At 36.0% G+C, this 57671-nt stretch carries 54 protein-coding genes, 1 tRNA gene, 1 other RNA gene and 1 riboswitch (2 of these 57 only partly in view); of the genes, 32 read left to right on the top strand and 24 right to left on the bottom strand.

The features are described from left to right. Window positions 1-650, bottom strand: partial view of a GDP-mannose 4,6-dehydratase gene (locus AC6EI2_RS07190; RefSeq protein ID WP_498461670.1) — the 5' portion only. It extends 325 nt beyond the left edge of the window; the window shows 650 of its 975 coding nt (coding positions 1-650); it begins with the start codon at window positions 648-650; its stop codon lies off the left edge, out of view. Window positions 651-1255: 605 nt separating this feature from the next. Between AC6EI2_RS07190 and AC6EI2_RS07185 the strand changes: the two genes are divergently transcribed. Beyond that, a complete protein-coding gene (locus tag AC6EI2_RS07185) occupies window positions 1256-4738 on the top strand; it encodes a DUF4214 domain-containing protein (protein ID WP_498461669.1) in 3483 nt (1160 codons plus the stop codon). 403 nt (window positions 4739-5141) lie between these two features. On the opposite strand, the gene AC6EI2_RS07180 is transcribed toward AC6EI2_RS07185, so the two are convergent. The 6 genes from AC6EI2_RS07180 to gmd form a co-directional block, all read right to left on the bottom strand. Continuing rightward, on the bottom strand, window positions 5142-6284 hold the full coding sequence (locus tag AC6EI2_RS07180; RefSeq protein ID WP_498461668.1) for an HlyD family secretion protein: 1143 nt from the start codon (window positions 6282-6284) through the stop codon (window positions 5142-5144). Beyond that, a complete protein-coding gene (locus AC6EI2_RS07175) occupies window positions 6277-9246 on the bottom strand; it encodes an ABC transporter transmembrane domain-containing protein (RefSeq protein ID WP_498461667.1) in 2970 nt (989 codons plus the stop codon). The genes AC6EI2_RS07180 and AC6EI2_RS07175 overlap by 8 nt, the downstream gene beginning before the upstream one ends. 1 nt (window position 9247) lies before the next feature. Further along, a complete protein-coding gene (locus AC6EI2_RS07170) occupies window positions 9248-9982 on the bottom strand; it encodes a peptidylprolyl isomerase (RefSeq protein ID WP_498461666.1) in 735 nt (244 codons plus the stop codon). A 4-nt stretch (window positions 9983-9986) separates the two neighbouring features. Further along, entirely contained in the window at window positions 9987-10208 is a 222-nt protein-coding gene (locus AC6EI2_RS07165; protein ID WP_498461665.1) for a DUF6447 family protein, read from the bottom strand. Window positions 10209-10301: 93 nt separating this feature from the next. Next, complete coding sequence (locus AC6EI2_RS07160) at window positions 10302-11480, bottom strand: DUF4214 domain-containing protein (RefSeq protein WP_498461664.1); 1179 nt, start codon at window positions 11478-11480, stop codon at window positions 10302-10304. A 6-nt stretch (window positions 11481-11486) separates the two neighbouring features. Then, entirely contained in the window at window positions 11487-12542 is a 1056-nt protein-coding gene (gene gmd / locus AC6EI2_RS07155; protein ID WP_498461663.1) for a GDP-mannose 4,6-dehydratase, read from the bottom strand. 199 nt (window positions 12543-12741) lie between these two features. Here gmd and secA point away from each other — a divergent pair, with 199 nt between their 5' ends. The 3 genes from secA to AC6EI2_RS07140 are packed head-to-tail and all read left to right on the top strand — an operon-like array spanning window position 12742 to window position 17720. After that, window positions 12742-15564, top strand: coding sequence for a preprotein translocase subunit SecA (gene secA, locus AC6EI2_RS07150; RefSeq protein ID WP_498461662.1), 2823 nt, complete (start codon window positions 12742-12744; stop codon window positions 15562-15564). A 16-nt stretch (window positions 15565-15580) separates the two neighbouring features. Continuing rightward, window positions 15581-16948: an ATP-binding cassette domain-containing protein gene (locus tag AC6EI2_RS07145; RefSeq protein WP_498461661.1), complete on the top strand. Its 1368-nt coding sequence runs from the start codon at window positions 15581-15583 to the stop codon at window positions 16946-16948. Then, window positions 16920-17720: an ABC transporter permease gene (locus tag AC6EI2_RS07140; protein ID WP_498461660.1), complete on the top strand. Its 801-nt coding sequence runs from the start codon at window positions 16920-16922 to the stop codon at window positions 17718-17720. Before AC6EI2_RS07145 ends, AC6EI2_RS07140 begins: the two co-directional genes overlap by 29 nt. Window positions 17721-17742: 22 nt before the next feature. Here AC6EI2_RS07140 and cysE read toward each other — a convergent pair whose 3' ends face one another. From cysE to miaA, 4 genes are all read right to left on the bottom strand, one after another. Further along, window positions 17743-18492 carry a serine O-acetyltransferase gene (gene cysE / locus AC6EI2_RS07135; protein WP_498461659.1) on the bottom strand — a complete coding sequence of 250 codons (750 nt, stop codon included), beginning with the start codon at window positions 18490-18492 and terminating at the stop codon, window positions 17743-17745. Then, window positions 18485-19501 carry a GntR family transcriptional regulator gene (locus AC6EI2_RS07130; RefSeq protein WP_498461658.1) on the bottom strand — a complete coding sequence of 339 codons (1017 nt, stop codon included), beginning with the start codon at window positions 19499-19501 and terminating at the stop codon, window positions 18485-18487. Before AC6EI2_RS07130 ends, cysE begins: the two co-directional genes overlap by 8 nt. A gap of 100 nt (window positions 19502-19601) precedes the next feature. Then, a complete protein-coding gene (gene infC, locus AC6EI2_RS07125) occupies window positions 19602-20210 on the bottom strand; it encodes a translation initiation factor IF-3 (RefSeq protein WP_498461657.1) in 609 nt (202 codons plus the stop codon). A 59-nt stretch (window positions 20211-20269) separates the two neighbouring features. After that, window positions 20270-21169, bottom strand: coding sequence for a tRNA (adenosine(37)-N6)-dimethylallyltransferase MiaA (gene miaA, locus AC6EI2_RS07120; protein WP_498461656.1), 900 nt, complete (start codon window positions 21167-21169; stop codon window positions 20270-20272). A 172-nt stretch (window positions 21170-21341) separates the two neighbouring features. Here miaA and gyrB point away from each other — a divergent pair, with 172 nt between their 5' ends. From gyrB to AC6EI2_RS07100, 4 genes are all read left to right on the top strand, one after another. Beyond that, window positions 21342-23309 carry a DNA topoisomerase (ATP-hydrolyzing) subunit B gene (gene gyrB / locus AC6EI2_RS07115; RefSeq protein WP_498461655.1) on the top strand — a complete coding sequence of 656 codons (1968 nt, stop codon included), beginning with the start codon at window positions 21342-21344 and terminating at the stop codon, window positions 23307-23309. Beyond that, window positions 23309-23647, top strand: a complete 339-nt coding sequence (locus tag AC6EI2_RS07110; RefSeq protein WP_498461654.1) for a hypothetical protein — start codon at window positions 23309-23311, stop codon at window positions 23645-23647. The genes gyrB and AC6EI2_RS07110 overlap by 1 nt, the downstream gene beginning before the upstream one ends. Before the next feature lie 76 nt (window positions 23648-23723). Beyond that, window positions 23724-24023 carry a fluoride efflux transporter FluC gene (locus tag AC6EI2_RS07105; RefSeq protein WP_498461653.1) on the top strand — a complete coding sequence of 100 codons (300 nt, stop codon included), beginning with the start codon at window positions 23724-23726 and terminating at the stop codon, window positions 24021-24023. A 3-nt stretch (window positions 24024-24026) separates the two neighbouring features. Then, window positions 24027-24374, top strand: coding sequence for a fluoride efflux transporter FluC (locus AC6EI2_RS07100; RefSeq protein WP_498461652.1), 348 nt, complete (start codon window positions 24027-24029; stop codon window positions 24372-24374). Here the strand turns inward: AC6EI2_RS07100 and AC6EI2_RS07095 are convergent. Next, complete coding sequence (locus AC6EI2_RS07095; protein WP_498461651.1) at window positions 24367-24843, bottom strand: glutathione peroxidase; 477 nt, start codon at window positions 24841-24843, stop codon at window positions 24367-24369. The genes AC6EI2_RS07100 and AC6EI2_RS07095 overlap by 8 nt on opposite strands. Window positions 24844-24905: 62 nt before the next feature. Between AC6EI2_RS07095 and mgtE the strand changes: the two genes are divergently transcribed. Then, on the top strand, window positions 24906-26315 hold the full coding sequence (mgtE, locus tag AC6EI2_RS07090) for a magnesium transporter (protein WP_498461650.1): 1410 nt from the start codon (window positions 24906-24908) through the stop codon (window positions 26313-26315). Window positions 26316-26415: 100 nt separating this feature from the next. After that, complete coding sequence (locus AC6EI2_RS07085) at window positions 26416-27423, top strand: RpoD/SigA family RNA polymerase sigma factor (RefSeq protein WP_498461649.1); 1008 nt, start codon at window positions 26416-26418, stop codon at window positions 27421-27423. On the opposite strand, the gene AC6EI2_RS07080 is transcribed toward AC6EI2_RS07085, so the two are convergent. After that, window positions 27408-28307 (bottom strand): alpha/beta fold hydrolase, encoded by a 900-nt coding sequence (locus tag AC6EI2_RS07080; protein WP_498461648.1) that lies wholly within the window; start codon window positions 28305-28307, stop codon window positions 27408-27410. The genes AC6EI2_RS07085 and AC6EI2_RS07080 overlap by 16 nt on opposite strands. Before the next feature lie 232 nt (window positions 28308-28539). Between AC6EI2_RS07080 and AC6EI2_RS07075 the strand changes: the two genes are divergently transcribed. Genes AC6EI2_RS07075 through AC6EI2_RS07065 form a run of 3 tightly spaced genes read left to right on the top strand, consistent with a single transcriptional unit; the run spans window position 28540 to window position 32458 of the window. Continuing rightward, window positions 28540-30183: a glycosyltransferase family 4 protein gene (locus tag AC6EI2_RS07075; protein WP_498461647.1), complete on the top strand. Its 1644-nt coding sequence runs from the start codon at window positions 28540-28542 to the stop codon at window positions 30181-30183. A gap of 55 nt (window positions 30184-30238) precedes the next feature. Continuing rightward, window positions 30239-31393, top strand: coding sequence for an 8-oxo-dGTP diphosphatase MutT (gene mutT / locus AC6EI2_RS07070; RefSeq protein ID WP_498461646.1), 1155 nt, complete (start codon window positions 30239-30241; stop codon window positions 31391-31393). A gap of 30 nt (window positions 31394-31423) precedes the next feature. Further along, window positions 31424-32458 (top strand): carbohydrate kinase family protein, encoded by a 1035-nt coding sequence (locus tag AC6EI2_RS07065; protein WP_498461645.1) that lies wholly within the window; start codon window positions 31424-31426, stop codon window positions 32456-32458. Here AC6EI2_RS07065 and tsaE read toward each other — a convergent pair. Continuing rightward, entirely contained in the window at window positions 32407-32928 is a 522-nt protein-coding gene (tsaE, locus tag AC6EI2_RS07060) for a tRNA (adenosine(37)-N6)-threonylcarbamoyltransferase complex ATPase subunit type 1 TsaE (RefSeq protein ID WP_498461644.1), read from the bottom strand. The two genes, AC6EI2_RS07065 and tsaE, sit on opposite strands and share 52 nt — an antisense overlap. Before the next feature lie 63 nt (window positions 32929-32991). On the opposite strand from tsaE, the gene ahcY reads away from it, so the two are divergent. Both ahcY and AC6EI2_RS07050 read left to right on the top strand, forming a co-directional pair. After that, window positions 32992-34386 carry an adenosylhomocysteinase gene (gene ahcY / locus AC6EI2_RS07055; protein ID WP_498463469.1) on the top strand — a complete coding sequence of 465 codons (1395 nt, stop codon included), beginning with the start codon at window positions 32992-32994 and terminating at the stop codon, window positions 34384-34386. 23 nt (window positions 34387-34409) lie between these two features. Further along, entirely contained in the window at window positions 34410-35066 is a 657-nt protein-coding gene (locus AC6EI2_RS07050) for a DedA family protein (protein ID WP_498461643.1), read from the top strand. A gap of 10 nt (window positions 35067-35076) precedes the next feature. Here the strand turns inward: AC6EI2_RS07050 and AC6EI2_RS07045 are convergent, their stop codons facing one another. Then, a complete protein-coding gene (locus tag AC6EI2_RS07045; protein WP_498461642.1) occupies window positions 35077-35466 on the bottom strand; it encodes a single-stranded DNA-binding protein in 390 nt (129 codons plus the stop codon). An 84-nt stretch (window positions 35467-35550) separates the two neighbouring features. Between AC6EI2_RS07045 and AC6EI2_RS07040 the strand changes: the two genes are divergently transcribed. From AC6EI2_RS07040 to AC6EI2_RS07015, 6 genes are all read left to right on the top strand, one after another. Further along, window positions 35551-36603 carry a rod shape-determining protein gene (locus AC6EI2_RS07040; protein WP_498461641.1) on the top strand — a complete coding sequence of 351 codons (1053 nt, stop codon included), beginning with the start codon at window positions 35551-35553 and terminating at the stop codon, window positions 36601-36603. Between the two features lie 3 nt (window positions 36604-36606). Beyond that, complete coding sequence (gene mreC / locus AC6EI2_RS07035) at window positions 36607-37350, top strand: rod shape-determining protein MreC (RefSeq protein WP_498461640.1); 744 nt, start codon at window positions 36607-36609, stop codon at window positions 37348-37350. After that, a complete protein-coding gene (locus AC6EI2_RS07030) occupies window positions 37350-37850 on the top strand; it encodes a hypothetical protein (protein WP_498461639.1) in 501 nt (166 codons plus the stop codon). The genes mreC and AC6EI2_RS07030 overlap by 1 nt, the downstream gene beginning before the upstream one ends. 180 nt (window positions 37851-38030) lie before the next feature. After that, window positions 38031-38771, top strand: coding sequence for a response regulator transcription factor RpaB (rpaB, locus tag AC6EI2_RS07025; RefSeq protein ID WP_413389326.1), 741 nt, complete (start codon window positions 38031-38033; stop codon window positions 38769-38771). A gap of 69 nt (window positions 38772-38840) precedes the next feature. Then, on the top strand, window positions 38841-40361 hold the full coding sequence (lysS, locus tag AC6EI2_RS07020) for a lysine--tRNA ligase (protein WP_498461638.1): 1521 nt from the start codon (window positions 38841-38843) through the stop codon (window positions 40359-40361). A 41-nt stretch (window positions 40362-40402) separates the two neighbouring features. Next, window positions 40403-40660, top strand: a complete 258-nt coding sequence (locus tag AC6EI2_RS07015; RefSeq protein WP_498461637.1) for a DUF8660 family protein — start codon at window positions 40403-40405, stop codon at window positions 40658-40660. A 60-nt stretch (window positions 40661-40720) separates the two neighbouring features. On the opposite strand, the gene smpB is transcribed toward AC6EI2_RS07015, so the two are convergent. Further along, entirely contained in the window at window positions 40721-41218 is a 498-nt protein-coding gene (gene smpB, locus AC6EI2_RS07010; protein ID WP_498461636.1) for an SsrA-binding protein SmpB, read from the bottom strand. A 47-nt stretch (window positions 41219-41265) separates the two neighbouring features. On the opposite strand from smpB, the gene ruvB reads away from it, so the two are divergent. The 5 genes from ruvB (at window position 41266) to thiC (ending at window position 46138) form a co-directional block, all read left to right on the top strand. After that, window positions 41266-42336, top strand: a complete 1071-nt coding sequence (gene ruvB / locus AC6EI2_RS07005) for a Holliday junction branch migration DNA helicase RuvB (RefSeq protein WP_498461635.1) — start codon at window positions 41266-41268, stop codon at window positions 42334-42336. After that, window positions 42333-43109 carry a tetratricopeptide repeat protein gene (locus AC6EI2_RS07000; RefSeq protein ID WP_498461634.1) on the top strand — a complete coding sequence of 259 codons (777 nt, stop codon included), beginning with the start codon at window positions 42333-42335 and terminating at the stop codon, window positions 43107-43109. Before ruvB ends, AC6EI2_RS07000 begins: the two co-directional genes overlap by 4 nt. Before the next feature lie 2 nt (window positions 43110-43111). Next, window positions 43112-44296: an amidohydrolase gene (locus AC6EI2_RS06995; protein WP_498461633.1), complete on the top strand. Its 1185-nt coding sequence runs from the start codon at window positions 43112-43114 to the stop codon at window positions 44294-44296. A 12-nt stretch (window positions 44297-44308) separates the two neighbouring features. Next, the gene (locus AC6EI2_RS06990) at window positions 44309-44530 is read left to right on the top strand and encodes a DUF3188 domain-containing protein (RefSeq protein ID WP_498461632.1); all 222 of its coding nucleotides are present in this window, start codon (window positions 44309-44311) and stop codon (window positions 44528-44530) included. A gap of 60 nt (window positions 44531-44590) precedes the next feature. Next, window positions 44591-44694: riboswitch (TPP riboswitch) on the top strand. A 43-nt stretch (window positions 44695-44737) separates the two neighbouring features. Further along, window positions 44738-46138 (top strand): phosphomethylpyrimidine synthase ThiC, encoded by a 1401-nt coding sequence (gene thiC / locus AC6EI2_RS06985; RefSeq protein WP_498461631.1) that lies wholly within the window; start codon window positions 44738-44740, stop codon window positions 46136-46138. A gap of 60 nt (window positions 46139-46198) precedes the next feature. On the opposite strand, the gene tkt is transcribed toward thiC, so the two are convergent. From tkt to acpP, 3 genes are read right to left on the bottom strand one after another with little or no spacing between them, the layout of a single operon-like run. Further along, window positions 46199-48211: a transketolase gene (tkt, locus tag AC6EI2_RS06980; RefSeq protein ID WP_498461630.1), complete on the bottom strand. Its 2013-nt coding sequence runs from the start codon at window positions 48209-48211 to the stop codon at window positions 46199-46201. A gap of 53 nt (window positions 48212-48264) precedes the next feature. Continuing rightward, complete coding sequence (gene fabF / locus AC6EI2_RS06975; protein WP_498461629.1) at window positions 48265-49512, bottom strand: beta-ketoacyl-ACP synthase II; 1248 nt, start codon at window positions 49510-49512, stop codon at window positions 48265-48267. 7 nt (window positions 49513-49519) lie between these two features. Next, complete coding sequence (acpP, locus tag AC6EI2_RS06970; RefSeq protein WP_011295529.1) at window positions 49520-49762, bottom strand: acyl carrier protein; 243 nt, start codon at window positions 49760-49762, stop codon at window positions 49520-49522. A gap of 194 nt (window positions 49763-49956) precedes the next feature. On the opposite strand from acpP, the gene psaC reads away from it, so the two are divergent. Both psaC and glmS read left to right on the top strand, forming a co-directional pair. After that, complete coding sequence (gene psaC, locus AC6EI2_RS06965; protein ID WP_011295528.1) at window positions 49957-50202, top strand: photosystem I iron-sulfur center protein PsaC; 246 nt, start codon at window positions 49957-49959, stop codon at window positions 50200-50202. Window positions 50203-50269: 67 nt separating this feature from the next. After that, window positions 50270-52174: a glutamine--fructose-6-phosphate transaminase (isomerizing) gene (glmS, locus tag AC6EI2_RS06960; RefSeq protein ID WP_498461628.1), complete on the top strand. Its 1905-nt coding sequence runs from the start codon at window positions 50270-50272 to the stop codon at window positions 52172-52174. Between the two features lie 64 nt (window positions 52175-52238). Here glmS and AC6EI2_RS06955 read toward each other — a convergent pair whose 3' ends face one another. Both AC6EI2_RS06955 and rimM read right to left on the bottom strand, forming a co-directional pair. Then, window positions 52239-53696 (bottom strand): mannose-1-phosphate guanylyltransferase/mannose-6-phosphate isomerase, encoded by a 1458-nt coding sequence (locus tag AC6EI2_RS06955; protein WP_498461627.1) that lies wholly within the window; start codon window positions 53694-53696, stop codon window positions 52239-52241. Window positions 53697-53748: 52 nt separating this feature from the next. Continuing rightward, on the bottom strand, window positions 53749-54279 hold the full coding sequence (gene rimM, locus AC6EI2_RS06950; RefSeq protein ID WP_498461626.1) for a ribosome maturation factor RimM: 531 nt from the start codon (window positions 54277-54279) through the stop codon (window positions 53749-53751). Window positions 54280-54323: 44 nt separating this feature from the next. Here rimM and AC6EI2_RS06945 point away from each other — a divergent pair, with 44 nt between their 5' ends. Beyond that, window positions 54324-54509 carry an NAD(P)H dehydrogenase subunit NdhS gene (locus AC6EI2_RS06945; RefSeq protein ID WP_498461625.1) on the top strand — a complete coding sequence of 62 codons (186 nt, stop codon included), beginning with the start codon at window positions 54324-54326 and terminating at the stop codon, window positions 54507-54509. Window positions 54510-54536: 27 nt separating this feature from the next. Here AC6EI2_RS06945 and rnc read toward each other — a convergent pair whose 3' ends face one another. Together rnc and rnpB are read right to left on the bottom strand one after the other, a co-directional pair. Further along, on the bottom strand, window positions 54537-55289 hold the full coding sequence (gene rnc, locus AC6EI2_RS06940; RefSeq protein ID WP_498461624.1) for a ribonuclease III: 753 nt from the start codon (window positions 55287-55289) through the stop codon (window positions 54537-54539). Window positions 55290-55362: 73 nt separating this feature from the next. Further along, window positions 55363-55765: RNase P RNA component class A (rnpB, locus tag AC6EI2_RS06935), an RNA gene on the bottom strand. Window positions 55766-55800: 35 nt separating this feature from the next. Between rnpB and AC6EI2_RS06930 the strand changes: the two genes are divergently transcribed. From AC6EI2_RS06930 to AC6EI2_RS06920, 3 genes are all read left to right on the top strand, one after another. After that, window positions 55801-55874 (top strand) — tRNA-Arg (locus tag AC6EI2_RS06930). A 100-nt stretch (window positions 55875-55974) separates the two neighbouring features. After that, a complete protein-coding gene (locus AC6EI2_RS06925; RefSeq protein ID WP_498461623.1) occupies window positions 55975-56313 on the top strand; it encodes a DUF8670 family protein in 339 nt (112 codons plus the stop codon). 36 nt (window positions 56314-56349) lie between these two features. Then, on the top strand, window positions 56350-56802 hold the full coding sequence (locus tag AC6EI2_RS06920) for a DUF8661 family protein (RefSeq protein WP_498461622.1): 453 nt from the start codon (window positions 56350-56352) through the stop codon (window positions 56800-56802). Between the two features lie 4 nt (window positions 56803-56806). Here AC6EI2_RS06920 and AC6EI2_RS06915 read toward each other — a convergent pair whose 3' ends face one another. After that, window positions 56807-57671: the 3' portion of a glycogen/starch/alpha-glucan phosphorylase gene (locus AC6EI2_RS06915; RefSeq protein ID WP_498461621.1), read on the bottom strand. Its footprint extends 1655 nt past the window's final position; the window shows 865 of its 2520 coding nt (coding positions 1656-2520); its start codon lies off the right edge, out of view; the stop codon is at window positions 56807-56809.

Raw genomic sequence — 57671 nt, 5'->3', positions numbered from 1 at the left:
ATGTCAATATTACCTAATTTTATTTTGTGGTTTTTATTATTTTTTGCGTTAATTGCACCTGTGATGATCTTGTGGGTAACAAAATTTTCATTTCTAAGGTTAGATTCATGATTGAATAATACTCCAGTTACGCAATTTAAATTATAATTTTCACGATAAAACTTCACTAATTTATAACTGGTTTGTTTACTAATCGCATATGGACTTACAGGATTTTGAGGATGATTAATATCGGCAGCTTTATTTGTTGATCCAAACATTTCGCTGCTTCCAGCAAAAAATATTTTTCCTTGAAAATTTAATTTTCTCGCTGCTTCAAGAATATTTGTTGTTCCGTTGATTATGCTTTCAACTGTCTCTTTTGGCATGAAAAATGATTTTCCTACAGAGGATTGTCCTGCTAAATTGTAAATTTCATCAGGTTGATATTTATCAATTACATTGGTAATGGTTGTACTATTTGTTATGTCACCAACTAATAACTCTATCTCATTCTCTAGTTGTATCTTGTTTTGATCTGAATGTGAATATGGTGTTGTGCTTCCTTTTGATAATCCTATTACCTCGTAATTTTTTTTAAGAAGCGATTTGCAAATAAGGGTTCCATCTTGACCTTTTGGGCCTAACACCAAGGCTTTTTTGCTGGACAAAACTTGCTTGCATGTTTTTCCTTTCTCTCATTTTTACACGAAAATGACAACAACATTTAATTAACATATATTTTTGAAGAAATTTTGACCTTTTTTACGGTACTAAATCCATCGCTTGGGCTTGCATTTTTAGCTGATTTGATTTGCTGGCGAAGAATTGGATTCATAGTGTGCACTTTTTGATGTGCACAGCGTGTTTTACAGGTGAATGCAAACTTATAAGAAATTTTTCCTTAAATAATTAAGATACGTTATCAACATTAAACTTTAAAAAACCATTTATTACGGGGGTTGTTGGTTTTTTTTTTTTTAATTTATTGTCTCTTGATCGATTGATTTCCAAAGACTAGGACTGTGTATCTTTTATGCGATTTTTCGTTGAAGGATGTTCAAATACCCACAATTTTCAATGAAATACTAATAAAACTCTTGATTATTAACTTTAATCATATATAGTTTGTCGGAATTCTGAATAGGGTTCGTCTCTCTTGATTGAGTAGCGTTCTCCTTTCAAATTGCCAGGCCCATATTTCAGGGTTTCTCGGCAGCCGCAAACTTCTGCGGAAACCCCAACCTCAAACCTTACATTTCTTACTGTTTAACTAATGGCCCTAACAGAATCACAAATTCAGGAGCTTTACGTAGCTTATTTTGGCCGTCCGGCTGACGTTGAAGGTAAGGCTTATTGGTCTGGATCTTCTACTGGAGTTTCTACAGTTCTTGGGTTTGCTGCAAACATGCACTCTCAGAGTGAGTTCCAGGATGCATATGGTTCTAAAAAGACAGCAACACAAGTCAATCAGATTTATCAAAACTTGTTCAGCAGAGACGCTGATGCCGCTGGCTTGGAATATTGGACCGGACAAATTGCTAATGGTTCTCTAAAGCTTGCTGAAATTGCTGTTCACCTCATATGGGCTGCAAAAAATAATACTGGTGGATCAGCAGATAAAACCGCTCTAGAAAATAAAGTAGCAGCTGCAAAAGCTTTTACTACTGATGTTGCCGCTGATGCTACCGCGCAGCTTGCATACACTGCTGATGATGCAAATGCATTTACTACAGCTAAGACTTTTATCTCTGGCATAACTACAACTGCTGCCACTGCTGCTGAAATAGATACACAAGTAGCGTCTGTTAAAACTACTTATACCTCCAATCAAGCCAAAGGAGTTACTTACACACTAGTTACTACTGCTGATGATCTAACAGGTGGAGCTAAAAACGATACCTTCTCAGGTGTGGTTGATGCTGATACAGCTGCAAACAACACATTTTCAGCACTTGACTCCATAGATGGTGGAGCCGGAACCGATACATTAAAAGTTACATTTGCTTCAGATTCTGGAAACACTAATACTTTCCCTGCAGCAACAATCACAAACATTGAGAATTTCTCAATTAAGAACCAGGATGATGATGACGCAGTCACAGTTAACTTCGGAAATATCACTGGCGAAGAGGTAGTCAACAATAATTTGTCCACACAAGCAGTAACCTTCTCTAATTTGGCTGCTGGTACAAACGTAGATATTACTGGTAATGGCTCACTAGCTAATGGCAATACAACTATCACTCATGTAGCTGCAACAACTGCCTCGACTATAGACATTATTGGTGGTACTACTGCTGGGAATATTTCAGACTCACAGGCAACGGGTTCTAAACTCGTAACCACAACAATTACTTCAACTGGAGCCGCTAATACTGTTGGTACTGTTGGAATAGATAGTACCGTTACAGCTTTAAACATTAACGCTACAACTGATTTAACAACTGGAGCTATAACTGCAGCTGGTGTTACTACGTTAACTATCACAGGTGCTGGTGATGTTGATATAAATGCTGGTGCATTAGGCGCAGCAACTGACGTTATTGATGCAAGTGCAGCAACTGGTGACGTAGACGTTCTTGCAGGAAACGTAGCTAACAACTCTGGAGTTACAGCAGACATAACAATTACTACTGGTTCAGGTGATGACGAAGTTTCTCTTGCTGGCCTAGATGCCGCTGATGAAGTTAGCGTCACTTTGGGAGCTGGAAACGATAGCGTATACATAGATGAAGTTATTCAAGCTACAAGTTCAACATCTCCTGGCGATGTTCTTGCTGGTGGTGCCGGTACTGATACCCTCAAAGCTTTAACAGCAACACTCGATGGTCACGCAACTACGACAACAGTAACTGGTTTTGAAGTTGTTGAAATCACTGACGAACATTCAGGTTCCCTTGATGTGGCCGATTTTGGCACAGGGATCACAACAGTAACCTTGGCTGCTGGTGCTCACTCAGGCGACGCAGGAGATATTTCATTCAATGCTGGGTCTTCGGTACTAAATATCAAAGATGTTAATGATGGTACTTTGACTCTTACTGCTGCTGGTACAGCTGCTACTGATTCATTAACTATTAACCTTACCGACAGTACGGACGTTGATGTATTCAGTGGTGAAGCCATAACTACTACAGAAATTGAAAACATCACCCTAAACACAACTCACGCTGGTTCTACAGCAACTGCGCAAGACATAACCACCTTGAGCATGACTGCTAACACTGGTGGAGTTACTAAGCTAACGATTATTGGTAGTAATGCTTTAGCTCTAGATGCAGTAACTGCTAACACAATTGATGCATCAGGAGCTACTGGGGCAATCACTCAAAGTACGAATATGGTTGGTACTGCATCTGGTACTAACGTTCTAAAAGGTGGATCTGGCGCTGACACACTTGTAGGTGATACCGATGACACCACAAATATTGATGGTAACGGTGGTAATGACAATTTGACCGGTGGTAGCGACGCTGAAACAATTAATGGTGGAGCTGGTAATGACACCATCAACAGTAGTACTGGAGCTGACACACTTAACGGTGGAGCAGGTAATGACACCATCACAATCGGTGCAGCGACTCAAACTGTTGATGGTGGTGACGGTGATGATACTGTTTATGCTTTGAATTTCCTTGCATATGGTTATTCAGTTGCTGGTGGAGCTGGTACAGATATCCTTGACGTTACAGCTGCTGAAGTGATTGGTGATGGTTCAGTGGTGACTGGTTTTGAACAGTTGACTATTGACGGTGATGTAACTATTGACCTTGATACTTACGCCAACAACACATTTACAACAGTTCAGCTTGAGGGTCATACCTACACACTTCAAAGTGTCAGGTCTGAGGTTATTGAACTAACTGCTGCATTAGGAGGAGATTCAACGTTTACAGGTGAATCCGTAACTGGGTCATCCGATTCAATGAACTTCAAGCTTAAAGCTGCTGCTGGTTTTGATACCTCTAATGAGATAACAGCTGATGCAATTGAGAGCATCTCGCTTGTTACAGACGATTCTGATGACACCACTTTCGGTACATTCACAGCTCAAATCACTGCTGATGATCTTACAACCCTTACCATTACTGGTGACACAGGTGTTGCGCTAACAGGTAGTGGAGACTTAAGCGCTCTTCAAACTATCGATGCGTCTGGTGCAACTATTGGTGGAGTTTCAACAGCTTCAACAATTGCAGGTATTGTTTGGGCATCTACTAACTCAACTTCAGGAGCAGTAACTTCTTATACAGGAACCAATGGAGCTGATAACTTCACAGGTCTTGCAACATCCGATGATACATTTATCGGTGGTTTAGGAGTTGATACTCTCGTTTACAACGGTAGAAAAGATACCTTTACTGGTGGTGGTGGAAATGATGTTTTTGATCTAAATATCACTTCTCAAGGTGTTGCTGCAACATCAACAGCTTTCCTAACAATCACTGACTTAGCAGCTGGTGACACTATTGATTGGGCTGGTGCTCATACAGGAACCAGTACTTGGAATGCGACTGAAATCACCTTAGGCGCTAATGCTACTCTGGCTAACTATCTTGATACAGCTGCGGCAGGTACAAGTTCTGCTACTAATAGTATTGCTAGATGGTTCGAGTACAGTGGCGACACCTACATCGCTCAAGATGAGAGTGACAACGCAACTTATACTGCAGGTACTGACTGGTTCATCAAGATTAGTGGTTCTGTTGAGCTTAAGAATTCAACTCTATCTGGTGATGTTCTTACAATCGTTTAAGACATTACAACCAAAAAAAGCTCCTTCTTTAGAAGGGGCTTTTTTTATGGAAATTTTTGATCTTTTAATATTTTAAGTTATTTAGATAAATAGATATTCTGATGAACCATAAAGTTTTTTTTATTTGAAGTTGATTACAGAAATTATTGATTTTCAATTTTTATTTCTTGTGATTATTTATTGCGTGTTTAATTTTTTTAGAAAAAAGAATAATCTTCGGCCTTTACACGTAGTGAGACTATAAGTATTCCATTAAAGTTTTTCTAGACATTATTACTTGAACTACATCTCCTGAATACATAGATATAATTTTTATTTGATATTCCCAATTATTGTTTAGTTTGTAAATAAATTTTCAAACAATATTTATACTTTAATCTTTTTAATATTGATATTTTTCTGTTTACATAGATCTTAAAGAATCAGCTTTATCCCTAAAAGTTCCAAGTAGCAATTGTAAATATGATACTTTCCTAAGTTTTACATTGGCAGTGAGACTCATTCCTGTTTGGAGGGGTAACTTTCTACCATTCTTTAAAGTTAAAAATTGGTCTTCAATTTTTACATCAGCAGGAAACCTAAAGCCTTTACCAAGCGAAGGATCGGGAGTTAATGCGTCAGAACTAATACGTGTAATTTGACCTTGAATTACTCCAAAATCCGTCGCAGGATATGAATCAATGCTTATGTCCGCTTTTTGACCTACTCGAACAAAACCAATTTTCTCACTATTGATTTCTATTTTTGCTTGTAATTTATTTATCGGAACTATTTTCATCAATGGCTCACCATTAATTGCTACATATCCAGACTTTTGTGGTTTTAAATCAAAAACATATCCTTTTATAGGGGATTTGATCGCCTGATATTTTAAAGTAACAGAATTTTCAACTAATTGACTTTTTATTTCAGACACCTTGTTTTTATGCTGTAGGTATTGAATTTCAGAGATCGCTCCCTCTTGTACTAAAAGTTTTAATTTCTCTAAGATATTTTTGTTGATTTTATAAGTTTGATTTAAATAAACTTGGCGTGATTCATTTATTTCAGTATCCAGTTGAATTAGTGTTTCATTCTTATTTACTAGCTGTCCTTCCTTGATCAGTATATCTTTAACAATGCCTTGTGAAGGGATCTTTATATCTACTACCCCACCAAATGGCACAAGTTTTCCTCGCAAAACTATAATTTCCTCTGTTTTTGCAATACTTAACCATATGACACCGAATATGGTTCCTCCAATTAAACCAGCTGTAATAGATTTGACCCAAAGTGAAGACTGCTTTAATGAAACATCTTTTATATTATCTCTCAATATATTCTCTATTTTATATTGAAGATTATCCGATATTTGAGTAAATTTTGTTGGAATATCATTTTTTAAATTAATATTTCTCAGATTGATAATTGCATTAAATTTACTTATAGCAGTATTTGATAGTTGTTCAAATTTTTGACGATTTAACAAAGATAAACTTGCTGTTTTTCTCTTTAATTTTTTTTTAATATCTTTTATTTTATTATTAACTAAATTTTTATCAATCACTACTCGCTTCCTGTTGTCTGTATAAAGCATAATAACTCCCCATCATGTTCATAAGCTTTTCATGTGAACCAATTTCACTAATTGACCCGGATGACATCATTACTATTTTGTCTGCATTTTTAATAGTGCTCAATCTATGAGTAATGAAAAAGACCGTTGTACCATTGCATGAGATCTTTAAATTTTCACATACTTTTCTTTCAGAATCGTAATCTAAAGCGCTTGTAGCTTCATCCATAATCAAGAGTTTAGGTCTTGTAACTAGAGTTCTTGCAATAGCTATTCTTTGTCTTTGCCCTCCTGATAACCTCGAACCTCTTTCTCCAACATCAGTACTATAACCATCTTGAAGCTGCATAATAAAATCGTGGGCATTAGCTATTTTTGCAGCTTTCACAATTTCATCTTCACCAATATTTGGATCAGATATTGCGATGTTTTCACTAACTGATCCCGAAAATAATAAAGGTTCTTGCGGAACTATGCCAATTTGTTTTCTTAGAGAGTATAATTCCACTTTGCTAATGTCGTAATCGTCAATAAAAATTGTCCCTGAATCTATTGAATACAGTCTTGGTAGTAACTTCATAAGAGTGCTTTTACCGCTACCACTTTGGCCAGCAATTCCTACAAATTCAGATTTTTTAATTTTTAGATTTACTCTTTTTAGGATTTCCGAGCTACCTTTTGAAAAGCTAAAACTTACGTCTCTAAACTCAATTTCTCCATCAATTGGGGGTAGAGTTAGTTTATTTTTATCCTTTTCATTTGATTCTTCCGGAGTGTCAATAATATCAGATAATCTTTCAAAGGAAACCCGAAGTTCTTGTAAATTTTGCCAAATAGTACTTAATCTCAACAGAGGCTGAGTCACATAACCTGAAATTATTCTAAAAGCTATTAACTGACCAAGACTCAATTTTCCATCTAACACCATAGAGGCACCAACCCAAAGAACAAGCAATTGAGAGAGTTGTTGAAGAACCTGACTGGTTTGGCCCAGAGTGGTTCCAGTTATTGTTCTTTCAAATGATTTTGAAATGTATTTCTTATATAAATCTTGCCATTTCCATCTAGTAACTGTTTCAATATTTTGAGCTTTAACTGTTTGAATACCAGTTAAAACCTCAACTAAATGGCTTTGAGTTAAAGCATTTTGATTGGCTACGTTTCTTATTTGACTTCTAATTAGAGGAGAGCCAAGTAAGGTTAGGCTAATTTGAATAGGAACAACTGCTAAAGCTATAAATGTTAGTTTCCAGCTGTATAAAACCATTACTAATATATATATAATTGAGAATATTGCATCAAGAATTGTAGTAAGAGCTTGACCTGTAAGAAACTCTCTTATTTTTTCCAATTCAGAAACTCTGCTCCCTAGCTCACCTACTGGGCGTCTGTCAAAATATTTTAAAGGTAATCTTAGGAGATGATCAATTACCTCGGAAGCTAATCTAGTGTCAATTCTATTAGTTATTTCTGTAAATAAAAATGTTCTTAATCCTCCTAATATGCCACCTAAACAAGTAACAAAAACTAAAGCATATCCTAGTACCTGCAATGTATTAAGGCTTCTTTGTGATATGACTTTATCAATAATTACTTGTATTAATAGAGGATTCGCTAATCCAAATAGTTGAACAATAAAAGATGCGATAAGTACTAATATTAGTCCAGATTGATATTTTCTTATTGATGGTACAAACCAATTCAGTCCGAATTTTTTGTTGGGTGTGATACTAGTTTTTTCAACGATTATAATTTCTATATTATCTGTAAATGTATTATCAAGCTCTTCTGCCTTAATATCCACTTCACCTTCTTCTGGCGAGAATAATAATAAACCATTTGAATTTGTTTTCTTTAATAATGCGTAAGATTCTTTCCATTTTATTATTGAAGGTGTTGGTAATCTAGTGCCTAAATTTTTTGGGACTTTAGCAATTGAAGTATATAATCCCATAAACGATAAAATATTACTTGTAAATTGAATAGAGATTGCTTTATTCTTAAGAAATTCTTCTTTAATTACTTTTTCTATTGTATCGCCTCTAAAAGGCATATCTAATTCGTTAGTTAACATCTTGAGACACGCAAGTGTCGATTGAACTGATCCTTGAGCTGAAATCAATGGTTGTTTATTTCCGCTGATAACTTCATCATTAACTAGGCTAGTTTTCTCTGGAAGATCATATGTAAACAAGTTACTATTTTTCAACTCAGAATCTGATTTAGACTTGTTACGATTGAATAATATGTTTTTATCAATTTTTTGAAGAGAATCTTTAGAGATGCATATATACCTTGGCTCAAAAGGATTAATGTTATTACCTTCTAAAACTTTGTTTGTCGACGTACCGATCTCTAATTTATCAATATTTTTGCTACCTATATATAATTTTTCAGTTGGTTTTTTTTGATAATTTGTATTGACAATTTTAATGATTTCTTTTTGATATAGCATATCAAAAATATCTTTGAAATCAAAATCTTTTTTATTAGTAGATTTTGAAAGTGACTTAGAAAAAGAAACTATTTCGCAGGGGAAAATTGTTTTATCACACCAATTCTTAAATTCCTTTTCTTTTTCATACAGATTAAGAATCTTTTTGTCATTTAATGCAAAAACTTTTAACTCCGTGGATGCAGCTACTTGCTCACATGCTTCCCCTCTTAGGAATGACCCTAAATTAATAGAATCACCCATAGATAACTTTGTAATAGTTACTAACTTATTATTACTTATATCTAAAAGTCTAGCCTTTCCACAAAGGATAAAATATATATTGGAGTTGATTTCATCCATATTTGCCAGTGGCCAACCCTCTTTAAAATATAGAACTTTACCCTCTCTGATAATATTTTTTAAACTTTCCTCCTTGAGGTTTTCGAATGCATGTAGATTTCTAATATTAGTTTCATCATTATTAGATATTATTGATTCTTCTGATGACTCTTTCATGTTAATTCTTAAGATTTAAATTGGATTGGATTTCACTGATTTTTTCTTTAATGGCTTGATTAAGCCATTCTTCGAAAATTTCTTTACAAAGAAGAAGTTTGGTTTTTTGGTCCAAAACTGCTTGTTTTAAAAATTCAACTCTAGTTACAACCCAAACGTTATCTATTTTGAAAGGTTGATTTACTTGACCAATTTTACTACCTTTCAGAATTTTCATCAATCCAGGATGTCCTTGACTAAAGGAGATTGGTCCAATAATGCCCTTAGATGATTTTTCGTGTCCTATAGAATATTGAGATGATATTTCACTAAATAATGATGGATTTTCTTCAATTCTAAGGAAAAGTTCCCGGGCTAAATACATATCTTCAACTCTTAATAGACTGTAAGTCACAATATCTAGAGCTGGCTTTCTTTTTAAAAACCTAGATTCAGCCATATGTTCATATTCTTGCAAACAGTATTTATCGATTTTAAGAGGTTTCGAGAAGTCATCAAATAATTTTTCTTCTGTAATGTTCTTTTCTTCGAGCCATTTAATATAATTCTCACTTGATGTTATCTTTTCATTGAAAATGATAGTTTGTTTTATTTGATTTTTTTTTGCCTCATCTAACTCTAATTTAATATTAGATGTAATAGAATTTATTAGCTCTGATTTTATGAGTGATTCTAAGAGATTATGTTTTAATAATAAATAATAGAAATCTTTGGTTAATAGACCAATGCTTTCCATTTTATTAATCTTGAGGTATTGCTGAAGAGTTGCTTTCAGGTTGGTCTTCAATTGCTTTATTTAGTGCTAAAGAATATGAATTTTTTGCAGTTTTGTAGACTGCAATTTCAGAATTCAGTTTTTTTATTTCATTTTGAACAAATATAAGATTAGATAATTGCTGCTTTGCGTTATCACTTAAAGACTCAGAATCATATTCTTTATCGTTTATCTTTATCTTAGGCATGAATTTCAAAAATATTATTCGAACACTATATACTATAAGGAATAAATTGAAAAGCCTTTGATTTAGATTGTATTTGTTTTTGTATAAATAAACTTAAAGACCTGTTGAATCGATGAATAAGTTTATGTTTTCTCTTGATTGAGCAATATTCCATAAGACGCTCCATCTCTGCTCAATATTATTATTAAGATTTCCCACCCAATAATTAAGTCCTTCTTGATCATAATCCCTTCCTAATACATTTGTATATAATTTTTCTACAAAACTGGTATTGCTTAGTTGAGTACCATATTTATTTATAAATTCATTTGATTGAAGAAATGATTTGGTTACGACTTCATGATTATCGATATTATTCTTATATTGATAAATCCAATATTTAAGACCATCTGAATCAGGGAATCTCGAAAAAGCTGCATTATATATTCTAAAGATTTCTCCAGTAGCATCATATATGCCTGTCAATTGATCGAAAGTCCCTTTAATATCTTTTTCTAAATTTATCTCTTTATCTTTAAATATCAATGTCTCTATTCCACTAATATCTTCAAGTCCAATCTCTGTTTTTATTGAATAATTATTTCCTCCTAAATCATAGAATTTATACTCATCAAAATTCATTTTATAGTTGATACTTCCTTTATCATTTTCTCGTCCCCAAATACTAATCAATGCATTAATATCTGCATTAGAGAACCATGTCGAATACCCTTTAGATGGAATGTTGTAACTCATGATAGTGTCGTCTGTATTCCATTTAGGATTGTATGGATCATTGTTGGGATGTGATAGACCAAGAGTATGTCCCAATTCATGTACAAGCGTATATTTATTCAAATTGCTTATATTGATTTTTTCATCATCATCCTTCCATAGTATATCCCACCATCTTCCTACGTTATTCCTTTTTGATATGGCTTGACCAATTACATTTTTACTAAAAGTGGAAGAATAACTTAAAGAGTAAATGTCAATTTCAGAGCCATTATTGGTATCTTGTTCTTGAAAATCTAAGTCAATTAAACTATCAATTTCGGAAAACATATAATTTATAAAGGTTATATCAGATGATCCATGCCCAAGACTTGTTAGAGTTATATCATTAACTATTCTTTGATAATTATTCTCACTTATCTGCCTAAATGTGTCTAAATATATAGATCCAATATTATCCTCGATATAATATTTTATGGTCTCCGAATTGTTATTTTTAACTATTTCTTTTGTATGCTCAATCATAGCCTTCCCTTTTAAAATATTGAAGTCAATCATTACTTGTTAATTTATTTCTTTTTTTGCTAATGCTAAATCATGATTTAGCATTTCCTTTGCAAGATCTTCAAGATTTGAGGTAGGTGTCCAACCCAATTTTATCTTTGCATTGGCTGGATCTCCAAGTAATTGATTCACCTCTGATGGCCTGAAATAATTTGGATCGATTCTTATCACTACTTGATGGTTATCAATTCTTTTACCGATTTCATTTACTCCCTCTCCTTCCCAACGAATCCCTCCCCATCCGAGTATGGATGCACACAATTCTATAAATTCTCTTACTGAGCATTGTCTTCCCGTCGCAATTACAAAATCTTCTGGTTGATCTTGTTGAAGCATTCTCCATTGCATTTCGACATAGTCTTTTGCATTTCCCCAGTCCCTTAAAGAGTTTATATTACCCATATACAAAGTTTTTTCTATACCTAAATGTATTTTCGAGAGACCTTGCGTAATTTTCCTGGTAACAAATTCGTTGCCACGTCTTGGCGATTCATGATTGAAAAGTATTCCATTACAAGCGTAAATACCATAAGCTTCTCTGTAATTAACCACAATCCAATATGCATATAATTTGGCAACACCATATGGACTTCTTGGATAAAATGAAGTTAATTCTGTTTGAGGAATTTCTTTCACCAATCCATAAAGTTCAGAGGTGCTTGCTTGGTACAACCTTGTTTTTTTTTCTAATCCTAAAGCTCTAATTGACTCTAAGATCCGTAAAGGTCCAATAGCATCAACTTGAGCAGTATACTCAGGGCAATCAAAACTTATGCCAACATGGCTTTGTGCTGCTAGGTTATATATTTCATCGGGCCTTATTTTATTTATAATGTTAATTATATTTGTGCTGTCTGTTAGATCTCCATAGTGTAAATCTATTTTCTTATTATTATTTTTTGGGTTTATCAGATGATCTATATTTGAAGTATTTTTTGTGCTTGATCTTCTTATTAACCCGTGCACATAGTATCCCTTATTTATTAGAAGCTCTGCTAAATAACTTCCATCTTGACCATTTATGCCAGTTATCAATGCTGTTTTACCCTTGCTCACTTTTGCAATGCCTCTAGAAAATATTGTACTTCATCATATAGATCCATTAAACTCATAGATAAATAATCTTTTTTTTGACTATTATAAAATTGAATTGATTTAATTTCATACAGTTTAACATGTGTCTTTTATAAATTAAACTTAAATCTTATTTCAATAGAGTAAAATAGAAAGCATAATGACTAGAACAAAATAGTTAATGCTTAAAAGACTTCTTGGTGACCCTAACGCCCGCAAGTTGAGGAGATATGCTCCTTTGGTTTCTGACATTAATATACTTGAAGAAGATTTTAAACGTCTTTCGGATGATGAGCTTCGTTCCCAGGTAGCTGAGTTTCGTTTGCAACTTGAAAAAGCTGATAATGGTTCATCACAATTGGCACTAATGGATGACATTCTCCCTGAGGCTTTTGCTGTTGTTCGCGAGGCCTCTAAGAGAGTTTTGGGGATGAGGCATTTTGATGTTCAATTAATGGGTGGAATGGTTTTGCATGAGGGGCAGATAGCAGAAATGAAAACAGGTGAGGGTAAAACACTGGTTTCTACTTTGCCTACTTTTTTAAATTCTTTAACTGGAAAAGGAGTTCATGTTGTCACGGTGAACGACTATCTGGCGAGAAGAGATGCGGAATGGATGGGTCAGATATATCGTTTTTTAGGTCTTTCCGTTGGTTTGATACAACAAGACATGCTTCCCCAGGCACGTCGAAAAAATTATTTGTGTGATATTACTTATGCGACTAATTCAGAATTAGGTTTTGATTATCTTAGAGATAATATGGCTGCAAGTTCAGATGAAATAGTTCAAAGGTCTTTTCAGTTTTGTGTTATTGATGAAGTGGATTCGATTCTGATTGATGAAGCTCGTACGCCATTAATAATCTCAGGACAGGTTGAAAGACCTCAAGAAAAGTATCAAAAGGCAGCATCTGTAGTAGATAAATTAATTAGATCTAAAGAACTTTCAAAAGATGGAGTAGATCCAGAGGGTGATTATGAGGTCGATGAGAAGCAAAGAAGTTGCATTCTCACTGATGAGGGTTTTGCTAAAACAGAGCAACTTTTAAATGTTAAGGATTTGTTTGACCCTAAAGATCCCTGGGCGCATTACATAACTAATGCTTTAAAAGCTAAGGAACTTTTTACGTTAGATACTAACTACATAGTTCGAGATGGTGAAGCGGTCATAGTGGATGAATTTACCGGAAGAGTAATGCCTGGTAGAAGATGGAGCGATGGACAGCATCAAGCGATAGAGGCTAAAGAAAAACTTGCAATTCAACCAGAAACCCAAACTCTGGCTTCAATAACTTATCAAAACTTTTTTCTCCTGTATCCACGATTGTCAGGAATGACAGGTACGGCAAAAACTGAAGAAGTTGAGTTTGAAAAAACGTATAAATTACAAACAACCGTTATTCCAACAAATAGAAAAATTTCAAGGGAAGATTGGACAGATCAAGTTTATAAGACAGAATCAGCAAAATGGAGAGCTGTAGCAAAAGAAATTGCTTCAATTCACCAAAAAGGGAGACCTGTACTAGTTGGAACAACGAGTGTTGAAAAAAGTGAATTACTTAGTGCTCTTTTAGAGGAAGAGAAAATACCACATAATTTGTTGAATGCTAAACCAGAAAATGTTCAGAGAGAAGCTGAAATTGTCGCTCAAGCGGGTCGGTCAGGTGCGGTCACTATCGCTACGAATATGGCTGGTAGAGGTACTGACATAATACTTGGGGGAAATAGTGATTATATGGCCAAATTAAAAATCAAAGAATTACTCAGTCCCCGATTAATTAAACCTGAAGAAGGGCATAAACCACCCATTCCTTTGCAAAGAAAAAGTGAATCTGTTGGATTTCAATCTACTGAAAATAAAGACAAACAGATTCGTAGTCAAAATTCTCTAAATAAATTATTTCCAGTTACTTTGTCAGATGAGACAGATCAAGAGCTTGCTAAATTAACAGCAAATCTAGTTAAGTCGTGGGGAGATCGTACTCTTACTTCAATTGAATTAGAAGATCGAATTGCGACCGCAGCCGAGAAGAGTCCAACACAAGATGAAAATATAATTTCTTTGAGACAAGCTATTAATTTAATTAAAGATGAGTATCAAGATGTCATCAAAGACGAAGAAGAAAATGTTCGAAATGTTGGAGGGTTACATGTTATTGGTACCGAAAGACATGAATCGAGAAGAGTTGATAATCAATTACGTGGAAGATCTGGGAGACAGGGGGATTTGGGAAGTACTAGGTTTTTTCTGTCTCTAGAAGATAACTTACTTAGAATTTTTGGGGGAGATAGGGTTGCTAGTCTGATGAATGCTTTCAGAGTAGAAGAGGATATGCCAATTGAATCAGGAATGCTTACTAGATCATTAGAAGGAGCGCAAAAAAAAGTTGAAACCTACTATTACGATATTAGAAAACAAATTTTTGAATATGATGAGGTGATGAATAATCAGAGAAAAGCTGTTTATACTGAGCGAAGAAGAGTTTTAGACGGAAAAGAATTAAAATTACAAGTTTTAGGATATGGTGAACGCACTATGGAGGAAATAGTTGAGGCATATGTTAATGAGGATCTTCCACCAGAAGAGTGGGATTTAGAAAAATTAGTTTCAAAGGTAAAAGAATTTATTTATCTATTAGAAGATTTAAAGCCTAATGACTTATTTACATTAAATGTAGACGAATTAAAAAATTACTTAAAGGAAGAGTTGAGAAATGCATATGATTTAAAAGAAGCGCAAATTGAAGATTCTCATCCAGGAATGATGCGAGAAGCTGAAAGATTTTTTATTCTTCAACAACTTGATACTTTGTGGAGAGAGCATTTACAATCGATGGATTCTTTGCGCGAATCAGTTGGTCTTAGAGGGTATGGTCAAAAAGATCCTTTAATAGAATATAAAAATGAAGGTTATGACATGTTTTTAGAAATGATGATTAATATGAGAAGAAATGTTATTTATTCAATGTTTATGTTTCAGCCAGCAAAAAAAACTACAGGATGAGTTATATAACTAAGTAATGGAAGTTGATTCTAAAAAATTACAAGAGTTATACATAGCTTATTTTGGAAGACCTGCTGATCCGCCTGGAATTCAATATTGGCTTTTGCAAGCGAAAAGAGGAGTAAAGTTAAGAGAAATAGCTTGTTATTTAGCCCTCCAAGATGAATATAAAAAATCTTTAATGCACGGCAAATCCCTAGATTTCCAGATAAACCAATTATATCTTAATTTATTTAGTCGAAAGGCTGATTTTGCGGGATTAAGTTTTTGGTTAAACTCAATCGAATCGGGTTCTCATGAAATTTCAGATTTAGCATGTCATTTAATTGCATCATTATCAAATTCAAGTCAAAGTAATAATGTTCAGCAAAGAATTGATAAAACTACTTTAGAAAATAAGGTTAAAGCTGCTGAATTATTTACTAAAGAATTAGAGTCAACAATTAATGGAGTTGGCTTGTATCAACCTTCATCTACGAATCCTTGGGTTTCCGGCCATGCATTGTCAGTTGGTGTTGACTTTATAATTCAAATCAATGCAGAAAATACAACTAATCTTGTAGAAGTAAAAAAAATTATTCAGTCTATTACTTTATTCTCAAAGCCATCAAATTATAAACCTATAATTGAGATAGAAGGAGTATCTTTATTTATACCTGTTTTTTCCAATAAAAAAAAAATCACAAAATTCCTCACTAATACAATAAAAGTTCCTTTTACTGGTGGTGGTCTAAAAATTAAAAATAATCAAACAAATGTCGAAGCTTTATCTAATTTGAATGTAACCTTTTCTAAGGGAGAACGTGTCGCCTTGATTGGTCATAATGGTTCAGGGAAAAGCACATTCTTAAAACTTATTTCAGGAATATATTCTTTAACTTCAGGGAAAATGAAAATAAATGTTAATGTTTATCCAATGCTTCAGAAAAGTTTTTTAACCAGTAGTGAATTAAGTGGCATTGATGCTGCTAAGGCACACTATTTGCTGATTAATAGAAATTTTAATGGGTTTGAGGAGTATCTGAGTGAGATTATAAATTTTTCAGGTTTAGGTGATTATATATCTTTACCAGTTAAAACCTATAGTGAGGGTATGTCAGCAAGATTAATCTTCTCTCTTTTAACCTCATGCAAGCATGACTGCTTGGCTATTGATGAAGGATTTGGAACGGGAGATAGTGAGTTTTTTGAGAGAGCAGAGAAGCGACTTAAATCTTTTATTCGTTCGGCAGGAACACTTTTCTTGGCTAGTCATTCAGAGGAGTTACTTAGACAATTTTGTATTAGAGGAATTGTATTTAACCATGGTTCAATTGTTTATGACGGTCCTCTAGATGAAGCATTAAATTATTATCATGCTAGCGACTATTATGAAAATTCTTAGAGATAACATTAAATTTTCTATAGATTCGAGGCAACTTTGGTGGTTTACAGCTACATCAAGAACAAGAGCTAGATTTGCAAGAACAGCATTAGGTAGCTTTTGGCTTGGATTCTCGAATTTATTATCAATAGCAACTTTAGGTATTGTTTATGGGACAGTTTTTTCTGTTACTGATTTTAACTCTTATTTGATATATCTTGGCATTGGTCTTGTTGTATGGAATTCAATTTGTTCTTCCATTTCATGCGCGCCGACACTTTTTATTAACAATAGATCTAACATTCAAAATTTAAAACTTAAGCCAATATTTTATGTGCTTGAAGAATGGGCTTTTCAGGTTCAAACCTTTTTTCAATCTTTTATATTAGTTTTTCTAGTTCTAATATTTTTTAATCAGTCTCTTATCTATAATCTTATTCTTTCATCTTGGATTCCATTCCTCAATCTTTTTATTTTTTTATTTTGGTTCCCTTTACTTGTCGCTTTGATCAGTCTTCGCTTTTCAGATTTTGGCCAATTAGTTCCTATCGTCTTGCAATTGATTTTTTTAATATCACCCATTTTATATAGAAAAGAAAATTTGGGAGACTTAAATTGGATAACTAATATTAATTTTATATATATATTGATAGACTCTTTACGATCTAGTTTAACAATGTCAATTATTAATTACGATACCCAATTTATAATCCTGATAATTAATATTCTGGGTTTTTTGTTTTCACTCTTGGTTCTAAATTCACAAGCTAAGAAAATACCGTTTTTGGTTTAAAGCTATTTCTCTTAGAGGTTTTTTATTTTATTTCTTCTTCACTAGTGCCAAGAAAGTCAATAATTTCTTTATCTTTTAGGCTTTGAGATTCGCTAATGAAAACTTCTTTTTTCTTTTTGATAAGATTATTTTTCTCTATTAAATCTTGTAACCCTACTATATGATTTTCTAGATGATCAATCCTGTCCATTAAATTTTTAATAACACTACCCTCAGCGTCAGGTAATGCTGAGTGAGCAAGAGGATTAATTTTGACTCCACTTTGATGAACAACTCTTCCAGGAATTCCTACTACTGTGCTGTTTCTCTCAACATTTTTGACTACTACAGATCCAGCACCGATTCTGGTATTAGAACCAATTTTGATAGCACCAAGTACTTTTGCTCCAGCTCCAACTACAACATTTTCTTGAAGTGTTGGATGCCGCTTGCCGCTGTCTTTCCCCGTCCCTCCAAGTGTGACACCTTGATAAAGTAGACATCTATCGCCTATTTCACTTGTTTCGCCTATTACTACTCCCATCCCATGATCAATAAAAACTCCTCTGCCTATTTTTGCCCCTGGATGTATTTCAATACCAGTAATATTTCTTGTGAATTGACTAAGGACTCTAGGTAACAGCGGTAGTTGATAATTCCATAATGTATGGCTAATGCGATGTAAAACTAATGCCTGAAAGCCTGGATAGCAAAGCAAAATTTCAAGAAATCCTCTTGCAGCGGGATCTCTTTCTTTGATGATTTTGAAATCTGATTTAATTAATTTAATCATCGTTTAACTCATTGGTTTTTTGTTCTAGTAGACCTATTTCTTTTCTTAATTCCTCTATTGTTGAATCGCTCAGGTACCTATCTGCGCAGTGGATTTGGGGCATTCTCATTAATTGAGATCTATTTTGTCTCAAAGTATGTTCAATCACAGGTTGGCTAGGACTATCACAAATAACGTGACTTGCTGCCCTCAATAAAGCAATCAGACGGCTTCCTACATCAGGATTGGCAGTCATCAAAAGAATTTCATTGCCACGCATACTGTGCAAAATCACCTCTGCTGCTCTCAATATTCCTGGGCTTATGCTGACTATCCCTACACAACTGCCTGAGCGAAGCTTGTTTAAAATAGCAAGTTCTTTTTGGAAATCACTGAGATCTACTGCTACAGCTCTGACTTGATGACGTTTTGCTATCTCTTCAAGTGGTTGTAAGAAGTATCTACTTGTTACAACTGTCCCTTTGCTTGAACTTTCTAAAACAGTTTCCAATTCCTCCATGGGAACGACTTCGACAGGGACATCTAAATGAGGTGCCAATTCCTCTGCAATTAGTAATGATGCTCCTATATCCTCTCTGGGCGTGCTAACAAGTAAACGGGCTCCACATCTTAGTCTCCAATCAATTTCACGAGTAAATAACTCTCTAGTTTGCTGTAGGGTACAGCCTTCATTTAAAAGTTGATCAATACTTTTACGAACCTCATTGTCTATGTCTTTGATGACTTTTTTTCGTATTGAGGGAGAGGTGTTTCGTAACTCTTTTTGTTTCTGTTGATCTCGAACATAAATACCTGAGCCCGCAATGGCTTCGACGACTCCATCAGTTTCAAGTTGTCTGTAAACTTTGCTGATTGTGTTTCGATGAAGACCTGTTTGCATGGCTAGCTGTCTAGTGCTTGGAAGCCTGTGCCCAGGCGGATAGTGTCTGGCTGCTATTGCAAAGCAAATTTGGTTGTATAGCTGACTTGATGCAGGAATTTCACTGTCTTGTTGAATGTGGAATCTCACAGGCTATATGACAGGCTTTGATGTGGCTACATTAATAAAAAGATTAGCAAGTGACAATTATTTTTCTGTCCAATAATAATTTTGTTTGATTTATTTTAATTTAATTAATTGTCCTTAGGGCTTTATGGGGTTCAGTTGAGTCTTTTTCTTTCTTTAATAATGGAGTTTTACGCGGAGTTAAAAACATAATCATATTTCTTCCCTCTCTCTTTGGAGATTGCTGCACTTCTGCTTTCTCTTCAAGGTCATTGGCCATTCTTTTTAAAAGAGTTTCAGCAAGAGCAGTGTGTTGTATTTCCCGACCTCTGAAAATAACTGTGCATTTGACTTTGTCACCAGCTTTTAAGAAGCGCGTAGCTTGACTAATACGAACTTGATAATCATGTTGATCAATTTTATATCTCATTTTTACTTCTTTGACTTCTGTTTGGTGGGACTTTTTCTTTGCTTCCTTTGCTTTTTTTTCTTGCTCAAATTTAAATTTTCCATAATTCATTATTCTGCATACTGGCGGTGTCGCCTTTTCGCTGACTAAGACAAGATCTAGCTCTCTTTCTTTAGCAACTTCTAATGCCTCTTCTCGGCTAATGACACCAAGTTGGGTGCCATCTGAATCAACTACTCGGAGACTTTGATAGTTAATTCTTTCATTAATGTTGGGCAGCTCTCTTTCTGGAGCGCGACGATCAAAACGAGGACGAGGTGGCATTCAGTAACTAATTAGGTGGAAAGAACCTTTTGGGCTAATTCTAAGCGTATATGTTGTTATCAACTTAGAACCTCATAAATAGAGGATAAAGCTTCAGACAATGCATTATCGGTATTTAGCCATTTTGAATTATGTTTGTTCCTAAACCAAGTTTTTTGTCTTTTGGCTAATTGGAGTGTGCGTTTGGTTGTTATTGCTAGGGCCTCCTCAAAGCTAATTTTTCCATTAATAATAGACCTTGCTTCCCCATATCCAATAGTTTTTAGCAACTGTAAATCATTTCCGTATTTCATAATCAAATTTTCAGTTTCTTGAATCAACCCGTTTTTATACATTTTTTCAGTTCTTTGTTTGATTCTTATGCTTAAATTTTCAGGGTTTAAACCAAGCTCTAAAATTTTCCATGGAGGAGGATTTGAATTTTTTTGCTTTGAAAAACTTTTTCCAGTTACATAAAAAACTTCAAGAGCTCTAACAGTTCTTATTGAATCTTGGGGATGTATTTGTTCTGCAGCCTTTGGATCACAACACTTCAATAAATTATGCCTTTCGTTTCTCTCAATTTTGTTAAGTTGGTTTCTTAAGAATTTTTGAGGTGGCACCCCTGGAGGGTTAAGTCCTCGAATTAATGAATGAAGATATAGTCCACTGCCTCCAACAAGCAATATTACGCTCCGTTTTTTTAATTCTTCCTCTATCGAAGTGATTGCTATTGAATGAAATTCATACAGATTTATTGGTGTTTTAGGTAAGCATAAATCAATCAAAAAATGAGGAACTTGTCTTTGCTGCTCTAATGTGGGTTTTGCAGTCCCGATGTTCATATCAATGTATATTTGACGTGAATCAATATTGTGGATACTAGTTTTAATTGTATTTGCAATATCAATTGCCAGTTCTGTTTTTCCGCTTGCAGTTGGACCCATAAGGGCTATGACAAGTGGTTTATTGGGTTGCATAATTCATTTTCTGAAGTTTTATTAGCAGTAACTGCATCATGATTAATTGTTTTGATTTGGTTTTGGAATTTTCCAAAGACTTTCCTTAGTACCGATGTTAAATTGAAATTTCAGGAAAGGTTTCGACTAATGCATTTATCACAGACAACCTTGACTGTTTGCCTTAATACGAATGAGTAAAGATTCAAAAGTCCAATCGGCTTATGGTGCTGAGCAGATCCAAGTATTAGAAGGCTTGGAACCTGTCAGAAAGCGCCCTGGAATGTACATAGGCTCAACAGGGTCAAAAGGGCTTCATCATCTTGTATATGAAGTTGTAGATAATGCAGTCGATGAGGCACTTGCTGGCCATTGTGATCAAATTACCATTTTACTTTGTGAAGATGGTTCAGCATCTATTACTGATAATGGTCGAGGGATACCAACTGATATTCATCCACGCACTGGCAAAAGTGCATTAGAAACAGTACTAACTGTTCTTCATGCAGGTGGAAAATTTGGAAGTGGTGGATATAAGGTCTCTGGAGGTTTGCATGGTGTTGGCATATCTGTAGTAAATGCTTTGAGTGAGTGGGTAGAAGTCACGGTTCGTAGGCAAAAAAAAGTTCATTTTCAGAGATTTGAGAGGGGTGCTTCAATTGGAAATCTGAAGTCTGAAAATCTTTCGAAGTCAGATCAAAACTTAACTGGCACGACTGTTTGTTTTAAACCGGATGACAAGATTTTTACTGATGGCATAGCTTTTGAATACGGAATATTGTCTTCGAGGCTTAGAGAACTTGCATATTTGAATGGAGGAGTCCGAATCGTTTTTCGTGATGAAAGAAAAAAGGAAAAAGATCCCGAACAAATTCCCTATGAAGAAGTTTATTTTTATGAAGGTGGAATTAAAGAATATGTTCAATACATGACCAAAGAAAAAGATTCATTACATCCAGAGATCATTTATGTCAATTCTGAAAAAGATGGAGTTCAAGTAGAAGCAGCAATGCAATGGTGCGTTGATGCTTATTCAGACAGCATTCTTGGGTTTGCTAATAATATTCGCACGATCGATGGGGGTACGCATATTGAGGGCTTAAAAACAGTCTTAACTAGAACTTTAAACACATTTGCTAAGAAAAGAGGTAAAAGAAAAGATTCGGACTCCAATTTAGCTGGAGAAAATATTAGAGAAGGATTGACAGCTGTTCTATCAGTAAAAGTTCCTGATCCAGAATTTGAAGGTCAAACAAAAACTAAATTAGGGAATACAGAAGTACGCGGAATTGTTGATAATTTGGTTGGCGAATCTCTTAGTCAATATTTAGAATTTAATCCAGGTGTAATTGATTTGATATTAGAGAAAGCAATTCAAGCTTTTAATGCTGCTGAGGCAGCAAGAAGAGCTAGAGAGCTTGTACGAAGAAAAAGTGTCTTAGAAAGTTCTACACTGCCAGGTAAACTTGCCGATTGTAGTTCAAGAGATCCATCAGAATCAGAAATTTACATAGTTGAGGGAGATTCTGCTGGAGGATCAGCTAAGCAAGGAAGAGATAGAAAATTCCAGGCAATTCTTCCTTTGAGGGGTAAAATTTTAAATATAGAAAAAACCGATGATGCGAAGATCTATAAAAATACTGAAATTCAATCTTTAATAACTGCGCTTGGTTTAGGAATTAAAGGTGAGGATTTTGAAGTTAAGAATCTCAGATATCACAGAGTAGTAATAATGACTGATGCTGATGTTGATGGCGCTCATATAAGAACTTTGCTGTTGACTTTTTTTTATAGATATCAAAAGGCTCTTGTGGAAGGCGGTTATATTTATATTGCTTGCCCTCCTCTTTATAAGGTCGAACGTGGAAAGAAACATACTTATTGCTATAACGAATCAGATTTGCAAAAAACTATTTCAAATTTTGGAGAAAAGGCTAATTATTCAATTCAAAGATTTAAAGGTTTAGGAGAAATGATGCCAAAACAATTATGGGAAACAACAATGGATCCTACTACTAGAATGATGAAAAGAGTCGAGATAGAAGATGCACTTGAGGCTGATCGTATATTTACAATTTTAATGGGTGATAAAGTTGCACCAAGAAGAGAGTTTATTGAGACTCATAGTGTTGACCTTGACCTTGCAACTTTGGATATTTGATGAATCTAATTAGTACTTTTATCATTTGGATATGGCTTTTAGGTATTGCTTTAGTGATTCCTACAACATTGCCTGCCGGAGGTGCGCAAGAATCTATTATTCAACACAGAAAAAATAATGTGGGATCACCAATAATTGCATTGAAGGATTTTAACTTGCTTTCTTCAGCTCATAAAAATTCATCTGTTTTAACTAGTGTTCAGGCAGGAACACCAGTTAAAATTTTAAAAATTTGGGATAGTGATAATAATGAAAAGTGGTTATTAGTTAATATTGTTATTCAGAATTTTAATCAACTATTTTATAAAAGAGGATGGGTAAATATTGGCAAAACTTAATTTATTACAAGATATTTTAGTGATTTCTATTGGTGCAATATGTGGCGTGAATTCTAGATTTCTAATCTATCAGAAATTGAAAGAAATAAATATAAATGGAAAATTTTCTATTTTCTTAATTAATATTTTCTCTTGTTTTTTTCTTGGTTTTTTTATTTCTATTTCATCAAAGATTGAATCTTTAAATGTTTCATCGCAATTAGCATTATTTTTTGTTGTTGGTTTTATTGGAAGTTTAAGTACTTTTTCAACATTTATTTATGATTTGTTTGAACTATTCAGAGAATATAAGTTTTTTAAAGCTTTAGAGCTATTTATACTTTCTTTTTCTTTAGGAACAACTGCTTTAGTATTAGGCTCTTTATTGGTCAATTAATAAATGAATAATTTTTTTAAACAAAATAAATACCTTCTTATTTCAATTGGAGCTGTCCCAGGGGCTATATTTCGATGGCAAATTGATGATTTTTTAATAGTAAATACAATAGGTTGTTTTGTATTAGGCATTATCAATGCAATGCCTCTAAAAACAATTTATAAATTGATTTTTGGTTTTGGATTTTGTGGCTCACTAACTACATTTACTGGCTGGACTTTTTATTTATTTAAATTAATCAGTGAAGGTTTATATAAATTATTTTTTTTAAATTCAGTTTTAATTGTATTAATTGGATTTTTTGCTATTTGTTTGGGTGATATATTTGCAAAAAAGTTCTTAATTAGTTGAGTAAATCTTCAATGGCTTTTTGAATTTCAATACTGTCGGGTTCGACTGAACTTTTGAACCTTGAGATTGCATCCCCTTTCTTGTTAACAAGAAATTTTTCGAAATTCCATTCAACGTCGCCAGAAGGCTCGACTTGATTCAATGTTGTAAATGGCTCAGTAGTATTCCCTTTTGCATGAACTTTTTGGAAAAGTTGGAAATTTGCCCCGTACGTCATTGAGCAGAAATTTTTTATCTCGTCTAGCTCTCCAGGCTCTTGATTACCAAAGTCATTGCATGGAAAGCCTAAAACTCTAAAGCCTTTTGATTCGTATTTGTCTTGAAGACTTTGAAGAGCTTTGTATTGTTTTGTAAATCCGCACTTGCTTGCGACATTCACGATCAATAAGACATCTCCTTTGAAATGATCAAAAGTTATTTTTTCATTATTAGAGGAGATGATTTCAACTTTGCTGATATTTACGGACATGGATACTGAAGTAACAAAAAAGTGAGTTAGCAATAAAATAATATAGGCTTATTGCTCCGAATATGAACGAAGAAATAGGGGCATCCACTGAGGCTCAATCTTTAGCGAATGGCAATTGGGTTGCCGAGGCGGTTGGACAGCAGTTAGAGGCAATGCTTTCTGCAGGCAATTACGATGGTGTTAAATCACTTCTAAGACCTGTACAGCCTGTTGATATAGCTCAAGCTATTGATACATTGCCGATGATTTTACAAGCCTTGGCTTTCAGGTTGTTAAATAAAAACGAAGCTATCGAAGTTTATGAATATCTGGATCCCTCAGTTCAACAAAATCTTTTAGATCGTCTGAGATCAAATGAAGTGCTCGACTTGGTCGAGGAGATGTCCCCAGATGATCGTGTACGTCTATTCGATGAATTGCCCGCAAAAGTTGTTAGACGTCTGCTTGCAGAACTTAGCCCGGAGGAAAGACGAGTAACAGCTCAACTTTTGGGTTATGCATCTGAGACAGCTGGCAGATTGATGACTACAGAATTTATAGATCTTAAAGAATTCCTCAGTGTCTCTCAGGCATTGAAATTGGTTAGACAAAGAGCTACTTTTTCAGAAACAATTTATAGCCTTTATGTCACAGATAAAGAGAGACATTTAACTGGAATCTTATCTCTGCGGGATCTAGTGGTTGCAGATCCGGGATCACTTATTGGGGAAGTCATGACAAGAGAGGTTGTTAATGTTAGAACAGATACTGATCAGGAAGAAGTAGCAAGAGCGATTCAAAGATATGATTTTTTAGCTTTACCCGTTGTCGACCTTGAAAAAAGATTAGTTGGTATTGTCACTGTGGATGACGTGATCGATGTTATTGAACAAGAGGCAACCAGGGATATTTATGCGGCTGGGGCAGTTCAAGCTGGTGATGAAGACGATTACTTCCAAAGCAATTTATTTGTTGTAGCTAGACGTCGAATCGTCTGGCTTGCTGTTTTGGTTTTGGCGAATGGACTAACAACTCAAGTTATTGCTATGAATGACGAGGTTTTAAAGCAAGTTGTTTTATTAGCTGCGTTCATTCCCTTATTAATCGGTGCGGGTGGAAATGTTGGGGCTCAAAGCTCAACAGTTGTCATTCGAGGTTTGAGTACTCAACGAATTCAAAGACTTGGTCTATTTCGGGCAATTGCGAGAGAATCAGTGGCTGGAGCTTTGCTTGGAATTTTAATGGCTATTTTCGTTGTGCCTTTTGCTTGGTGGCAAGGAGAAGGACCCTTGGTTGCAACAGCTGTGGGCATAAGCTTAATGGCCATTACAACTCTTGCTGCGACAGCAGGTGCCTCTTTGCCTTTGTTGTTTGATCGTATGGGATTAGATCCTGCATTAATGTCTGCTCCATTTATAACTACAGCTACTGATGTAGCAGGAGTGTTGATATACCTGAAAACAGCTTCTTGGCTTTTAGGAAGGCTGGTTTAGGTCACGGATAAGTGTTTATACTCAAAGTGCGGGAAGCCGAGCTTTTTTTAATTGATCTTTACAATTCTTAGTAGTAGGCTTCACAAAACTCAACAAACTCATGACAACGGCAGCTGAGGCTCTTAAAACTAATAAAGCAACTGTCGCCACAGCTTCAAGATCCATATCAGATGTAGATTTAGTTCGTTCCTATTTAAGAGATATTGGAAGAGTTCCTCTGCTCTCACATGAGCAGGAGATAACACTGGGCAGACAAGTTCAAGATCTTATGGTTCTTGAAAACCTAGAGATTGAGCTTGAGAGTGATCTTGGTGAAAAGCCAGACATTACCTTTTTCGCTGAAAAGGCTGGTATTTCTACCATCCAGCTAAAAAAGAAACTAAAAAGTGGGAGAAGAGCAAAAGAAAGAATGGTTGCAGCTAATCTTCGTTTAGTTGTAAGTGTGGCGAAGAAATACACAAAAAGAAATATGGAATTGTTAGATTTAATTCAAGAAGGGACAATTGGCTTAGTTCGAGGTGTTGAGAAATTTGATCCAACGCGTGGTTACAAATTTTCAACTTATGCTTATTGGTGGATACGTCAAGGTATTACAAGAGCAATAGCTGAGAAAAGCAGATCAATAAGACTCCCAATTCACATAACTGAAATGCTAAATAAATTAAAAAAAGGGCAACGGGAACTAAGCCAAGAACTTTCTAGAACTCCAACACTAAAAGAATTATCTGAGTACGTTGAAATGCCTGAAGACGAAGTCAAAGATCTAATGAGCAAAGCTGGTCAGCCTGTTAGTTTGGAAACAAAAATTGGTGATGGCGAAGACACTATCTTATTAGACCTTTTATCTAACGAAATTGATATGCCCTCTGAGCAGATAGAAAGTGATTGTATGAAAGGAGATTTAGAAACCTTACTTGAGCAATTACCTGAACTTCAAAATCGAGTTTTGAGAATGCGTTATGGAATGGACGGTGATGATCCAATGAGTTTAACCGGAATTGGTAGGGTGTTAGGTATTAGTAGGGATAGAGTAAGAAATTTAGAAAGAGATGGTCTTAGAGGCCTAAGAAAAGCTGGAGAATCAGTAGAAGCTTATATGGCTTCTTGAATTACCTTTTGAATAATAGGATTTACCTTTTCCGGCATCTCATCATGAGGACAATGCCCAGCTTGAGGAATTACATCTAAGCTTTTAATGCACTCATAAGTTTCATACCATTTTTGAGCTTCTTTTATAGGCTCCCAGGGGTCCTTTTCGCCCCAAATTAGATGTACTGGCTTTTCGCAATTTTTAAGTAAATCTGGAGCGAGATAATCGTCGAAGAGATTAATGAATCCTCTAAAAGCTTCTGGCGCTCCTTGTCTTTGGGTTGGTAGAAAAAGTATATCTATTAGTTCTTGATTAATGTTATTTCCGCTTGGATAGGCTACTTTTAAAATCTTTGCAATAAAGCTTGGTTTCGCTGCATTTTTAAATAGTGTTGAACTTAGGAATCTTTGTCTTACCAGGGTTTTAACTACTGGTCTAAGAAATCTCATTATTAATGATTGCTCGGCTAGGCGTTTATCGTCCATTGTTCGCTGTGCACAATCAATTAATACTAGCCCTAAGCTTTTCTGAGATAATTGTTTTGATGTATTTAATGCTATTACCCCTCCAATCGAATTCCCTATCAATAAGATTGGTTTTTTAACTACTTCTTTGCAGAAATCACTTACTTGCTGACTCCAACTATCAAAGCAGTAAAAAAAATTGTCAGAAGTTTTCTTTTCGTATGGCAAGCATGCATTTGGCTGACTACTCTCTCCGAAACCTATTAAATCTAATGAATAGCAAGGTGCTATTGCTCCCAGCTTATTTTGATTGAGTCTCCAATGATTTTTTGATGCTCCAAAGCCATGTATTAAGACGATTGCGAATGGAGCATTTATTTCTTCTCCCTCTGCTTGCCATGCAACTTGAAGATTTTGCCAAGTCCAGAATTGTGTCATAAGTTCTTCGCTGAAGATACCATCATTGTTATTAATATAAATGTATCTAAGAATTTAGATTAATTATTGTTTATTAATAAGTATTAGTTTGATTTATGGCTTCTTAGTCAGTAATTAGAGCTAAATGAATATGATAATTTAACTTATCGTATTCATTTAATAAACATATTGTATTTCTAATTAGTAGGGTTAGAATAATTCCTACCCTACTCTACTCTACTCTAATAATATAATGGTATCTGCTATTTATTATGAATCTGATGGCTATAGGTTAGGTAAAAAGAAAATTATGGGAAGACAAGTTGCTGGAAATTCTTTTTTAAAAGCATATTTTAAATACACAAAAGATTCACAATTTTGGGTGTATTCAAGTAAGAAGAGTGGAGCTGAAGATTTTTGTAAGTTTGCTAGGGAAAATGGAAGAAAAGAAGAAGTTAAGTTTATTGATTTTCAAAATACTGCAGCATTGGGAGAGCCAGGGATGCTGTTTTACCCTGGTCCGGATATATCTTTCCAATCAAAAAGACGCTCTTTTTATAAAAATAATGCTTGGAGTATTTGTGGTATAACCCATACGATATGTAGCGCAAATATAATGGAATCAATTCAAAGTTTAGTTACCTCACCTGTTTATCCATGGGATGCTTTGATTTGTACGAGCAAAGCAGCTAGATCTAATATAATTAAAATCTTTGAAGTCGAAGAGGAGAATTTAAGGTATAAACTTAAAGCCTCGAACTTTACAAGACCTCAATTGCCTATTATCCCTTTAGGAATAGATTCGTCTGAGTTTAAGTTTACAAAAGAGGACAAGAATAATGCCAAAACTGAGTTAAATATTACCAATAATGAGATTGCTATATTATATATGGGTAGATTATCCTTTCATGCTAAATCTAATCCTTTTCAGATGTATAAATCTTTAGAAGAGGTTGCAAGGATAGCCAAGCGAAAGATAGTTTTAATTGAATGTGGAATGTATCCCAATGAGGGTATTAAAGAAGCATTTTATAAAGCATCTGAGTCTTTATGTCCAAGCATAAATATCATTCGTATTAATGGAGGGAGTAATAATGATAAGTTGAAAGCCTATGCTGCTGCTGATATATTCTGTTCTTTATCAGATAATATCCAGGAGACTTTTGGGATTACACCCATTGAAGCAATGGCATCTGGTTTACCAGTTATTGTTTCTGATTGGAATGGATATAAGGATACAATTAGAGATGGAGTTGATGGTTATTGTATCCCAACATTTATGCCTGAGAGTGGCAATGGAATAGATTTTGCTGTTAGATATGCTTTAGATGTTGATAATTATGACATGTACATAGGAAATATTTCTAACTCTATATCAGTTAGTGATGAATGCTTAAGGAAATCTTTTTATAAACTTATTACTAATGATAAGTTAAGAGCTGAGATGGCTCGAAATGGTCAAGCAAGAGTTTCAGAAGAATTTGATTGGAATAAAATTATTATACGTTATCAAAATTTATGGGAAGAGCTTATAAGTAGAAGAATTAAGTCAGAAAGCTTTGGCTATCAATGGGCGGCAAGATTAGATCCTTTTTATGCTTTTTCTTCTTATCCTACTTTTTCGATAACAGATCAATCAAAATTAAAACTGAAAGATAAAAGTATTGAATTGACTAAGAATAAAATAAATACAATAAATAAATTATTTATTGTAAATTATTCTAATTATACAATGCCTGATCAAAAATTTTTGCTGCAACTTGTAGATGAAATAAGTAATAAAATTATTACAGTTTCCTCTTTAAAGAGTAATTTAAAAGAGATTAATTCTACTCGTTTAATTAGAGCTGTAGCCTGGATGAACAAATTTGATGTTGTTGAAATTCAAACTAGTTGAAATAAAAATTTAAATATTTTTATTTCTTGAATGAACGTAGAAATTTAATTCAAAAATGGAGTTCATTGCTCATGTTCATGATATTCAAAAAGATTTATTGATATGGTTTTTTGCTAATGGCCGTCTTCGAATACCATGGAAACTTAAAGAAGATGGTTCTAGACCTAATATCGGTGAGCACATCTCTCCTTATGGTGTTTGGATTGCTGAGGTAATGCTTCAGCAAACCCAAGTAAAGGTAGCAGTTCGATATTGGCAAAAATGGATGATGACTTTTCCAAGTTTAGTAGCATTAGCAGAGGCAGATGAACAAGAAGTTCTTCTGGTTTGGCAGGGGCTTGGTTATTATTCAAGAGCAAAAAGAATTCATAAATCCTCAAAATTATTATTAAATTTAATTGGTATTAATAGTAGTTCTGATGTTTCTTTTTGGCCGGTTGATTTGGATCAATGGATGCAACTTCCAGGAGTCGGAAGAACTACAGCTGGTAGTATTCTTTCCTCAGCTTTCGATTTACCTTTTCCAATTCTTGACGGCAATGTTAAAAGAATTCTTTCTAGATTAATTGCAGCTGATATATCACCTATCAAAAATATTAAAATATTATGGAGTTTAAGTGAGCAATTAGTTCCCTATGAGAATCCTAGAGATTTCAATCAGGCTTTGATGGATTTAGGAGCATTAGTTTGTACAGTTAAAAATCCTAAATGTTCTTTTTGTCCAATACAAAATCATTGCCTTGCTTTTTTAAAATATGATCCTATTGATTTTCCAAAAAAAGAGATGAAAAAGGGTATTCCTTTTCAAGAAATTGGCATTGCTATTATCTTTAATAAAGCTGGCAAAATACTTATTGATCAGCGTCTAGAAAGTACAAGTATGGGAGGGATGTGGGAGTTTCCAGGGGGTAAAAAAGAGTTAGATGAATCTATTGAAAAAACTATTAAAAGAGAAGTTATGGAGGAAATCGGCATAAATATTGAAGTTGGTGAAAAGTTAATATCTTTCGAGCATGCTTATAGTCATAAAAAATTTAATTTTACAGTACACATATGTGAATTTTGTTCTGGGAAACCAAGACCGCTAGCAAGTCAAAAGTTACTGTGGGTTGACCCTACTAGATTATTTGAATTCCCTTTCCCAGCTGCTAACTCAAAAATTATTTTTGCATTACTTAATCATCTAGGTATTGAAAAGAAAAACCTATGAATTCTTGATACTTTTAAGAAAAACATTTTTATGGATAATTCAGACGAAATGAAAACTTCAAGGGTGATTTCGCTTGGAGAGGCTTTAATTGATCGTCTTGGACCTCTTGGCGGGGATCCGTCTTTTGATAAACCAGTAACTGATTGTTTTGGAGGAGCTCCTGCAAACGTTGCATGTGCATTGAGTCGACTGGGTGCAAGTGTTTCTTTTATTGGCTGTCTTGGAAATGATTTGATTGGTAAGAAATTTAAAGATTTGATGATTGATAGAGGAATCAACACAGAGGCAATACAGGTAGACATGTTGCGTCCTACCAGGATTGTCTTAGTTCGTAGAGATGTTAATGGGGAAAGATTTTTTGGTGGTTTTGAGGGGGAAAAGGGTTTGGGATTTGCTGATCAAGCAATTTCTAAGGAAAAGATTGTTAAAGATTGGCAATCTATTTCCAATAAAGCTAAATGGTTAATTATTGGCACAATTCCTCTATCCTCTGATATTTCATCCGACGCTTTTTTATGGTGTATTGAAAAAGCTGTGAAGTCTGGAATACAAATTGCCCTGGATTTAAATTGGCGACCTACCTTTTGGCGTAAGAAATCTTCAAAAGTATTAGAGCCGACGCTCGAGGAAAAGATTCAAATAAATACAATCATGAAAAACGCTTCTCTTATAAAACTTGCGAAAGAGGAAGCAGAATGGTTTTTTGATTCATCAAACCCAAGAGATGTATCGTTGTCATTACCTAAAACTCCATCAGTTGTTATTACTGATGGACCCAACTCTATTTCATGGTTTTTGAATAATATTTATGGAAACTCGCAGGCGATTTCCCCGCCAGAAATTGTAGATACTACTGGTGCTGGCGATGCATTTACTGCGGGATTAATCTATAAACTTTTATCAGTTAATCTAGCAGAAATTAATGAACAAATAGCTAGAGAAATAATCAACTTTGCTAATGGTTGTGGCGCTTATGTCTGCCAAGGTATGGGAGCCATTGATCCACAACCTAATTATGAAGATATGGATAAATTTTTATCATTGTCTAATGGCGGAATCAGCTGAAATATTCTACTCTGGCTATCAGCTGAATACTGTAATTTTCCATTCCAAGCGTCTGGAAGAAATAAAGATAATCTTTCTGGCCATTCAACAACCATCAATGCACCAATGGCTTTAGATTCCTCTTCTTCTTGTAAGAAAAATTCGTTTGCCGCATTTTGCTCTTCAATTCGATATAGATCAAGATGTATCAAAGGAGGGGATCCCAAAGGATAATGTTGAGATAAAGGAAAAGTTGGCGAAGTTATAGGTTCTTGAATGCTTAGGGTTTTTGCAATTCCTTTAACTAATGTGGTTTTCCCTGCACCTAGAGGCCCCTTTAAAAGGAGAATGCGTAGATCTGGAAATTTTTTTGTTAATGTTGAACCAATTGACATTGTTGATTCAGGTTTGTCTAGAGTCCAGCAGAAATTATTGGTTTGCTGAGCAAATGAATTAAAAACCTTGAATTGTTTTTCACTTTCTTTTTCCACAATCTCCCTTAGAGAGTTTTACCTATGTTTGCAGCAACCAAGTCAAATCTCAATAGTCTTGAGATGAATCCTGATTACGTAGTCAAGGATATAACTGAAGCAAAATTTGGCAGAAAAGAACTTTTGATCGCTGAAACAGAGATGCCTGGTTTAATGGCATTGCGAAAAAAATATGGATCCGAGAAACCATTACAAGGGGCTTTTATAGCGGGTAGTCTTCATATGACTATTCAAACGGGAGTTCTTATTGAGACTCTTGTTGCACTCGGTGCAAAAGTTAGATGGGCTTCATGCAATATTTTTTCTACACAAGATCATGCAGCTGCAGCTATTGCTCATTCTGGAGTTCCAGTATTTGCTAAGAAGGGTGAAACTCTTGATGAATATTGGGAATACACCCACAAAATTTTCGAATGGAGAGATGGTGAATCTGCAAACATGATTCTTGATGATGGAGGTGATGCTACTGGATTACTCATTTTGGGGAGCAAAGCGGAAAAAGATATCTCAGTTCTCGATAACCCATCTAATGAGGAAGAAATTGCATTATTTGCCTCTATTAAGAGAAAACTATCTCAAGAGCCAAATTTTTATTCAAAAGCAAAATCTTTTATAAAAGGTGTTACTGAGGAAACAACAACTGGTGTTGCTCGTCTTTATCAAATGGAAAAAAGTGGAGAACTTGTATTTCCAGCCATTAACGTAAATGATTCTGTTACCAAAAGTAAGTTTGACAATCTTTATGGTTGCAGAGAATCGTTGGTTGATGGCATTAAAAGAGCTACAGATGTGATGGTGGCTGGGAAGGTGGCCCTTGTTATGGGGTATGGAGATGTTGGTAAAGGTTCTGCTCAGTCACTGAGAGGTCTAGGAGCGACAGTTATGATTTCTGAGATAGACCCTATATGTGCTCTCCAAGCGGCAATGGAGGGTTTCAGAGTCGTGAGATTAGATGATGTGGTTGAAGATGTGGATATTTTTGTTACTGCAACTGGAAACTTTCAGGTTATTCGTCATGAGCATTTAATCAGGATGAAAAATGAATCGATAGTTTGTAATATCGGCCATTTTGATAATGAAATCGAAGTTTCCTCTTTGAAGTCCTATGAATGGGAAAATATTAAACCTCAAGTTGATCACATAACCCTACCAAGTGGTAACAAAATAATTCTTTTAGCTGAAGGCAGATTAGTAAATCTTGGATGTGCTACTGGTCATCCTAGTTTTGTTATGAGCAATTCTTTTACTAATCAAGTTTTAGCTCAAATCGAATTATTTAAATACGGGGTTAAATATTTGAATAAAGTTTATGTTTTGCCGAAACATTTAGATGAAATGGTCGCTATTCTTCATTTAGATAAAATAGGAGCAAAGTTAACTAAATTAACACAAGAACAAGCTGATTATATTAATGTTCCAATTGCAGGTCCCTACAAGACAGATCAATATCGATATTAATTTATTTCAATAGTTAAAACTAAATGGAAATATCAGAATTTATATCTTCGTTGCCGGTATGGATTGGAAATGCGGTTGAGACTAATCAGTTAATTGGTTATGGGGCAATATTATTAGCAATGTTTTTGGAAAATCTAATCCCTCCAATTCCATCGGAATTAATAATGCCTCTTGGCGGCTTTTATGTGGCTCAAGGTCAATTAGATTTTTTTCCAGTTGTTTTGATGGGTTTAATTGGAACTGTTATTGGGGCTTTGCCTTGGTATGGAATTGGCAAATTAGTTAATGAAGAAAGACTTGAGACATGGCTGGACAAAAATGGACGTTGGCTTGGTATTAATTCTCAAGACCTTGCTCGAAGTCGAAAATGGTTCAATAAATACGGCGTATCTTTGGTTTTCTGGGGAAGATTAGTACCTGGAATAAGGACTTTGATCTCGGTCCCAGCTGGTGTCGAATTAATGCCCATTACCCCCTTTCTTATTTGGACTACAGCTGGGAGCTTAATCTGGACTTTATTTTTAACAATTACAGGATTTTATCTTGGAGATAATTATCAAAATATTCAAAAATGGATTAGTCCTTTTTCAAGTATTTTTAAGACAATAATTCTTTTATTTATAGCAGTTTCAATAATAACTTTAATTTATAAAACTCTTCGTAAACTGATCATTAATTAAATGGATGTTTTTAGAATGGAATTTCATCATTACTTGATTGTTGATTGAAAGAATTGTTGTTTTGAAAATTACTATTTTCTGAATCTCTTCTTGATCCTAATAATTCAAGACGATCAACTCTGACAACTGGTTTGTTTCTATCTTCTCCAGTATTACGATCCTTCCAGCTATCTAATTTGAAACTACCAGTTACGCCTATTAAAGACCCTTTTTTAACATAATCGGCTGCAACTTGCGCTTGTTTTCCCCAGATTTCAAGATTAAACCAATCTGGTTCTTCCTCTCGACTTCGTCTATTTACAGCCATAGTAAGGTTTGCTACTACTGTTCCAGATTCAAAATATCTGACTTCAGGATCTCTTCCTGCTCTGCCCACAAGAGTGACTGAATTTATTCCCATTTTTGCCTCTGAAGTTTATTGGTTGCTAATAATGTATTTATCTTAGTTCAACTCTCTTTATGATTGCTCAAATGATTGAAATCCGTGTTTTTTAACCGTTTCAAATTCTCCCGTGATATCGGGATCGATTTAGGTACAGCCAATACCTTGATTTATGTTTCTGGCAAAGGAATTGTCTTGCAAGAACCTTCAGTTGTGGCAATGGATTTAGAAGAAGGAGTCCCTTTGGCTGTAGGAGATGATGCGAAATTAATGTTAGGGCGAACACCTGGGAATATCCGCGCTGTTAGGCCACTACGTGATGGTGTGATAGCGGATTTTGATGCGGCGGAACAAATGCTTAAGACTTTTATCCAAAAGTGTAATGAGGGGCGCGGAATTATTGCACCTCGACTAGTAGTTGGTATTCCAAGCGGAGTGACTGGTGTAGAGAGAAGAGCAGTACGAGAAGCTGGTCTTGCTGGTGCAAGAGAGGTGCATTTGATTGATGAACCTGTCGCTGCTGCAATAGGAGCCTCTTTGCCAGTCACAGAGCCAATAGGAACAATGATTGTTGATATTGGGGGAGGAACTACCGAAGTAGCTGTTTTAAGTCTTGGTGGAACAGTTTTAAGTGAATCTGTAAGAGTTGCCGGTGATGAGATTAATGATTCAATCGCTACTTATTTGAAGAAGATACATAATTTAGTGGTCGGGGAAAGAACTGCTGAAGAGATAAAAATTAAAATTGGATCAGCTTTTCCATCCAATGAATTTGATTCGCAATCGATAGATGTAAGGGGATTGCATTTACTTTCAGGTCTGCCTCGATCAATTAATTTGAAAGCAGGTGATTTACGAGAAGCAATGTCAGAGCCTTTGAATAAGATTGTTGATGCTGTGAAAAGAACTCTAGAGAGGACTCCACCCGAACTGGCTGCAGACATTGTTGATAGGGGGATAATGCTTGCAGGAGGGGGTGCATTAGTAAGAGGAATCAGTGATCTTTTAAGCCATGAAACAGGAATTTTCACTCACGTAGCTGAGGACCCATTGCTGTGCGTTGTAAATGGATGTGGTTTGGTTTTAGATGATTTTAAATCAATGCGAAGAGTTTTAGATACGCCCGATTTCGCTAGAAATGTAATTAGAGATTGAACAATGATTAAAGCCCGAAGGAATATTGGGTTTCATTTGCTTTTGAAAAGTAGGTTTTGGGTAATATTTTTGTTTGTAGCTTTATTGTTTGCTATTCGTTGGACAAAGGGAGCAGGATTTTTAGATTTTTACTCTATTTTACTCAAACCAATCCTCCCTGGTACTGCTCAAAGAGAATGGATTAAAGAAGGAGAAAATATTGAGAGAAGTATGCGATTAAAATTACTTGAGAAAGATAATACTCGCCTAAGAAGAGCTCTTGCTTTGAAAGAGCTGAATAGTGATGAAAGAATTTCGGCAGCTGTCATATCGCGATCCTCAAGAAATTGGTGGCAACTTTTGGAAATTAATAAGGGCGCTCAAGATGGAATCTTGAAAGGGCAAACGGTCATAGGACCAGGTGGCTTGATTGGTCTAATTGATAGCACAACTCCACTTACCTCAAGAGTAAGACTGTTGACTGATCCTGGTCATCAAGTAGGAGTTTGGATTGATCGGACTAAGCACCATGGAATTTTGACTGGAATGGGTACAAATAGACCAAAGCTTATTTTCTTTAATAAAAATCCTTTAGTGAAGATTGGAGATGTTGTTACTTCATCACCAGCAAGTACTTTATTACCGCCAAATTTAACAATAGGAATTGTTCAATTTATTAACGAGAAAGCATTGCCTTCTCCATATGCAATTGTTCAATTAACTGCATCACCTGAGGCGATAGATTGGGTTCAAATTATAAAAAAATAATGGCTCAAAATCATAAGAAATTATTGATCTTTTTTACAATAATCGTTTTACCAGCTTTTTTTATAATATCTCCTTATTGGCTTAATATAAATGGAATAAAACCATGCTGGCCTGTAATTTTATTGTTGCCATTTTCACTAAAGAATTCTCGATGGAGGTCACTTATTGCTGCTATCTTGTTGGGAATTTTTCTAGATTCTTTTACAATTAGCGACGCTTCTTATATTCCATCTTTATTTATTTTGTCTTTAGTTTGGAGTCAATATGGATTGCATAATAAAAAAATAGAATTCTTTTTAAATATTGGTTTAATGGCCATCTTTGGATCCGCCTTTGTTGGCCTTTCTCTTTGGGCTCAAAAAATTTTCATATACAGCTCTCTAAGAAATGACTGGTTTCATTCTTGGTCAATTTACATATTAATTTCTGAGGCTATTATCACTGGATTAGTTGCACCGTTTTTTTCTTCATGGCTTCTTCTGGCTTATAAAAAAAACTAATTATAAAAATTTTAAATCTTTTAAAATAGAATAAATAATTATTTATTAGAGGGGAGTCTGTCTTTTAGATTAGTCAAAGGGCTTTGAATAGCTGACTTGAAGATGATATCTTCTTATAACAAGAAGCCATTTTCGACACAAAATTTCGATGGTCCTGTCATTACGGCAACAGCTAATCTTATGACCTGTATTTTGGTTGTAGATGATGAACCAGCAGTATTGAAAGTCTTGGTCACAAGGCTTAATCTTGCTGGATACCAGGTTTTATCTGCACAGGATGGAGAGCAAGCACTCGAGGTTTTTCATAAAGAAGCACCAGACTTAGTGGTTCTTGATGTCATGCTCCCCAAGATGGACGGTTTCGCAGTGTGTAGAAGAATTAGAGCAGAGTCTTGTGTCCCAATAATATTTTTGACAGCTCTTGAAGCAATTTCAGAAAGAGTTGCTGGTTTGGATTTAGGTGCTGATGATTATCTGGCTAAGCCATTTAGCCCCAAAGAGTTGGAGGCAAGAATTGCGACGATACTGAGAAGAGTTGGACCAGCTCCGACAGTAGATGAGCCTCGAGAGGTTCCTTCAGGACAAGGAGTAATGAAACTAGGTGATCTTGTTGTAGACACCAATAGAAGGCAAGTCAGTAGAGGCGGAGCCAGAATAGGTCTTACCTATACAGAGTTCAGTTTACTGGAATTATTATTCCGTGATCCTGGCCGTGTTGTGCCTAGAGCAGAGATTTTGGAACAGCTTTGGGGTTACCCTCCTCGACGAGCGGCTGATTTAAGAGTTGTAGATGTATACGTAGCTCGTTTGAGAGGCAAGCTTGAACCTGATCCAAGAAACCCTGAACTGATTTTAACTGTAAGAGGTATTGGCTACGCTTCGCAAAGAATGGGAGAATTTCCAACTGCTATTGCAAGTTAGAGATTCATAGCTCAATATTGATAGGTTTTGCATTTATCCCGTTCTTTGCCGCCGTACGTATGAATTGCCTTGTCTGAATTAAGAGATACCCGCCTTGAGAAGGCAAAAGCACTAAAAAGCCTTGGACAAGGTCCGTATGGCTTAAATTTTAGACCTACTCATTCTTCCTCGGTTTTACAGGAAAAATACGCAGACTTGCCAAAGGGCGAAGAAAAAAAAGAAGAAGTGTCCATTGCAGGGCGAATAACTTCTAGAAGAGTGATGGGCAAACTCGCTTTTTTTACCCTTGCCGATGAAACAGGCACAATACAACTATTTATAGAGAAGGCTACGTTAAATCAAAATGAAAATAGCGAAAATCCAAAGAAAAATTTTGAGATTATTACCTCCCTTGTTGACTCTGGTGATTGGATAGGAGTGAGTGGAATATTGAGGAGAACTGATAGAGGTGAACTCTCTATCAAAGTCTTTGAGTGGTCAATGTTGTCAAAATCTTTACAGCCTTTACCAGATAAATGGCATGGTCTCGCCGATGTTGAAAAGCGATACAGGCAAAGATACTTAGATTTAATTGTTAATCCTCAATCAAAAAAAACTTTTCGAACCAGAGCTTTGTTAGTTAGTTCAATTCGACGATGGTTAGATGAAAAAGATTTTCTCGAGATTGAGACCCCAGTTTTACAATCAGAGGCCGGTGGTGCTGATGCAAGGCCTTTCATAACTCACCACAACACCCTTGATTTACCTTTGTATTTGAGAATTGCAACAGAATTGCATCTTAAAAGACTTGTGGTGGGGGGCTTTCAAAGGGTTTATGAACTGGGAAGAATTTTTAGAAATGAAGGTATTAGCACGCGGCATAATCCGGAATTTACTTCTGTTGAAATTTATGAAGCTTTTTCAGACTATTTTGACATGATGGAATTGACAGAAAAATTACTTTCCTCAGTTTGCGAGAAAATTTGTGGGTCGACCAAAATTAATTATCAAGAGCAAGAAATTAATCTGAAACCCCCTTGGAGAAGGGCCACGATGCATCAATTAGTTCAGGAATTCACTGGAATTGATTTTGAGTTGTTTGGAGATAAAGTCAACGATGCCAGGGCTGCAATGATTCAAGAAGGTCTTCAAGCGCCTGAAAAGGCTGACAGTGTTGGGAAACTGTTAAATGAAGCTTTTGAGCAAGTAGTAGAGCCTAAGCTGGTTCAACCTACATTTGTGATGGATTATCCAATTGAGATTTCTCCATTAGCCAGAAAACATAGAACCAAGAAAGGTTTAGTTGAAAGGTTTGAACTTTTTATTGTCGGTAGAGAAACTGCTAATGCGTTTAGTGAGTTAATTGACCCTATTGATCAAAAAGAACGTTTACTGTTACAGCAGGCGCAAAAAGAGGCAGGTGATCTTGAGGCTCACAGCTTGGACGAGGATTTTATTAATGCTCTTGAAGTTGGAATGCCTCCAACAGGAGGTCTTGGTATAGGGATAGATAGGTTTGTAATGCTATTAACTGATAGTCCTTCAATTAGAGATGTCATAGCTTTTCCGCTTTTGCGACCAGAATCAAATTTAAAACAAACTGGAAAGTGACCCGTCAGAGTGGATAATAGGCGAGTAAGTATTTTGTTCAGATGAGTGGCGAGAGAGTTGGTTTTCGCTTCAAGCACGCAGATGCTGTTGTGAAACGGAATCCCCAAGGGCGTTCAAGACGCGGTTGGGTAATGGAACCTGTTGAACAAACGACAAGCAGGGGGACAAAAATGCCTGCTTATCGTATTAGATGGAGAGATAGCGAGCGTCCTGAAATTGTTTTACAACATATGCTCATTGCGGACCCTGATCCAACACCTCCGCCAGATAATGTTATTTTAGATGTTAGTGATAATTGAAGAATAAATAATTGTTTTTAGAGCGATCTTTTATAGGTGATATAAATAAATTTCTCCCTTTTAAAAACGTTTTAGTGCATTAGCTACATCTCTTTTCGAGTCATTAACTTTCTCTCTATCCCTTTTGTCATGTAGCTTTCGCCCTTTTCCTATTCCAATTTTCAACTTTATCCATGAGCCTTTGAGGTAAAGACTTAAAGGTATTAATGCTAAACCTTTTCTTTCTAAATCTATTTTTAATTTTTTTATTTCTTTTCGATGTGCAAGAAGTCTTTTGATTCTTAGAGGTTCGTGATTGAAAAACTTACCGGCACGATTATGAGGCGATATGTGAACATTATGAAGTTGAATTTGATTTTTTTTAATTAAACAAAACCCGTCTTTTAAGTTTACTTTCCCAGCTCTAATTGACTTAACTTCAGTTCCAAGAAGCTCTAAGCCAGTTTCAAGTGTTTCTAGGATTTCATACTCGTATCTTGCTTGTCGATTTTCAGCTAAGCGACGATTTCCATCAACTGAGGAAATTTTTTTGGATTTTTTCTTTCTTTTTTTGCTCATTTTTCCATTTACCCTCATTTTTATGGATAAGCCACTACCCTTCGTTCATGGCAATTGTGTCTTCAATTACTAATCATTCACGTCTTCCCAATGATAAAGGAGAGGAAAGATTAGTTGGTTCTTCTCTTTTAAAAGAGGAGATTAAATTATCTAGGCAAGATTCACTTAGGCCTAAATCTTTTGATGAATTCGTGGGTCAATCTGAGTTAAAGAAGATTCTTGCAATATCGGTTAAAGCATCATTGACGAGAGGAGAAGCATTAGATCATTTAATGCTTTATGGGCCGCCTGGATTGGGAAAAACAACTATGGCTTTGGTTATTGCTGAGGAATTAGGAGTTAAAATTAGAGTTGCAAGCGCACCAGCACTTGAACGTCCAAGAGATATTGTTGGATTATTGATCAATATGCAGCCGCGTGAATTGATATTTGTTGATGAGATTCACCGACTTAATCGCATATCTCAGGAACTTTTGTATCCAGCCATGGAGGATAGAAGGTTGGATTTAACTGTAGGCAAAGGTACTTCCTCAAGGATGCGATCAATCGAAATCCCGCCTTTCACATTGGTTGGAGCCACTACAAAGCCCGCTTCGTTGAGCTCCCCTATGCGAGATCGCTTTGGAATAACTCAGCGACTAGACTTTTATAATTACTTGGATCTTGGAAACATAATTAAAAGATCTGCAAGCCTTATAAATTTATCAATTTCAGAAGAAGCATCTCATCAATTAGCCAGAAGGAGTAGAGGTACTCCCCGAATTGCGAATAGGCTTTTACGAAGAGTAAGAGATTATGCAGAGGTGCATCCCTCTTCAAAAACTATTGATGTACAACTTGTTAATGAAGCCCTTGATCTACATCGAGTCGATCAAAGAGGATTAGATGCCACAGATAGAAGTTATCTGGGCCTGATAGTTAATCAATATCAAGGCGGACCTGTAGGACTTGAAACATTGGCAGCTGCGCTAGGAGAGGATTCAACCACTCTTGAAACTGTAGTTGAGCCTTATTTAATGCAAATTGGTTTTTTACAAAGAACTGCCAGGGGAAGGGTTGTTACTTCAGCGGCTGAAAAACATTGTCTTCTTACTTCAATAAATAAAATAGACAAATGATCAACATATCAGTTGTAAAGGTTTTACTTCTTCTTTCTATTGTTTTTGTACCATTTGCGTCGCAAGCCAAGGTGCTTCCCAAATACTTATTCGAGAAGGCTCTTCAAGAGAGTAAGACTGGAGATTTTATTCAAGCTGAAAAAGATTGGAGTTCTTATTTGAATGACAATCCCAATGACGCGGCTGCATTAAGTAATAGAGGAAATATTCGTCTTACTCTCGGTGATCCTAAGGGCGCCATAAAAGATCAAACCATGGCCATAAAAATTTCACCTCAAGATTTAGACCCTTATCTGAATAGAGGAATTGCTGAAGAGGCTTTGGAGCGCTGGGAAGACGCTAGTAATGATTACAAATACGTTTTAGAGAGGAATCCTAAAGATGTTTCGGCTTTATACAACTTAGGTAATGTAATGGGCTCTATGGGGAATTGGATTGAGGCGAAGAGATTATTTTCTCAAGCTGCATCTTCCAATTATTCTATTGCTATGGCTAGCTCTAGTGAGGCGCTTGCAATTTATCAATTGGGTGATTTTGAACTCGCTGAAAAAAAAATTAGAATATTAATTCGTAAATATCCCTTATTTGCAGATGCTAGAGCAGCACTAAGTGCTCTTCTGTGGCGTAAAGGCTTCACAGGTGAAGCTGAAAGTAATTGGGCTGCAGCTTCTGGACTAGATATTAGATACCGTGATAAAGATTGGTTACTGCATATCCGCCGTTGGCCTCCAAAACCTACAAATGATTTGATTGCATTTCTTGCGTTGGATTAAAGATGAAAGATTTAGGTAAAAAAATTGAAGTATTGTCTAAGGAGATGCTTCCTGACTTTATTAGGTCACGACGTCATCTACATGCTCATCCAGAATTAAGTGGTCAGGAATATCAAACAGCTGCTTTTGTAGCTGGGGAGCTTAGAAAAGCAGGTTGGGAGGTAACAGAAGCAGTTGGTAAAACAGGCGTGGTTGCTGAAATGGGTGAAAAAAGCGGACGTGTTATTGCCTTGCGAGTTGATATGGACGCTTTGCCAATCGAGGAGAGAACTGGCTTGGATTACTCTTCTTCAATTCAAGGCTTGATGCATGCATGCGGCCATGATCTGCATACTTCTATCGGATTGGGAGTGGCAAAAGTATTAGCAAACAATAAATTTACAACTTCTCGAATCAGAATAATTTTTCAACCTGCTGAAGAGATTGCACTTGGTGCGAATTGGATGAGATCTGAAAAGGTTCTTGAGGGAGTTCATGCACTCTTTGGTGTTCATGTTTATCCAGATTTGCCAGTTGGAAAAATTGGAATAAAAAGTGGTACTTTTACAGCCGCCGCCGCTGAATTGGAAATAGATATCATTGGAAAAGGAGGTCATGGAGCTAGACCCCATGAAGGCACAGATGCAATTTGGATCGCGGCAAAAGTTATCAGTGAACTTCAAGAGGCTATTAGTAGACAGTTAGATGCTCTTAAACCAGTAGTTATAAGTTTTGGGAAAATTTCCGGAGGGAATGCTTTTAATGTAATTGCTGAGAGAGTTAAGCTTCATGGAACAGTAAGATGTTTAGATAGCCAACTTTATGAAAAGTTACCTCAATGGATAGACAAAATAGTTCAAAATATAGTTAATAATTATGGAGCTAAAGCTAATATAAATTTTAAGTCAATAGCACCTCCAGTTTATAACGACCCTGAATTAACTAATTTGTTATCTGAGTGCGCGAAGAATTTTATTGATCCAGAAAATATTGTTTATTTAGAAAATCCCTCATTAGGTGCTGAAGATTTTGCTTTCTTTTTGCAGGATGTACCTGGGACGATGTTTCGATTAGGAGTTGCAGGAGATCAAGGTTGTGCTCCACTACATAGTGGATATTTCTCTTTGGATGAAAGAAGTCTGGAATTAGGAATAAAAATTTTGTCTCAAACAATAGTGATGGCTACTAAACCTCTTCACAACATATAGGGTCTTAATTTTATGAACAGATTGGGTAATCCATTGATTTCAATTTCAGCACCTTTGCTGATTTTATTAGCAATTACTGGTTTTTTACATAGAGAGGGCAAAGATAAAATCCAAGTAATACCTGCATTAGTAGTTGGAAGTGGATTGGTTTTGACTGGGGCAGTTAGAAGATTAAGGCGACGACGAATGTTGTTTCTAGAGATTAAAAAGGAAATGAATAATCAAAAATTTTAAATAGAAATTTTTTATCTATAAAAACTTTAGGGTTTAGTTGGTGATTTCGAGCTAATTTGTATTTATCACTAGGGGTGCCATATCACTTCAAGGTATGGCTGAGATCACACCCTCTGAACCTGATCTGGTTTGAACCAGCGAAAGGAAAGTGAAATATTGTGATCTTCGCATAATGCTCCCTTTCTTTATTCAATAGCTTTTTAGTTCATGCGGAATTCATGGGTTGCTTCCAGAAAGGGTAAAAAAAATGTTTCTCAGATGCATTTTGCTCGCAAAGGCGAAATCACTGAAGAAATGTTTTTTGTAGCAAAGCGTGAAAATCTTCCAGACACTTTAATTATGGAAGAAGTTGCGCGTGGTCGTATGGTTATCCCTGCGAATATTAACCATACGAACTTAGAGCCTATGGCAATAGGTATTGCCTCTACTTGTAAAGTCAACGCAAATATTGGCGCTTCCCCAAATGCAAGTGATATCAGCGAAGAATTAAAAAAGCTTGAGCTTGCTGTTAAATATGGCGCAGATACCCTTATGGATCTGTCCACTGGAGGAGTTAATTTAGATGAAGTCCGAACTGCAATTATAAATGCTTCCCCTATCCCTATTGGGACAGTTCCTGTTTATCAAGCTTTAGAAAGTGTTCACGGATCTATTTCAAGGTTAACTGAGGATGATTTTTTACACATCATTGAAAAGCATTGTCAGCAAGGTGTTGATTATCAAACTATTCATGCTGGCTTGTTGATTGAACATCTACCTAAGGTTAAAGGTCGCATTACTGGAATAGTTAGTCGAGGTGGTGGAATTCTTGCTCAATGGATGCTTTATCACTACAAGCAAAATCCTTTGTTTACGCGTTTTGATGATATTTGCGAAATTTTTAAACGCTATGATTGCACTTTTTCTTTAGGCGATTCACTAAGGCCTGGATGCTTGCATGATGCATCTGATGAAGCTCAACTTGCTGAGTTGAAAACCTTGGGTGAATTGACTAGACGAGCTTGGAAGCATGATGTCCAAGTTATGGTCGAAGGGCCAGGTCATGTGCCGATGGATCAAATTGAATTCAATGTTAGGAAGCAAATGGAGGAGTGTTCAGAAGCTCCTTTCTATGTCCTAGGTCCATTGGTAACAGATATATCACCTGGTTATGACCACATTTCAAGTGCTATTGGTGCAGCTATGGCAGGTTGGTACGGGACCGCGATGCTTTGTTACGTAACACCCAAGGAACATCTTGGCTTGCCAAATCCTGAGGATGTTAGGGAAGGTCTAATTGCTTATAAAATTGCTGCTCATGCTGCAGATGTTGCAAGGCATAGATCTCAAGCGCGTGATCGTGATGATGAATTAAGTAAGGCTAGGAAAGAATTTGACTGGAACAAGCAGTTTGAATTGTCATTGGATCCTGAGAGAGCTAAGCAATACCATGACGAAACCTTGCCCGAAGAAATTTTCAAAAAAGCAGAGTTTTGTTCAATGTGCGGTCCTAACCATTGCCCAATGAATACAAAAATCACAGATGAAGATCTTGATAAATTAAACGATCAAATCAAGTCAAAAGGTGCAGCTGAATTAACTCCCCTAAAGTTAAACAAAGAAAATTAGTTCTTTGTTTAACTCGTTTAAATGGATTAATTTAACTGTTTGCTAATTGCAAAGATTAATTTATTTGTTGAGTAGATTTCTAGATTTTTCTAGTACGTTCTCAACTGTAAATCCAAATTTTTCCATACATAATCCACCTGGTGCAGATGCTCCAAAGCTGCTCATAGTAACGCTATCTCCATCAAGACCGATATATTTATGCCATCCGAAGCTTTCTGCGGCTTCAACTACTATGCGTTTTCTGATGTTAGAAGGTAAGACTTCTTCTTTATAACTGTCGCTTTGTTCTTCAAAAAGCTCTACACATGGCATAGAAACTACGCGCACTTTTTTACCTTCTGAAGTTAGTTTTTTAGCTGCTTGGACACATAAATCAAGCTCAGTTCCAGTTCCAATAAGTATTAGATCAGCTTTGCCATCGCAATCTTCTAGTACATATCCACCTAAAGCAACTTTTTCTACTGATGAATTTTGTTGATTCACCATGCCCTGCCTACTTAGGCACAAAGAGCTTGGTCTCTTACGATTCTTAATGGCAATTTTATAAGCACCACTGGTTTCATTACCATCACCCGGACGGAAAACCATCATATTTGGCATTGCTCTTAATGAGGGAATGGTTTCTATTGGTTGATGTGTTGGCCCATCTTCACCAACACCTATTGAGTCATGGGTTAAAACATAAATAACCCCCAGCCCACTGAGAGCTGAAAGACGCATCGAGCCTCTCATATAGTCTGCGAAGACTAGGAAGGTCCCACCATAAGGTATTAGACCACTGTCGTGATATGCAATACCATTGAGAATGGCTGCCATCGCATGTTCCCTGACACCAAAATGCAAATAACGTTTTTCAGGACTTTCATATTGAAAAGACCCTGTTTCACCTTTGATATCCGTGTAATTTGAGTGTGTTAAATCTGCAGAACCTCCTATAAGTTCAGGAAGGTTAGGTCCCAGAGCACCTAAACATATTTGAGAGTGTTTTCTTGTGGCAAGGCCCTTGTCATCAGCTGTATATGTAGGCAAATCTTTATCCCACCCTTGAGGAAGCTCCCCTCTAAGCATCCGTTCAAATTCAGATGCTTCAGCAGGGTATTTTGCCTTGTAATCCGCAAGTGTTTGATTCCATTTAGACTCAAGTTGGGAACCTCTTTCAATGGCTTGACGGTATTGGTCATATACATCTTGAGGAATTTTAAAAGGTTCGTATGACCAATCAAGTTCTTTCCTTGTAAGTTCTGCTTCTTCTTCTCCAAGAGCTGCTCCATGGATTCCAGCCGTATCACTCTTGTTTGGAGAGCCAAATCCGATGGTTGTCGTAACCTTTATAATTGAAGGTTTATCGGTAACTGATTTTGCTTTTTCTATTGCTTTAGAGATGCCCTCCACATCTGTATTTCCATCAGGTATTTCTTGAACATGCCATCCATAAGCTTCATATCTCTTTAATACATCTTCTGTGAATGATACATCTGTTCTTCCATCAATTGTGATGCTGTTGTCGTCGTATAGAGCGATTAATTTCCCAAGCTTTAGATGACCTGCGAGAGAACAAGCCTCTGAAGCTATTCCCTCTTGATTACATCCATCACCCATAATTACGTATGTGTAATGATCTACAACTGTTGAATCAGGCTTATTGAATTTGGCTGATAAATGCGCTTCTGCTATTGCAAGTCCGACTGCATTAGAAATTCCAGCTCCCAGTGGTCCTGCAGTGACTTCAACTCCAGGTGTCTCGAAAGTTTCTGGGTGACCAGGAGTTTTTGCCCCCCATTGTCGGAATTGTTTTATGTCCTCCATTGTTACGGAGTCGTAGCCTGTTAAATGCAAAAGGGCATACAACAACATGCACCCATGTCCTGCAGAAAGGACGAATCTGTCTCGGTTAAACCATTTCGGATTTTTTGGATTATGACGAAGATGTTTGTCCCATAATGCGTATCCCATCGGTGCACATCCCATAGGAAGTCCTGGATGGCCGCTATTTGATTTATTAATTGCGTCAACTGCGAGCATTCTGATGCTATTGATGCATAGTGTGTCTAGAGAATTAGTCAGGGCAACCATTTTGAATTAGTGAGTGGAAAAAATTTTAAAGTGGACAGTTAAGACGACATTGATTAGATCATTTGTCGAAAAGCTAGACAGACATTGTGACCGCCAAACCCGAAAGAGTTAGATAGTACGACGCCTAATTTCTTTTCTCTTGCCTTGTTGGGAACATAATCAAGATCACAATTTGGGTCGGGATTGGAATAATTAATTGTTGGCGGAATTATTTCATGTTTTATTGCTAAAACACAAGCAACGGCCTCTATGCCACCTGAACCCCCCAATAAATGACCCGTCATTGACTTTGTTGAGCTCGTTGGGACTTGGAACGCATGGTTCCTTAATGCAGTTTTAATTGCAGAAGTTTCATTGCTGTCATTGGCTGGAGTACTTGTTCCATGAGCATTGATGTAATCGACTTGCTCAGGATTAATTTTCCCATCATTTAATGCGAGTTTGATGGCCTCTGCACCTCCTACTCCCCCTGGTGTAGGTGATGTGATGTGATGAGCATCACACGTGGTTCCATAACCAATTATTTCTCCATGTATTGTTGCGTCTCTTTTTAATGCATGTTCAAGAGTTTCTAAAATTAGTACTCCTGCTCCTTCTCCAATTACGAATCCATCTCTTTGAGAATCAAATGGTCTGCTCGCTGTGGATGGATCGTCATTCCTAAATGATAGGGCTTTGGCACTCGCGAAACCTGCTACACCTAGAGGAGTAATACTTGCTTCTGCTCCTCCACAAACCATTGCATCTGCCTTACCTAATTGGAGAAGTCTGAATGCATCACCAATAGCATTTGATCCTGCAGCACAAGCAGTTGAAACCGCTGAACTCGGCCCTTTAGCCCCAAGTGCAATCGCTGCAAGACCAGTAGCCATGTTTGGAATCATCATGGGCACGGTAAATGGACTTACTCGACTAGCTCCTTTGTTATTTAAAACATGTGCTTGAGTTTCCATCGTCAGCAACCCACCAACTCCCGATCCAATAATTACTCCAATTCTTGCGGAATTAGAATCGTCAATTATTAAACCTGAATGATTCAGTGCTTCTTTTGCAGCAATGACTCCAAATTTTGAGAAGCGATCCCATCTTTTGGATTCTTTTGGCTCTAGTAAGCCTGTTGGGTCAAAACTTTTTACCTCTGCTGCAAATCTGCAGGCATGGGAAGAGGCGTCAAAGAGTGTTATTTGATCTACCCCATTTTGACCAGATTGAAGGCCTTGAAGGTAACTCTCTATGTTGTTGCCAATGGGAGTAATGGCACCAAGACCTGTGATAACAACTCGATGGAGGTTCTCCATCATTTAAACCTCAAGACTGTTTTTCTTCTATGTATTTGACTGCATCCCCGACAGTGGCAATGCCCTCTGCAGCCTCGTCAGGGATCTCTATGTCAAATGCTTCTTCGAGCGCCATTACCAATTCGACAGTGTCGAGAGAGTCTGCACCGAGATCGTTTTGGAAATTTGAATCCGGTTTTACTTCACCGGCTTCAACGCTAAGTTGTTCTGCGACGATAGAACGAACTTTTTCAAGGATTGCTTCCTGGGACATAACCTTCTTAGACCTGACTTCTAATCCTACGGGTTAATGTGTCTACTTCGAAAAACCTTTTTGCATTAGAAACAACCTAAGTTGACAGATAGTAATAAATGCTCTGTTACCAAAAGTATCAGAACTGATCAAAACCCACAGTTTCATTAAATAGAGAGTATAAAATTTTACATACACAAACGATCTAAAGACAGTTGTCTCACGCAGTCAAAATCTACGACACTTGTATTGGCTGCACCCAATGCGTAAGGGCTTGTCCACTGGATGTTCTTGAAATGGTCCCCTGGGACGGCTGTAAAGCTTCTCAGATAGCCTCATCTCCAAGAACTGAAGATTGCGTTGGGTGTAAGCGGTGCGAAACTGCTTGCCCAACTGATTTCCTCAGTATTAGGGTTTACTTAGGAGATGAAACAACTAGAAGTATGGGATTGGCCTACTAATAATTAGTTATTTTTTTCTTCTACCTTTATTTTATATATGAATAATTTGTAAAGTTAATTGGAATTTATGTGTGGCATATTTGCTGTTATTGGATCTAGTGAAGCCTCTTCTAAACTTATTGATGGGCTGAGAAAACTTGAATATAGAGGTTATGATTCCGCGGGGATAGCTACAATTGATAGTTCAAAAAACGGTCAAATTGGAAAACTTAATATTATAAAATCCCAAGGAAAACTGATTAATCTTGCAAATTTAATTAAAGAAAAGCCTCCCAAAGGTTATGTAGGTATTGGCCATACCAGATGGGCTACTCATGGTAAACCTAACGAGAGGAACTCACATCCTCACCTTGATTCTTTAGCTCAAATTGCAGTAGTGCAAAATGGGATTATTGAAAATTACAGGGATTTATCTAAAAGCCTGAAACTCAAAGGAATTAAATTTACCTCCGAAACTGATACTGAGATAATTCCACATTTAATCGGGCTTGAATTAGAAAAGTCCTTGGCTAATGGGCTTTCCCAAAATGGACAAACATTATTAATAGCTGTTCAAAAGGTTTTGACTTTATTAGAGGGGACTTATGCCATAGCCGTGATTTGGGCAAAGGCTCCAAATGCCTTAGTAGTGGCTAGCGGACAAGCACCCTTGGTTCTTGGCTTTGGTGAAGGTGAGTTTTTTTGTGCAAGTGATATTCCAGCATTAGCGAAATTTACGCGAACATTTTTACCATTAGAAGATCATGAAATTGCACTTTTAACTCCATTAGGAATTGAACTTTACGATGATGAGGGAAATAGGCAGCACAGACAACCATCGCTTCTAGAGGGAACAGATTTATCTGCTGATAAAGGGAATTTCCGTCATTTTATGCTGAAAGAAATTTATGAACAGCCAGAAAGAACACAACTTTGGATAGATAGATTTTTGCCTATGGATTTGCCCTTGAAGAATTCATTGGCTTTCCCGATTTCAACAACAGTCCTCGAAAAGATTGAACAAATACAGATAATTGCCTGTGGCACAAGCAGACATGCAGCTATGGTAGGTGCTTATTTGTTGGAACAGTTTTCAGGAGTACCAACAAAGGTATTTTTTGCAAGTGAATTTAGGTATGCTCCACCTCCACTTTTACCTAACACTTTAACGGTAGGAGTCAGTCAATCGGGGGAAACGGCAGATACTTTAGCTGCATTAAGGATGGAAAAAGATAGAAGAGATTCAATTGGCGATGCTAATTTTTCTTTTCATCACTTGGGAATTACCAACAGAGTCGATAGTTCATTTGGTCGCGAACTTGAAAATGTCATTGATATTGGATCAGGGATCGAAATAGGTGTCGCAGCAACTAAAACCTTTCTGGGGCAAATGTTGTCTTTTTATGGCTTAACTTTGTTGTTTGCCTCTCATAGAAAAAAAAGAACTCCTCAAGAAATTTTGGATCTCTCCAATGATTTGAGATTGATTCCTAAACAGCAAACAGAACTTATAAAAAAGCATGACTCTCTCTCACAGGAAATAGCACACATGTTTGTTGAAACAAAAGATGTGATTTTCTTAGGTAGAGGTATAAATTATCCAATTGCACTTGAAGGTGCTCTAAAACTTAAGGAAATAAGTTACATTCATGCTCAAGGCTATCCAGCTGGGGAGCTGAAACATGGACCAATAGCACTATTAGATCAACATGTTCCAGTGGTATCTATTGCAGCTCCAGGTGTGGTGTATGAAAAAGTTCTCAGTAATTCTCAAGAGGCGAAAGCTAGAGATGCTTGTCTAATAGGAGTCTCAACAAGTAGTCCGGAAGCAGAAATGTTTGATGAATTGTTTGCTATTCCAAAAGTTAGTGAATGGGTTAGCCCTCTTTTGACTGTTGTACCTCTACAGTTATTTAGTTATCATATAGCCGCTCATAAAGGTTTAGATGTTGATCAGCCTAGGAATTTGGCAAAAAGTGTGACTGTAGAGTGATTTTACTTTGTAATAATTTTATTTAATTAATCTCTATATTTAAATAATTAAACTATAGTTTTTATTAATTAATTTTTTTTATTCTGCCGTAGGAATCTTCAAAACGGACAATATCATCTTCGTCTAAATAAGTACCACTTTGCACTTCAATAAGCTCAAGCTTCATCCGTCCTGGATTGCTTAATCTATGTTTGCAACCTAAAGGAATAAATGTACTTTCATTTTCACTTAAAAGTTGTTTTTCCCCATTCTTTTCTATCAATGCTGTTCCATTAACTACTACCCAATGTTCAGCTCTATGGTGATGCATTTGTAATGAAAGAGAGGCTTTTGGCTTTACTTCTATCAGTTTAACTAACCATCTTTTTCCCTCAACTATTGTAGTGTAATTACCCCAGGGTCTATAAATTTTTCTGTGAACTTTACCTTCCGGAAAATCTGTTGAACTTAATCTTTTTACGATATTTCCAATGTTTTGAGATTGATCTTTACTCGCTACTAATATAGCGTCGCTTGTATCCACAACTATTAGATTTTCTATCCCTATTCCTATTACAAGACGGTGTTCGCTTTGTAAAAAACAGTTTTTACTTTTTTCAGCTATTATTCTCCCATTTATATAGTTTCCATCATTATTTTTTTGATTGATATCCCACAGGGATTTCCAACTTCCTATGTCACTCCATCCAACATTTAATGGAAGAACCGTTCCTAATTTCGTTTTTTCCATTACTGCAATATCTAGAGATACTTTTGGACATTTCTTAAATGACTTTGGGTCTAATCTTAGAAAATCAAGATCTAATACATCTTTCTCAATAGCAATCTTGCAATAATTAATTATTTCTGGCGAAAATTTTTCTAATTCTTTTATTATCGAACTCGCTTTAAAAAGAAACATACCACTATTCCAAGTGTAACGAGAATCTTTGATTAGTTTCTCGGCTAGCTCTTTATTAGGTTTTTCTATGAATTTTTTTATTTCTAGTCCTGTTGTTTGATCTTTTTGATTAGGTGATTCTTTTGCTTCAATATAACCGTAACCTGTTTCTGCGCATGTTGGAATGATACCAAAAGTCACTAGTCTGCCTTTATTTGCATATGTTTTTGCTGATTGAATTACTCTTTTGAATTCATCGATATTTTCTATTAAATGATCCGCTGCCAAAATTAAAAGCAAAGGATCTTTACCTAAAGAAATTGCTTGAAGCGCAGCCACCGCTATCGCTGGAGCAGTATTTCGACCTTCTGGTTCGAGAATGATTGCTTGGGGAGTTGTATTTAGTTCTCTAAATTGCTCTGCAACTATAAATCTATGATCTTCATTACATATCAATATAGGTTTTTCAAGACCCTCTAAACCTAGAAGCCTTTCATAAGTGCTTTGTAAAAGAGTTTGGTTTTTTCGTGAATCCAGTGCTAGAAACTGCTTTGGATAACTTTCTCTTGAAAGTGGCCACAATCTTGTTCCTGATCCACCACTAAGAATTACAGGAATTATTGAGTTAGGATTTATTTCCATGAAGAACTTTGTAAACCATTCTTGAAGTACTGATTAAAAATCTGAATGATTTTTAGAGTTCCAATAAGCCTGGGGGTGGATTGATGAGCAGCCATTTTTCTTTGATTTCTATTTCTGGGATAATTTCTTTAACAAAAGGTACCAAAACTTTTTTACCTTCTAACAACTCTATCTCTAGGAGGTCGTTCCCTCCCTTGATTAAGTCAGTTACATAACCAATTAAAGTCTTTTTTGCACCTTTTCTTGCTTCTAAACCAATCAAATCAAAATAATGGTACTCATCTTGACTCAATTTTGGTCTGCTATCTATTGGTATGACTAATTTCCATCCAACAATTTTCTCTGCTGAACTCCTATTAGATACTTCTTCGATAGAGAGTACATAGATTGATTTACCTGGAATAAGCGTCCCTCTCGTTAAATTAATTTCCGTGGGCAATTCGTTGTTTTTTTGAATCCAACGTTTTCCCGGTTTTGTAAACCTCTCAGTAAATTCACTGCTAGGTTTGATTCGAATATCGCCTTTTAAACCCTGCGGAGCAACAATTTCACCAATTGACATCCATTTATCTTTTTCGATCATTCTGATAAGTAGACTTTTAGAAGTTTATTTTAATATTTTTAATTATGACTGATTCAAAAGACCTTATTCTCCCTGGCACAACAGTAACTGTTAATAACCAAGAGTCAATTTATAATGGTTACGAAGGCTTTGTTCAAAGAATAAGTGGTAATAAAGCGGCAGTGCTCTTTGAGGGTGGTAATTGGGATAAATTATTGACACTACCTTTAAAGGATCTTGTTAAAAGTTAATGAATACTTTTCCAGTTAATTACATCGTTACTTACTGACTTGCTTAATAAAATTATCATCAAGTTGCTTTAGAGCTTTCTTTGCGGCATCTTTCTCTGCTTGTTTGATTGATTTTCCAATACCTTCTGCTATTGATAGATTTTTGATATAAACAGTACAAAAAAATCTTTTTGGATTGTCATGCTTTTTATCTACTTCAATTGTTTTATAGACGGGAATAGATAATCCTTCACTTTGGGTCAATTCTTGAAGAGCTGATTTGTAATTTTTCTTGTGAGGATCAGCTAGAACTTCTTTACTAGTTTTATCCCAGAATGGAAGAAGCAAATTTTTTATAGGATCCAAAAGAGCCAGACTTTCATACAAAGCTCCTATTAATGCCTCAGTTGCCTCTGCTTGAATAGTTGCATTTGCTGATTTATCTCTGATTGCTTTCTTGCCAATTAATAATACACTTTTTATATTTATTTTATTACCAACTTCTGTTAGCCACTGATCACTTACAAGATGAGAACGGAGTTCAGACCTTTCTCCAACTTGCATATATGGATATTTATTTTTTATGAAATCTGATGCAATGAGTCTCAATACTGCATCTCCAAGAAATTCAAGATTCTCATAATTAATTTCATTATTCGCTGAACTATGTGTTAGTGACTCATTAATATATAAAATGTTCTTTATTTTTTCTTTGGTAAATTCTTTTTGATATTTTGGGTCTAGATTTAGACCTTTTAAAAAATTAATTATCTCTTCTATTCTTTGAATTGAAATTTGCATAATTATTTAAAGCAAATAATTTAATTTATGAAAAAAAGGATTTTGCCTGTAATTTCTTTGTATCAGATTAATTAAGTGAAAGCAGGTCATAAGCCGGGTTCTGTTCATTCTTCTTTCTTTAGAAAGTGAATGGGCAATCATCTATCTGGGACTAACGTTGCCGATAGCCTCGAGCGGCTCTCCTTGGGAACAAGGTCTATGGCCATCCAGAGTCCCCCGCCTTGCTCCTAGCCGGGGTTTACCTAGCCAGCACCTCTCGATGCTGCTGGTGCGCTCTTACCGCACCTTTGCACCCTTACCGTGCTTGTTGGGATTTCCCCATTAAGCATTAGGCGGTGTGTTTCTGTGGCACTATCCTCACGGTCACCCGCACTGGGAATTACCCAGCAAGCCTGGCCAAATAGGAGCCCGGACTTTCCTCAATCAATGCTTCAGCTTTTTGCTGAAGTTCAATTGCGATTACCTCCCCTGCTTTCCACTCCATCATGCCTCAAGGCATAATTAATTTCAGGGGGCTGTAGCTCAGTTGGATAGAGCGACGGTTTCCTAAACCGTAGGTCGTGGGTTCGAGTCCCGCCAGCCCCGTGCGAAAAAGGAATTAAAACTAAAAATATGTAGTCCTATATGTGGTGGGTGTGCAAAATCCTTACTCTCTCGCTAGCGTTGATGTAGTGAATCAGTCAAGATGGCCCAGCTTCACGATCTTCGCTTACGATTACTTGTTCAACAAGAGAGTGAGCAAATATCTAAATCGCAACCAAGTGATTTGGATTTATCAATTGTTCAAGCTAGATGCTTATGTTGGTTAACACTTTTGGCTGAAGCACACGAAGATCAAGCTAATGATGCAGAAGGAAGAGGTGATACAGAACAAGCCATGGGATGGTTTGCAGATTCAATGAGATTACGTGATGTCATTCAAGTGGTTACTAGCGTTGAAATACCTTTGCCTGAAAGCTCAGATGCTGATAATAATGATGTCGAAGGAGACTTCTTTAATGATGAGCCCCCTATGAGGGCCTAAAAAATGCAATTATGGTTATGAGCTGCCTTGATCAAGGTGCCTGAAGAACCATGCCAATGTCCAGATTGCCTAAGATTTTATCGGGAACATGATCGTTTGATTAGAGAATTTCCCACTTTGCGTAAACAACAAGAGCTTAATTGGGCTGCTCTTCAATCTTTTAGAACATTATGTGGAAGAGTTTTAGAAGAGTTGCAAAAAAAAATTAATTCAAATTCAACAAACAAATCTGAGGAAACTAGTCAGATAGGGTCTATTGAGAAAAAAGAAAAATCTATTACACAAGTAATCTCTGATCTAGAGAATGTTAATGCTCATCTATATTCCATTGAGGCTTTAATGGAAAGAGTTTTCGATGTTAAAGTTTCCGAGGAGGTTGAAGATATATTTAGAGAGGTTGCTGGTGAACTGGCTCCAGACCCCTTAAATATTGATAGATTAAGATTAAACAGATTATTACATCAAACCCCTGACTTGCCTGAAAAATAGGGATTTATTTTTCACAACTTATTTCTACAGGTAGTGGCTTGACTTTCCATATAGATTGACAATATTCCCTAATAGATCTGTCTGATGAGAAAAAACCTGATCTTGCAGTGTTTAATAATGCCATGCGATTCCATTTTTGACTCTTCTTCCAGGCCTTACTAACCTCATCTTGTGCACGAAGGTAATCATCAAAATCTGCCATCACAAAGAAAGGATCATTCCCAGTCAAGATATTAATTATCGGTTTAAATAGCTCACTATCACCATTACTAAAATGCCCAACTTCTATTAATTTTAGAGTCTCTTGTAGTTCATTTGATTTGGAAATGAAGTTATTTGGACGATAACCTTGATCTCTTAATTCCATGATCTCTGACTCTGTTTTTCCAAACAAAAAGAAGTTTTCTTGTCCTACTCTCTCTCTGATTTCTACATTTGCTCCATCAAGGGTTCCAATTGTTAAGGCACCATTCATTGCGAATTTCATATTTCCAGTCCCTGAAGCTTCTTTGCCAGCAGTTGAAATTTGTTCGGAAAGATCAGTCGCTGGATATACTTGCTCTCCTAGTTTTACATTGTAATCAGGCAGAAAAACTACCCTTAGTAATCCCTCCATATCTGGATCTGCATTAACTACATCAGCTATGCCATTTATGAATCGAATCATTAATTTCGCCATGAAATAACCTGGCGCAGCTTTACCCCCAAAAATGATCGTACGGGGTGCAATATTTTTTGTTAATCCATTTTTAATCCTCAGATATTGAGCAATGACTTGCAAAGCATTTAAATGCTGTCTTTTATATTGGTGAATTCTTTTAACTTGAACATCAAATAAACTCGATGGATCAACAAGAACACCAGTTTGT

Source organism: Prochlorococcus sp. MIT2302 (assembly GCF_059772385.1).
This window is presented reverse-complemented; position numbering and strand designations above follow the sequence as displayed.

Excerpts from the sequence above, each read along its gene's own strand:
- AC6EI2_RS07185 (WP_498461669.1), top strand. The coding sequence starts at position 1,256 with ATGGCCCTAACAGAATCACAAATTCAGGAGCTTTACGTAGCTTATTTT.
- AC6EI2_RS07175 (WP_498461667.1), bottom strand. The coding sequence starts at position 9,246 with ATGAAAGAGTCATCAGAAGAATCAATAATATCTAATAATGATGAAACT.
- AC6EI2_RS07170 (WP_498461666.1), bottom strand. The coding sequence starts at position 9,982 with ATGGAAAGCATTGGTCTATTAACCAAAGATTTCTATTATTTATTATTA.
- AC6EI2_RS07165 (WP_498461665.1), bottom strand. The coding sequence starts at position 10,208 with ATGCCTAAGATAAAGATAAACGATAAAGAATATGATTCTGAGTCTTTA.
- AC6EI2_RS07160 (WP_498461664.1), bottom strand. The coding sequence starts at position 11,480 with ATGATTGACTTCAATATTTTAAAAGGGAAGGCTATGATTGAGCATACA.
- secA (WP_498461662.1), top strand. The coding sequence starts at position 12,742 with ATGCTTAAAAGACTTCTTGGTGACCCTAACGCCCGCAAGTTGAGGAGA.
- AC6EI2_RS07145 (WP_498461661.1), top strand. The coding sequence starts at position 15,581 with ATGGAAGTTGATTCTAAAAAATTACAAGAGTTATACATAGCTTATTTT.
- AC6EI2_RS07140 (WP_498461660.1), top strand. The coding sequence starts at position 16,920 with ATGCTAGCGACTATTATGAAAATTCTTAGAGATAACATTAAATTTTCT.
- cysE (WP_498461659.1), bottom strand. The coding sequence starts at position 18,492 with ATGATTAAATTAATTAAATCAGATTTCAAAATCATCAAAGAAAGAGAT.
- infC (WP_498461657.1), bottom strand. The coding sequence starts at position 20,210 with ATGCCACCTCGTCCTCGTTTTGATCGTCGCGCTCCAGAAAGAGAGCTG.
- miaA (WP_498461656.1), bottom strand. The coding sequence starts at position 21,169 with ATGCAACCCAATAAACCACTTGTCATAGCCCTTATGGGTCCAACTGCA.
- gyrB (WP_498461655.1), top strand. The coding sequence starts at position 21,342 with ATGAGTAAAGATTCAAAAGTCCAATCGGCTTATGGTGCTGAGCAGATC.
- AC6EI2_RS07110 (WP_498461654.1), top strand. The coding sequence starts at position 23,309 with ATGAATCTAATTAGTACTTTTATCATTTGGATATGGCTTTTAGGTATT.
- AC6EI2_RS07100 (WP_498461652.1), top strand. The coding sequence starts at position 24,027 with ATGAATAATTTTTTTAAACAAAATAAATACCTTCTTATTTCAATTGGA.
- AC6EI2_RS07095 (WP_498461651.1), bottom strand. The coding sequence starts at position 24,843 with ATGTCCGTAAATATCAGCAAAGTTGAAATCATCTCCTCTAATAATGAA.
- mgtE (WP_498461650.1), top strand. The coding sequence starts at position 24,906 with ATGAACGAAGAAATAGGGGCATCCACTGAGGCTCAATCTTTAGCGAAT.
- AC6EI2_RS07085 (WP_498461649.1), top strand. The coding sequence starts at position 26,416 with ATGACAACGGCAGCTGAGGCTCTTAAAACTAATAAAGCAACTGTCGCC.
- AC6EI2_RS07080 (WP_498461648.1), bottom strand. The coding sequence starts at position 28,307 with ATGACACAATTCTGGACTTGGCAAAATCTTCAAGTTGCATGGCAAGCA.
- AC6EI2_RS07075 (WP_498461647.1), top strand. The coding sequence starts at position 28,540 with ATGGTATCTGCTATTTATTATGAATCTGATGGCTATAGGTTAGGTAAA.
- mutT (WP_498461646.1), top strand. The coding sequence starts at position 30,239 with ATGGAGTTCATTGCTCATGTTCATGATATTCAAAAAGATTTATTGATA.
- AC6EI2_RS07065 (WP_498461645.1), top strand. The coding sequence starts at position 31,424 with ATGGATAATTCAGACGAAATGAAAACTTCAAGGGTGATTTCGCTTGGA.
- ahcY (WP_498463469.1), top strand. The coding sequence starts at position 32,992 with ATGAATCCTGATTACGTAGTCAAGGATATAACTGAAGCAAAATTTGGC.
- AC6EI2_RS07050 (WP_498461643.1), top strand. The coding sequence starts at position 34,410 with ATGGAAATATCAGAATTTATATCTTCGTTGCCGGTATGGATTGGAAAT.
- AC6EI2_RS07045 (WP_498461642.1), bottom strand. The coding sequence starts at position 35,466 with ATGGGAATAAATTCAGTCACTCTTGTGGGCAGAGCAGGAAGAGATCCT.
- mreC (WP_498461640.1), top strand. The coding sequence starts at position 36,607 with ATGATTAAAGCCCGAAGGAATATTGGGTTTCATTTGCTTTTGAAAAGT.
- AC6EI2_RS07030 (WP_498461639.1), top strand. The coding sequence starts at position 37,350 with ATGGCTCAAAATCATAAGAAATTATTGATCTTTTTTACAATAATCGTT.
- rpaB (WP_413389326.1), top strand. The coding sequence starts at position 38,031 with ATGACCTGTATTTTGGTTGTAGATGATGAACCAGCAGTATTGAAAGTC.
- AC6EI2_RS07015 (WP_498461637.1), top strand. The coding sequence starts at position 40,403 with ATGAGTGGCGAGAGAGTTGGTTTTCGCTTCAAGCACGCAGATGCTGTT.
- smpB (WP_498461636.1), bottom strand. The coding sequence starts at position 41,218 with ATGAGCAAAAAAAGAAAGAAAAAATCCAAAAAAATTTCCTCAGTTGAT.
- ruvB (WP_498461635.1), top strand. The coding sequence starts at position 41,266 with ATGGCAATTGTGTCTTCAATTACTAATCATTCACGTCTTCCCAATGAT.
- AC6EI2_RS07000 (WP_498461634.1), top strand. The coding sequence starts at position 42,333 with ATGATCAACATATCAGTTGTAAAGGTTTTACTTCTTCTTTCTATTGTT.
- AC6EI2_RS06995 (WP_498461633.1), top strand. The coding sequence starts at position 43,112 with ATGAAAGATTTAGGTAAAAAAATTGAAGTATTGTCTAAGGAGATGCTT.
- AC6EI2_RS06990 (WP_498461632.1), top strand. The coding sequence starts at position 44,309 with ATGAACAGATTGGGTAATCCATTGATTTCAATTTCAGCACCTTTGCTG.
- thiC (WP_498461631.1), top strand. The coding sequence starts at position 44,738 with ATGCGGAATTCATGGGTTGCTTCCAGAAAGGGTAAAAAAAATGTTTCT.
- tkt (WP_498461630.1), bottom strand. The coding sequence starts at position 48,211 with ATGGTTGCCCTGACTAATTCTCTAGACACACTATGCATCAATAGCATC.
- fabF (WP_498461629.1), bottom strand. The coding sequence starts at position 49,512 with ATGATGGAGAACCTCCATCGAGTTGTTATCACAGGTCTTGGTGCCATT.
- acpP (WP_011295529.1), bottom strand. The coding sequence starts at position 49,762 with ATGTCCCAGGAAGCAATCCTTGAAAAAGTTCGTTCTATCGTCGCAGAA.
- glmS (WP_498461628.1), top strand. The coding sequence starts at position 50,270 with ATGTGTGGCATATTTGCTGTTATTGGATCTAGTGAAGCCTCTTCTAAA.
- AC6EI2_RS06955 (WP_498461627.1), bottom strand. The coding sequence starts at position 53,696 with ATGGAAATAAATCCTAACTCAATAATTCCTGTAATTCTTAGTGGTGGA.
- rimM (WP_498461626.1), bottom strand. The coding sequence starts at position 54,279 with ATGATCGAAAAAGATAAATGGATGTCAATTGGTGAAATTGTTGCTCCG.
- AC6EI2_RS06945 (WP_498461625.1), top strand. The coding sequence starts at position 54,324 with ATGACTGATTCAAAAGACCTTATTCTCCCTGGCACAACAGTAACTGTT.
- rnc (WP_498461624.1), bottom strand. The coding sequence starts at position 55,289 with ATGCAAATTTCAATTCAAAGAATAGAAGAGATAATTAATTTTTTAAAA.
- AC6EI2_RS06925 (WP_498461623.1), top strand. The coding sequence starts at position 55,975 with ATGGCCCAGCTTCACGATCTTCGCTTACGATTACTTGTTCAACAAGAG.